This is a genomic window from Pantoea sp. 9140 (assembly GCF_000745295.1).
Taxonomy (GTDB): domain Bacteria; phylum Pseudomonadota; class Gammaproteobacteria; order Enterobacterales; family Enterobacteriaceae; genus Pantoea; species Pantoea vagans.
The window spans coordinates 1,658,081-1,713,995 of record NZ_JQNO01000001.1; the positions used below are offsets into that span (position 1 = coordinate 1,658,081).

57 protein-coding genes and 3 pseudogenes (2 of these 60 cut by a window edge) are annotated in these 55,915 nt (G+C 58.4%); 36 read left to right on the forward strand and 24 right to left on the reverse strand.

Going from position 1 to position 55,915, the window contains the following annotated elements; genetic code table 11:
* The 5 genes from FA92_RS07860 to FA92_RS07880 form a co-directional block, all read left to right on the forward strand.
* A protein-coding gene (locus tag FA92_RS07860) for an MFS transporter (protein ID WP_033783024.1) crosses the window boundary here: on the forward strand, positions 1-268 show its 3' end. Its footprint begins 932 nt before the window's first position; 268 of the gene's 1,200 nt are visible here — the last part of the coding sequence; the start codon falls outside the window, past its left edge; the stop codon is at positions 266-268.
* 207 nt (positions 269-475) lie between these two features.
* Complete coding sequence (locus tag FA92_RS07865; protein ID WP_013357792.1) at positions 476-970, forward strand: Rrf2 family transcriptional regulator; 495 nt, start codon at positions 476-478, stop codon at positions 968-970.
* 195 nt (positions 971-1,165) lie between these two features.
* A complete protein-coding gene (locus FA92_RS07870; protein WP_010245321.1) occupies positions 1,166-1,348 on the forward strand; it encodes a type II toxin-antitoxin system HicA family toxin in 183 nt (60 codons plus the stop codon).
* 22 nt (positions 1,349-1,370) lie between these two features.
* Positions 1,371-1,796: a type II toxin-antitoxin system HicB family antitoxin gene (locus FA92_RS07875; RefSeq protein WP_033783026.1), complete on the forward strand. Its 426-nt coding sequence runs from the start codon at positions 1,371-1,373 to the stop codon at positions 1,794-1,796.
* Between the two features lie 82 nt (positions 1,797-1,878).
* On the forward strand, positions 1,879-2,184 hold the full coding sequence (locus FA92_RS07880) for a type II toxin-antitoxin system HicB family antitoxin (RefSeq protein ID WP_095707239.1): 306 nt from the start codon (positions 1,879-1,881) through the stop codon (positions 2,182-2,184).
* Positions 2,185-2,252: 68 nt separating this feature from the next.
* On the opposite strand, the gene oqxB is transcribed toward FA92_RS07880, so the two are convergent.
* The gene (oqxB, locus tag FA92_RS07885; RefSeq protein ID WP_033783027.1) at positions 2,253-5,405 is read right to left on the reverse strand and encodes a multidrug efflux RND transporter permease subunit OqxB; all 3,153 of its coding nucleotides are present in this window, start codon (positions 5,403-5,405) and stop codon (positions 2,253-2,255) included.
* Positions 5,406-5,417: 12 nt separating this feature from the next.
* Positions 5,418-6,572, reverse strand: coding sequence for an efflux RND transporter periplasmic adaptor subunit (locus FA92_RS07890; protein WP_013357795.1), 1,155 nt, complete (start codon positions 6,570-6,572; stop codon positions 5,418-5,420).
* 301 nt (positions 6,573-6,873) lie between these two features.
* Here FA92_RS07890 and FA92_RS07895 point away from each other — a divergent pair, with 301 nt between their 5' ends.
* From FA92_RS07895 to FA92_RS07905, 3 genes are all read left to right on the forward strand, one after another.
* Positions 6,874-7,215: a helix-turn-helix domain-containing protein gene (locus FA92_RS07895; protein ID WP_013357796.1), complete on the forward strand. Its 342-nt coding sequence runs from the start codon at positions 6,874-6,876 to the stop codon at positions 7,213-7,215.
* Between the two features lie 86 nt (positions 7,216-7,301).
* The gene (locus tag FA92_RS07900) at positions 7,302-7,736 is read left to right on the forward strand and encodes a ribonuclease domain-containing protein (protein WP_033732609.1); all 435 of its coding nucleotides are present in this window, start codon (positions 7,302-7,304) and stop codon (positions 7,734-7,736) included.
* Between the two features lie 2 nt (positions 7,737-7,738).
* Positions 7,739-8,002 carry a barstar family protein gene (locus tag FA92_RS07905; RefSeq protein WP_013357798.1) on the forward strand — a complete coding sequence of 88 codons (264 nt, stop codon included), beginning with the start codon at positions 7,739-7,741 and terminating at the stop codon, positions 8,000-8,002.
* Here the strand turns inward: FA92_RS07905 and FA92_RS07910 are convergent.
* From FA92_RS07910 to FA92_RS07925, 4 genes are all read right to left on the reverse strand, one after another.
* Positions 7,999-10,365, reverse strand: coding sequence for a virulence factor SrfC family protein (locus FA92_RS07910; protein WP_033783029.1), 2,367 nt, complete (start codon positions 10,363-10,365; stop codon positions 7,999-8,001). The two genes, FA92_RS07905 and FA92_RS07910, sit on opposite strands and share 4 nt — an antisense overlap.
* The gene (locus FA92_RS07915; RefSeq protein ID WP_033783031.1) at positions 10,362-13,325 is read right to left on the reverse strand and encodes a virulence factor SrfB; all 2,964 of its coding nucleotides are present in this window, start codon (positions 13,323-13,325) and stop codon (positions 10,362-10,364) included. The genes FA92_RS07910 and FA92_RS07915 overlap by 4 nt, the downstream gene beginning before the upstream one ends.
* Positions 13,326-13,327: 2 nt before the next feature.
* Entirely contained in the window at positions 13,328-14,710 is a 1,383-nt protein-coding gene (locus tag FA92_RS07920; protein WP_033783033.1) for an SrfA family protein, read from the reverse strand.
* A 171-nt stretch (positions 14,711-14,881) separates the two neighbouring features.
* Positions 14,882-16,054, reverse strand: coding sequence for a benzoate/H(+) symporter BenE family transporter (locus FA92_RS07925; RefSeq protein WP_033783034.1), 1,173 nt, complete (start codon positions 16,052-16,054; stop codon positions 14,882-14,884).
* Positions 16,055-16,177: 123 nt separating this feature from the next.
* On the opposite strand from FA92_RS07925, the gene FA92_RS07930 reads away from it, so the two are divergent.
* The 3 genes from FA92_RS07930 to FA92_RS07940 all read left to right on the forward strand — a co-directional run bounded on the left by FA92_RS07930 (position 16,178) and on the right by FA92_RS07940 (position 17,803).
* Positions 16,178-16,735, forward strand: a complete 558-nt coding sequence (locus FA92_RS07930) for a helix-turn-helix domain-containing protein (protein WP_033783036.1) — start codon at positions 16,178-16,180, stop codon at positions 16,733-16,735.
* Positions 16,736-16,801: 66 nt separating this feature from the next.
* A complete protein-coding gene (locus FA92_RS07935) occupies positions 16,802-17,227 on the forward strand; it encodes a MarR family transcriptional regulator (protein WP_013357804.1) in 426 nt (141 codons plus the stop codon).
* Positions 17,228-17,242: 15 nt separating this feature from the next.
* Complete coding sequence (locus FA92_RS07940; protein WP_033783038.1) at positions 17,243-17,803, forward strand: isochorismatase family protein; 561 nt, start codon at positions 17,243-17,245, stop codon at positions 17,801-17,803.
* A gap of 41 nt (positions 17,804-17,844) precedes the next feature.
* Here FA92_RS07940 and pqqU read toward each other — a convergent pair whose 3' ends face one another.
* Positions 17,845-19,965 (reverse strand): TonB-dependent receptor PqqU, encoded by a 2,121-nt coding sequence (gene pqqU, locus FA92_RS07945; protein WP_197061491.1) that lies wholly within the window; start codon positions 19,963-19,965, stop codon positions 17,845-17,847.
* Between the two features lie 182 nt (positions 19,966-20,147).
* Between pqqU and FA92_RS07950 the strand changes: the two genes are divergently transcribed.
* A complete protein-coding gene (locus FA92_RS07950; RefSeq protein ID WP_072008956.1) occupies positions 20,148-21,017 on the forward strand; it encodes an NAD(P)-dependent oxidoreductase in 870 nt (289 codons plus the stop codon).
* A pseudogene (locus FA92_RS23830) lies at positions 21,017-21,187 on the forward strand (AraC family transcriptional regulator); the annotation flags it as partial. The gene FA92_RS07950 and the pseudogene FA92_RS23830, both read left to right, overlap by 1 nt.
* Here FA92_RS23830 and FA92_RS07955 read toward each other — a convergent pair.
* Positions 21,181-22,548: pseudogene (locus FA92_RS07955) on the reverse strand (2-isopropylmalate synthase); the annotation flags it as partial. The pseudogenes FA92_RS23830 and FA92_RS07955 sit on opposite strands and share 7 nt — an antisense overlap.
* A 166-nt stretch (positions 22,549-22,714) precedes the next feature.
* On the opposite strand from FA92_RS07955, the gene FA92_RS07960 reads away from it, so the two are divergent.
* The 8 genes from FA92_RS07960 to FA92_RS07990 all read left to right on the forward strand — a co-directional run bounded on the left by FA92_RS07960 (position 22,715) and on the right by FA92_RS07990 (position 30,059).
* Positions 22,715-23,731 (forward strand): dipeptidase, encoded by a 1,017-nt coding sequence (locus FA92_RS07960; protein ID WP_033783042.1) that lies wholly within the window; start codon positions 22,715-22,717, stop codon positions 23,729-23,731.
* A gap of 143 nt (positions 23,732-23,874) precedes the next feature.
* Positions 23,875-23,946 (forward strand): pyrroloquinoline quinone precursor peptide PqqA, encoded by a 72-nt coding sequence (gene pqqA / locus FA92_RS22540; protein ID WP_010245082.1) that lies wholly within the window; start codon positions 23,875-23,877, stop codon positions 23,944-23,946.
* 54 nt (positions 23,947-24,000) lie between these two features.
* Entirely contained in the window at positions 24,001-24,918 is a 918-nt protein-coding gene (gene pqqB, locus FA92_RS07965; RefSeq protein ID WP_013357812.1) for a pyrroloquinoline quinone biosynthesis protein PqqB, read from the forward strand.
* A 3-nt stretch (positions 24,919-24,921) separates the two neighbouring features.
* Positions 24,922-25,677 (forward strand): pyrroloquinoline-quinone synthase PqqC, encoded by a 756-nt coding sequence (gene pqqC / locus FA92_RS07970; RefSeq protein WP_010245074.1) that lies wholly within the window; start codon positions 24,922-24,924, stop codon positions 25,675-25,677.
* 3 nt (positions 25,678-25,680) lie between these two features.
* Positions 25,681-25,959, forward strand: coding sequence for a pyrroloquinoline quinone biosynthesis peptide chaperone PqqD (pqqD, locus tag FA92_RS07975; RefSeq protein ID WP_013357814.1), 279 nt, complete (start codon positions 25,681-25,683; stop codon positions 25,957-25,959).
* Complete coding sequence (gene pqqE / locus FA92_RS07980; RefSeq protein ID WP_033783045.1) at positions 25,946-27,088, forward strand: pyrroloquinoline quinone biosynthesis protein PqqE; 1,143 nt, start codon at positions 25,946-25,948, stop codon at positions 27,086-27,088. Before pqqD ends, pqqE begins: the two co-directional genes overlap by 14 nt.
* Complete coding sequence (pqqF, locus tag FA92_RS07985) at positions 27,088-29,358, forward strand: pyrroloquinoline quinone biosynthesis protein PqqF (RefSeq protein ID WP_033783046.1); 2,271 nt, start codon at positions 27,088-27,090, stop codon at positions 29,356-29,358. Before pqqE ends, pqqF begins: the two co-directional genes overlap by 1 nt.
* 116 nt (positions 29,359-29,474) lie before the next feature.
* Positions 29,475-30,059 (forward strand): YceI family protein, encoded by a 585-nt coding sequence (locus tag FA92_RS07990; RefSeq protein ID WP_013357817.1) that lies wholly within the window; start codon positions 29,475-29,477, stop codon positions 30,057-30,059.
* 56 nt (positions 30,060-30,115) lie between these two features.
* On the opposite strand, the gene FA92_RS07995 is transcribed toward FA92_RS07990, so the two are convergent.
* Positions 30,116-31,018: a pyridoxal-phosphate dependent enzyme gene (locus tag FA92_RS07995; protein ID WP_013357818.1), complete on the reverse strand. Its 903-nt coding sequence runs from the start codon at positions 31,016-31,018 to the stop codon at positions 30,116-30,118.
* Between the two features lie 588 nt (positions 31,019-31,606).
* Here FA92_RS07995 and FA92_RS08000 point away from each other — a divergent pair.
* The 8 genes from FA92_RS08000 (at position 31,607) to FA92_RS08035 (ending at position 36,950) form a co-directional block, all read left to right on the forward strand.
* Positions 31,607-32,587 carry a 6-phosphofructokinase gene (locus FA92_RS08000; RefSeq protein WP_033783047.1) on the forward strand — a complete coding sequence of 327 codons (981 nt, stop codon included), beginning with the start codon at positions 31,607-31,609 and terminating at the stop codon, positions 32,585-32,587.
* A 10-nt stretch (positions 32,588-32,597) separates the two neighbouring features.
* Positions 32,598-32,912, forward strand: a complete 315-nt coding sequence (locus tag FA92_RS08005; RefSeq protein WP_013357820.1) for a PTS sugar transporter subunit IIB — start codon at positions 32,598-32,600, stop codon at positions 32,910-32,912.
* On the forward strand, positions 32,905-34,272 hold the full coding sequence (locus tag FA92_RS08010; RefSeq protein ID WP_033783049.1) for a PTS sugar transporter subunit IIC: 1,368 nt from the start codon (positions 32,905-32,907) through the stop codon (positions 34,270-34,272). Before FA92_RS08005 ends, FA92_RS08010 begins: the two co-directional genes overlap by 8 nt.
* Positions 34,259-35,101: a class II fructose-bisphosphate aldolase gene (locus tag FA92_RS08015; protein ID WP_033783051.1), complete on the forward strand. Its 843-nt coding sequence runs from the start codon at positions 34,259-34,261 to the stop codon at positions 35,099-35,101. Before FA92_RS08010 ends, FA92_RS08015 begins: the two co-directional genes overlap by 14 nt.
* A gap of 94 nt (positions 35,102-35,195) precedes the next feature.
* Entirely contained in the window at positions 35,196-35,462 is a 267-nt protein-coding gene (locus FA92_RS08020) for a hypothetical protein (RefSeq protein WP_013357823.1), read from the forward strand.
* A 9-nt stretch (positions 35,463-35,471) separates the two neighbouring features.
* Positions 35,472-35,909, forward strand: a complete 438-nt coding sequence (locus FA92_RS08025; protein ID WP_033783053.1) for a PTS sugar transporter subunit IIA — start codon at positions 35,472-35,474, stop codon at positions 35,907-35,909.
* Complete coding sequence (locus FA92_RS08030; RefSeq protein ID WP_033783054.1) at positions 35,906-36,529, forward strand: glucokinase; 624 nt, start codon at positions 35,906-35,908, stop codon at positions 36,527-36,529. Before FA92_RS08025 ends, FA92_RS08030 begins: the two co-directional genes overlap by 4 nt.
* Positions 36,498-36,950 carry a thiol-disulfide oxidoreductase DCC family protein gene (locus tag FA92_RS08035; protein ID WP_033783056.1) on the forward strand — a complete coding sequence of 151 codons (453 nt, stop codon included), beginning with the start codon at positions 36,498-36,500 and terminating at the stop codon, positions 36,948-36,950. Before FA92_RS08030 ends, FA92_RS08035 begins: the two co-directional genes overlap by 32 nt.
* On the opposite strand, the gene FA92_RS08040 is transcribed toward FA92_RS08035, so the two are convergent.
* Positions 36,934-37,875, reverse strand: a complete 942-nt coding sequence (locus tag FA92_RS08040; RefSeq protein ID WP_033783057.1) for a zinc-binding alcohol dehydrogenase family protein — start codon at positions 37,873-37,875, stop codon at positions 36,934-36,936. The genes FA92_RS08035 and FA92_RS08040 overlap by 17 nt on opposite strands.
* Positions 37,876-37,948: 73 nt before the next feature.
* On the opposite strand from FA92_RS08040, the gene FA92_RS08045 reads away from it, so the two are divergent.
* Together FA92_RS08045 and FA92_RS08050 are read left to right on the forward strand one after the other, a co-directional pair.
* Complete coding sequence (locus FA92_RS08045) at positions 37,949-38,443, forward strand: MarR family winged helix-turn-helix transcriptional regulator (protein ID WP_033783058.1); 495 nt, start codon at positions 37,949-37,951, stop codon at positions 38,441-38,443.
* Positions 38,444-38,457: 14 nt separating this feature from the next.
* A complete protein-coding gene (locus FA92_RS08050) occupies positions 38,458-39,357 on the forward strand; it encodes a LysR family transcriptional regulator (RefSeq protein WP_033783059.1) in 900 nt (299 codons plus the stop codon).
* On the opposite strand, the gene FA92_RS08055 is transcribed toward FA92_RS08050, so the two are convergent.
* The 5 genes and pseudogenes from FA92_RS08055 to FA92_RS08075 all read right to left on the reverse strand — a co-directional run bounded on the left by FA92_RS08055 (position 39,332) and on the right by FA92_RS08075 (position 43,195).
* Positions 39,332-40,141, reverse strand: a complete 810-nt coding sequence (locus tag FA92_RS08055) for a substrate-binding domain-containing protein (protein ID WP_033783060.1) — start codon at positions 40,139-40,141, stop codon at positions 39,332-39,334. The two genes, FA92_RS08050 and FA92_RS08055, sit on opposite strands and share 26 nt — an antisense overlap.
* A gap of 10 nt (positions 40,142-40,151) precedes the next feature.
* A pseudogene (locus tag FA92_RS08060) lies at positions 40,152-41,459 on the reverse strand (MFS transporter).
* 321 nt (positions 41,460-41,780) lie between these two features.
* Positions 41,781-42,491, reverse strand: a complete 711-nt coding sequence (locus FA92_RS08065) for a winged helix-turn-helix domain-containing protein (RefSeq protein WP_033783062.1) — start codon at positions 42,489-42,491, stop codon at positions 41,781-41,783.
* A gap of 4 nt (positions 42,492-42,495) precedes the next feature.
* Entirely contained in the window at positions 42,496-42,879 is a 384-nt protein-coding gene (locus tag FA92_RS08070; RefSeq protein WP_033783063.1) for an amino acid-binding protein, read from the reverse strand.
* Between the two features lies 1 nt (position 42,880).
* Positions 42,881-43,195 carry an antibiotic biosynthesis monooxygenase gene (locus FA92_RS08075; protein WP_033783065.1) on the reverse strand — a complete coding sequence of 105 codons (315 nt, stop codon included), beginning with the start codon at positions 43,193-43,195 and terminating at the stop codon, positions 42,881-42,883.
* 144 nt (positions 43,196-43,339) lie between these two features.
* On the opposite strand from FA92_RS08075, the gene FA92_RS08080 reads away from it, so the two are divergent.
* Positions 43,340-44,233: a dihydrodipicolinate synthase family protein gene (locus tag FA92_RS08080; RefSeq protein ID WP_033783067.1), complete on the forward strand. Its 894-nt coding sequence runs from the start codon at positions 43,340-43,342 to the stop codon at positions 44,231-44,233.
* A 12-nt stretch (positions 44,234-44,245) separates the two neighbouring features.
* On the opposite strand, the gene FA92_RS08085 is transcribed toward FA92_RS08080, so the two are convergent.
* The 3 genes from FA92_RS08085 to FA92_RS08095 all read right to left on the reverse strand — a co-directional run bounded on the left by FA92_RS08085 (position 44,246) and on the right by FA92_RS08095 (position 45,884).
* Positions 44,246-44,734, reverse strand: coding sequence for an ATP-binding protein (locus FA92_RS08085; RefSeq protein ID WP_033783069.1), 489 nt, complete (start codon positions 44,732-44,734; stop codon positions 44,246-44,248).
* Positions 44,735-45,049: 315 nt separating this feature from the next.
* Positions 45,050-45,289 (reverse strand): hypothetical protein, encoded by a 240-nt coding sequence (locus FA92_RS08090; protein WP_013357838.1) that lies wholly within the window; start codon positions 45,287-45,289, stop codon positions 45,050-45,052.
* Positions 45,290-45,554: 265 nt separating this feature from the next.
* Complete coding sequence (locus tag FA92_RS08095; protein WP_033783071.1) at positions 45,555-45,884, reverse strand: cupin domain-containing protein; 330 nt, start codon at positions 45,882-45,884, stop codon at positions 45,555-45,557.
* A 139-nt stretch (positions 45,885-46,023) separates the two neighbouring features.
* Here FA92_RS08095 and FA92_RS08100 point away from each other — a divergent pair, with 139 nt between their 5' ends.
* Positions 46,024-46,662 (forward strand): RpiB/LacA/LacB family sugar-phosphate isomerase, encoded by a 639-nt coding sequence (locus FA92_RS08100; protein WP_033783072.1) that lies wholly within the window; start codon positions 46,024-46,026, stop codon positions 46,660-46,662.
* A 68-nt stretch (positions 46,663-46,730) separates the two neighbouring features.
* Here the strand turns inward: FA92_RS08100 and FA92_RS08105 are convergent, their stop codons facing one another.
* The 6 genes from FA92_RS08105 to FA92_RS08130 all read right to left on the reverse strand — a co-directional run bounded on the left by FA92_RS08105 (position 46,731) and on the right by FA92_RS08130 (position 53,135).
* Positions 46,731-47,483 (reverse strand): ABC transporter ATP-binding protein, encoded by a 753-nt coding sequence (locus FA92_RS08105; RefSeq protein WP_033783074.1) that lies wholly within the window; start codon positions 47,481-47,483, stop codon positions 46,731-46,733.
* 10 nt (positions 47,484-47,493) lie between these two features.
* A complete protein-coding gene (locus FA92_RS08110) occupies positions 47,494-48,360 on the reverse strand; it encodes an ABC transporter ATP-binding protein (protein WP_033784580.1) in 867 nt (288 codons plus the stop codon).
* Positions 48,332-49,237: an ABC transporter permease gene (locus tag FA92_RS08115; RefSeq protein ID WP_013357843.1), complete on the reverse strand. Its 906-nt coding sequence runs from the start codon at positions 49,235-49,237 to the stop codon at positions 48,332-48,334. The genes FA92_RS08110 and FA92_RS08115 overlap by 29 nt, the downstream gene beginning before the upstream one ends.
* On the reverse strand, positions 49,234-50,265 hold the full coding sequence (locus FA92_RS08120; RefSeq protein WP_197061492.1) for an ABC transporter permease: 1,032 nt from the start codon (positions 50,263-50,265) through the stop codon (positions 49,234-49,236). The genes FA92_RS08115 and FA92_RS08120 overlap by 4 nt, the downstream gene beginning before the upstream one ends.
* Positions 50,262-51,845, reverse strand: a complete 1,584-nt coding sequence (locus tag FA92_RS08125) for an ABC transporter substrate-binding protein (RefSeq protein ID WP_234366570.1) — start codon at positions 51,843-51,845, stop codon at positions 50,262-50,264. Before FA92_RS08125 ends, FA92_RS08120 begins: the two co-directional genes overlap by 4 nt.
* Before the next feature lie 135 nt (positions 51,846-51,980).
* The gene (locus FA92_RS08130; RefSeq protein ID WP_033783078.1) at positions 51,981-53,135 is read right to left on the reverse strand and encodes a mandelate racemase family protein; all 1,155 of its coding nucleotides are present in this window, start codon (positions 53,133-53,135) and stop codon (positions 51,981-51,983) included.
* 347 nt (positions 53,136-53,482) lie between these two features.
* Here FA92_RS08130 and FA92_RS08135 point away from each other — a divergent pair, with 347 nt between their 5' ends.
* The 3 genes from FA92_RS08135 to FA92_RS08145 form a co-directional block, all read left to right on the forward strand.
* On the forward strand, positions 53,483-54,598 hold the full coding sequence (locus FA92_RS08135) for an ABC transporter substrate-binding protein (RefSeq protein ID WP_013357847.1): 1,116 nt from the start codon (positions 53,483-53,485) through the stop codon (positions 54,596-54,598).
* A 165-nt stretch (positions 54,599-54,763) separates the two neighbouring features.
* Complete coding sequence (locus FA92_RS08140; protein ID WP_013357848.1) at positions 54,764-55,171, forward strand: DUF2231 domain-containing protein; 408 nt, start codon at positions 54,764-54,766, stop codon at positions 55,169-55,171.
* 12 nt (positions 55,172-55,183) lie between these two features.
* Positions 55,184-55,915 carry the 5' portion of a sorbosone dehydrogenase family protein gene (locus FA92_RS08145; protein WP_033783080.1) on the forward strand. Its footprint extends 570 nt past the window's final position, so only the first 732 of its 1,302 coding nucleotides appear in the window; it begins with the start codon at positions 55,184-55,186; its stop codon lies off the right edge, out of view.

Sequence of the window (55,915 nt, forward strand, 5' to 3'; positions counted from 1 at the left end):
TGGCGCAGGAAATGGCCTACGCGCCATTGTGCGTGGAACTTTACCGCTGGCGATGGTCAAACCAGAGTCTTACGCGATTGTGGTGGGGAAAATGGCCCGCCCGGCGCTAATGGGACAGGCACTGACACCGCTGATTGGCGGATATGTGTTTGAAAAGATGGGGGCATCGGCGACGCTGTGGTTGCTTTGCGCTTTAGCAGTCTTTAACGTGGTGCTGGTTATGGCGCTGAAGCAGCGATTACCGGCGGCGTCGGTCACCACAGCATGATCAAACTGCTCACCGTTTCCGGCAGGATAAGGGTGAGGAGCAGGGTAAGCACCTTGTGCTATCACGCCTTCGCCTTTGGTGAATACGTGCCTTGTCATTGCCGGTTTGCTTCAAAAAAGCAACAGTGTTTGTTATATTTATTGCTCATTGATTGTTCACTTATGCGGCAATAAAACAATAAGATGCACCGCAACTCAGGATAAAGAAATGCTTGATTACCGCTTCCCGACAGCTTTGCAAATGGTTCTGAGCGTAGCGATGGCGGAGCAAATGGGTAAACGCTCTACCAGCGCGATTCTGGCCTATGGGCTGGAAGCGAATCCCAGTTTCATCCGAAAATTAATGGTCCCGCTGACCCGTGACGGCATTATCGTCTCCACGCTGGGCCGTACCGGTTCGATTCATCTCGGCCGTCCTGCTGCAGACATTACCCTGCGGGATATCTATGTCTCCGTCATTGAAGACAAAAAGATCTGGGCCGCGCGTCCCGATGTCGCGCCGCGCTGTCTGGTCAGTGCCAACCTATGCTGGTACTTCAAGTCGATAGCCGATGAAGCCGAGCAGGCATCGCTGGATGTACTCGCAAAACGCACTGTGGCCGACGCGCTGAACGAGCTGAAGAAACGCGACACCAGCAACTGCACCGCCGTACCGGAACCTGAACCCGAAGAGAGTGAAGAACTCTGCAAAAAGAGCCGCTGATTGCGGCTTTTTTTATACCTGCTGATCAGTATCGTCCTGCCTCAAATCTGCCATGAATCAATACCCATCTTTCTGAGTTCGGTCATCGCGATAAACGTAATAAATTGTTTGAAAACTCACTCATGAGCCCAACATTATTGTTGCCTTAAGTACCACCAATGTTATTCTTGCTGTTATACACAGCGAGGGAACGCGATGAAGTACAGTGAATTCAGACGCTGGCTCATTCAGCAGGGCGCTATTTTGACTAAGCACCGCAGTGGAAGCAGCCATTTCAAGGTCTTCCTGGGCGACAGGCAATCCATTTTTCCGGATCATGGAGCGAAAGAAATGCCTGAAGGTACGCGCAGAAAAATTTTAAAAGATCTGGGCCTGTGAGCCCGATCAGAGAGGTAACCCTATGTTTAATTATGCCGTCAGCTTAACCCATGACGCCAAAACCGATACCTATGAGGTCTCGTGTCGTGATTTGCCGTTACTGCATTCCGTCGGCGCCACCGTTGAGGAAGCACTGTCAGAAGCCAAAGATGGACTGGTGACGGCTATCTCTCTTGAGATGGATACCCGTCGTCCGATTCCGGTCGCCAGTAAACCGCTGGAAGGTGAATACATTGTCTCCGTACCTGTGCTGGTGGCGATGAAAGCGGCACTTTATAACGCAATGATTGAAACCGGCACTCGTAAAGTCGATCTGGCACGCCAGCTGGGCGTGAATGGCCCACAGGTTGATCGACTGCTGGATGTTGAGCACTCATCGAAAGTTGAAAAAGTGGAGATGGCGCTGGCGCAACTGGGACGAAAAGCCCAAATTGAGATTCGCACCTGATTATCTGCCCGCAAGAATAATGCAGGAGTTTAAGATGGATAATTATTCTGATCTGGCTAACGTCGACGGGTAACCCGCAGTCATCACTTACGTTCCCGAAATCAACCTGTTCCGTGGACGCTTTACTGGCCTGTCAGGCTACTGTGATTTTGTCTCTGACAGCGTGCAGGGCCTGCACAAAGAAGGGGAGATTTCGCTGCGCGAATACCTGGAAGATTGCGCTGCCTCCGGCATTCATCTCTATGCGGAGCAAGAAAGAATCAAGACCTTTACGCTGCGCTATCCTGAATCGCTGGGCGTGCGGCTCTCGCAGGCTGCTGCGCAAAATGAAACGTCCCTGAAAGCGTTTATCGTTGAAACGCTAAATGAAAAATTAAAGCAGCGTTAATTAACATGCTGCCAATCTCAGACAAAAAAAGGGGCGATCACCCGATCGCCCCTGTTAACGTTTACGGTTTACGCCGTCACTGATTCCGCGTTATCTGACCGGCGCGTCACCAGCTTGCGCAGGGCGACATAGAACACCGGCGTCAGGAACAGGCCGAAGAGTGTCACGCCGAGCATACCTGAGAACACGGTAATACCGGTCACGCCGCGCACTTCTGCACCCGCACCTTCACCCAGAATCAACGGGATGGTACCGGCGATAAAGGCGATTGAGGTCATCACAATCGGACGCAGACGCAGGCGACACGCTTCCAGCGCCGCTTCGATAATCCCTTTGCCCTGAATCTCCAGCTCGCGCGCAAACTCCACGATAAGAATCGCGTTCTTACAGGCGAGGCCCATCAGCACCACCAGTCCGACCTGCACGAAGACGTTGTTGTCTCCGCCAGTCAGCCAGACGCCAAACAGCGCAGAGAGCATCGTCATCGGCACAATCAGGATCACCGCCAGCGGCAGCGTCCAGCTCTCATACAGCGCCGCCAGCACCAGGAACGCTAGCAGGACGGCCATCGGGAAGACAATCAGCGCGGTATTGCCCTGGGTTGACTGCTGATAGCTCAGGTCGGTCCACTCGATGTTCATACCGTTAGGCAACAGCTGACCGGACATCGCTTCCAGCTGACTCATCGCCTGCGCCGAAGAGAGCACGCGCGGGTCGGCATCGCCAATCAAATCCGCCGCCGGATAACCGTTATAGCGGATCACCGGATCGGGGCCGTAGGTAGTGGTGATGTTCACCATGCTGCCAATCGGCACCATCTCACCGCGGTCGTTGCGGGTACGCAGGTTCGCAATATCCTCGACGCTGTCGCGGAACTCCCCATCCGCCTGCGCCATGACGCGCCAGGTGCGCCCAAAGCGGTTAAAGTCATTCACGTACGACGAGCCGAGATAGGTCTGCAGCGTGCTGAACAGTGCGGTCAGTGACACGCCCTGAGCTTTGGCTTTATCCCGATCAACCTGCACATCAAGCTGTGGAACGTTGGCCTGATAGGAGGAGATAGGGAAGTGCATGCCGGGCGTCTGCATGATACTGCCCGAGAGCGTATTAATCGCCGTCTGCAATGCGCCATAGCCCAGACCGGCACGATCCTGCACATAGAGCGAATAGCCCGAACCCTGACCCAGCCCCAGAATCGGCGGCGGCATAATTGAGAAGCCAAAGCCCTGCTGGATCTGCGCGATTTTCGCATTGATCTCTGCGTTAATCTCCGCTGCTGTGTGCTTGCGCTCATTAAACGGCTTCAGGCCGAAGAACACCGTTCCGCTGTTCGGGGTGTTGGTGAACTGCAGCGCATTCAGGCCGGGGAAGGCCACCGCATAGGCGACGCCATCGGTCTGCATACCGATTTCGCTCATCTTACGAATCACTTCATCGGTGCGTGCCAGTGAGGAGCCTTCCGGCATCTTCACGCCGCCAATCAGATAGAGCTTATCCTGGGTCGGGATAAAGCCACCCGGCACGGTGTGGAACATAAAGCCGGCACCGGCCAGCAGCAGGATATAGACGCCAAATACCGCGCCACGGCGACGCAGCGTGCGGCCGACCAGCGACTCATAGCCGTGCGCACTGCGCTGGAAGAAGCGGTTGAACGGACGGAACAGCCAGCCAAACAGCGCATCAATAATCCGCGTCAGCCGATCTTTCGGCGCATCATGTCCATTCAGCAGCATCGCCGCCAGCGCAGGCGAAAGCGTCAGCGAGTTAATGGCCGAGATCACCGTGGAGATCGCGATCGTGGTGGCGAACTGCTTGTAGAACTGCCCGGTCACGCCAGAGAGAAACGCCATCGGCACAAACACGGCGCACAGCACCAGCGCGATGGCGATGATCGGCCCGGAGACCTCACGCATCGCCTGATGCGCGGCGGCGCGCGGCGACAGTCCCATCTCGATATTACGTTCGACGTTCTCCACCACCACAATGGCGTCATCCACCACAATACCGATCGCCAGCACCAGCCCGAACAGGCTCAGCGTGTTAAGCGAGAAGCCAAGCAGATAGAGCACGCTAAACGTACCCACCACCGAAACCGGCACCGCCAGCAGCGGAATAATCGAGGCGCGCCAGGTCTGCAGGAACAGAATCACCACCAGCACCACCAGAATCACCGCCTCCAGCAGGGTCTGCACCACCGCTTTAATGGAGTCGCGGACAAACACGGTCGGATCGTAAGGCGCAGCCCATTTCACATCGTTAGGGAAGCGGGTTGCCAGCTCATCCATTTTGGCGCGAACCGCATTGGAGAGGTCGATGGCGTTAGCGCCCGGCGCCTGGAAGATGCCGATACCGACCGCATCTTTGTTATTCAGCTGGGAGCGCAGGGCATAGCTGCCTGATCCCATCTCAATCCGCGCCACATCGCGCAGCCGCACCAGCGAACCATCTTCAGAGGTTTTCAGGATGATATCGCCAAACTGCTGCTCGCTCTCCAGTCGGCCCTGAGTGTTGATCGACAGCAGGAAGTCGCTCTGCTTTTTCAGCGGCTCCGCGCCCAGCTGACCGGCAGAGACCTGCACGTTCTGCTCCTGCATCGCCGTCACCACGTCAGAGGCCGTCAGGCCGCGCGCCGCGACTTTATTGGGATCAAGCCAGACGCGCATCGCATATTCACCTGCGCCAAAAATCTGGATCTGACCGACACCCGGCAGGCGCGCCAGCTCATCTTTCACCTTGAGCGTGGCGTAGTTACGCAGATAGAGCGAATCGTAGGTATTGTTCGGTGAGAACATGTGCACGACCAGCGTCAGCGTCGGCGACATCTTCTGGGTGGTAACACCCAGCCGACGCACATCTTCCGGCAGACGCGCTTCCGCCTGTGCCACGCGGTTCTGCACCTGCACCTGTGCCTGATCGGGATCGGTGCCCGGACGGAAAGTCACGGTCGTCACCAGCACGCCGTCCGAACCGGCCACTGACTTCATGTACATCATGTTTTCGACGCCGTTAATCGCCTCTTCCAGCGGCGTCGCCACGGAATCCGCAATCACTTTCGGGTTAGCGCCAGGGTACTCGGCGCGCACCTGCACGCTGGGTGGCACAACGTCGGGATATTCACTGATCGGCAGCAGCGGAATGGCAATCATGCCGGTGACGAATATCAGAATCGACAGCACCGCAGCAAAAATAGGCCGGTCGATAAAAAAGCGGGAAAAGTCCATAGCGGCCTCGAATTATTGAGCGGCTGCCGCACGCATGGCGACCTGCTGAGCAGTGACCGGCATGCCGGGCATAAATACTTTTTGCAGACCGGCAATGATGACTTTGTCACCGGCTTGCAGACCCGATTTAACGATACGCAGGCCATCCACCATCGCGCCGGGCTGGATATCGCGCCGCTGCGCTTTACCTTCACCATCCACCACGTAGACATACTTGCGATCCTGATCGGTCAGGACTGCTTTATCGTCAATCAGCACCGCTTCAAACTGCGCGCTGCCTGGCAGACGCACACGGGCAAACAGACCCGGGGTGAACTGACGCTGCTGATTGTCGAGCAGGGCGCGCATACGAATGGTGCCGGTACTGGCGGTCAGCTGGTTATCCATGAAGTCGATCCTGCCCTGATGCGGAAAACCCTGTTCGCCGACCAGGCCAATCTCAGCGGGCAGGGCATGGCGCTGCTGGCCCTGACGCGTCATCGCCTGATAGTTGAGGAAGGTGTTTTCATCGACATCGAAGTAGACATACATCTGCTGCTGCGACACCAGCGTGGTCAGCACACTGGCGCTGTCACCAGCGGTCACCAGGTTACCGGCGGTGATCATCGCCCGGCTGGCGCGGCCATCGATCGGCGCAGTGACGCGGGTGAAGTCGAGGTTCAGCTGCGCCATGTCGACCGCGGCTTCAGCGGCCAGCACATCGGCCTGCGCCTGGCTGGCAGCAGAGCGACGCTGTTCCCACGCCTCGCGGGAAATCGCCTGGGTGCCAATCAGTTTCTCGCTGCGGCCCGATTCGCTGCGGGCCAGACTGGCCTGACTGCGCGCCCGTGCCAGTTCCGCTTTGGCCTGCTCCAGCGCCGCGCGGTAGCTCCGGTCATCAATGGTAAACAGCACCTGACCTTTTCTGACCTCATCGCCTTCGCGATAGTTAACGGCGTCGATATAGCCCGAGACGCGCGGCCGCAGCTGAACGCTCTGCACCGCTTCCACCCGGCCATTGAAATTGTCCCACTGGCTGACCGGCTTGATCAGCACCGGCGCGGCACTTACCTCAGGCGGTGGCGGTGGGGCGTTTTGCGCCACACCTTTATCGCAGCCGCTCAGTTGCGTGATGAGCAGTACCATCCCTAAGAGGGTTAAACCCTGACGAACCCGGTTCGTAATCATTGTTGTTATTCCGCGATAGATATAAAAGACGACCTGCAGGCCAATATTTGCAACTTTTAATATTGCAATTAATCGCAGGGAGTGTAGGCTTGCGTCGCGGGCAACTGCAAGAATAACAGATACACTTTATGTGCGGTTTTGGACAGAGCGTTGAAAGCCTGACCCGTTGCGTTAAAACCCTACAAACAGTGCGGCATTTAATGTACTAATAAAACTTGCATTAAATGGCATAGTCAGCCACCCTTAAGTGTAACTGCAACTGATACTAATACTTTTCGCTACAGCGACGGGAGAGACTGGAATGATGAGTGACGCCTTTATTCATGATTTAATCGACTGGATTGATAACAACATTGAAGCACGTCTGGACCTGGATACGGTTTCAGAACGCGCCGGTTACTCTAAATGGCACCTGCAGCGTATGTTCAAAGAACATACCGGCTACCCACTGGGTGAATACATCCGGGTTAAGAAACTGAAGAAATCAGCCGATCGTCTGACCAGCACCGATGAACCGATTCTCAATGTGGCGATCTCATTAGGCTTCGACTCTCAGCAATCTTTTAACCGCAGCTTCAAACGTCAGTATGGTGTCGCGCCGGGTGCATGGCGTCGTCACAGCGGGGAATCGCACGCCGCATAACCTCGCCAGGGCCAGCTTGTCTGGCCCGCGCTTTTCTCCGGGCGCAAAACTGGTATCATCTGCATCCTGTCGTCACGGATGCCATCATGTCAAAAAAACTCTGGATTGGACTTTTTCTTGTCCTCGCGGCCTGTTTCTACGGCCTTAAACCGTATCTGAATACTGTTTCAGCCCCTGCGCAGGCGGATATCGCCACCCTGACTGACGCCCATACCGTGGCGCGCTGGGTGCTGCAGCATCAGCAATTGCCGGACTACTACCTCACTAAAAGTGATGCGCGTAAGCGTGGCTGGAATCCGGCTACAGGCAATCTGTGCGAGGTGCTGCCGGGCAGAGCTATCGGCGGCGATCGCTTTACCAACCGTGAAAAGCGACTGCCCGCGCGTGCAGGCCGTCAGTGGTATGAAGCGGATGTGAATTATCGCTGCGGTCACCGCGACGCCGATCGCCTGGTTTACTCCTCTGACGGGCTGGTATTTCTCTCCACCGATCACTACCGCAGCTTCAGACAGGTGCCCTGATCATGCTTAACCTGACCTTTGATCTGCGTCAGCTCACCACGCGCGCGGCCTTTTATCAGCAGTTTGCTGAGCAGAGCGGCTGCCCGCAGAGCTTCGGACATAATCTGGATGCATTGTGGGACTGGCTGACGGGCGGAATGGCGCTGCCTGCCACGATGTGGCTGCAGCACTATGCTGCGCATCAGGCCGATTTAGCGCCGGTGCTGGCGCTGCTGGAAGAGGCAGCGCAGTCGCTGGAGGGCGAACTGCGCCTGATTATCGATTAAGTGCGCAGGGGCTTAAGGAGCGCAATCAGCGCTTCGCGGGCCGCCAGCGCCAGGTCGCCGCCACCGGTGTAACCATTGTTTTCAATGATCACCTGATTCAGCCCCACCAGCCAGTCGTAGATATAGTAGGCGGTGTGGTTGGCCGGCGCAGCAGAGAGCTTGGTCAGGCGCTGACCGGCACTGAAGCTGACGCTGGGTGCCGGGGGACGGGAGAAAATCACCTGACCCCGGTTAACCCGGCTGGCAGGGCGTTCCGATTCAGGCCGCTGTAAAAAGCCGAGCCAGGCCACAAAATCCCCCAGCACCGTCATCGCCCGCGTCACCTGACGATCGGCGCGGGATTCATGGCTGACGCTCTGGGTATCCGGCTCATGCAGCGCCTGCTGCAGTTTCTGTGCGATATCGGTGCGGAAACCGGCTGTAATTAACTCTTCAACCAGCCACTCCATCGTCGCCTTGTCCACATTCAGCAACGCCAGCAGGCTGCGGTTTTCCGGCAGCTGACGCAGATGATCCAGCCACAGCAGCAGCACCTGACGCGGATACTGCTGGGTGCTCTGCAGACTCTGACGCGGCTGAACCGGCGCTTCCGCCGGACTCTCGCTGAACAGGTCAAATTCAAAGCCGATACCAAACTGATTTTCCGGTGCCTGAATCGTGGCCGGTTTGCTGCCTGGCAGGGCTGACTGATTGAGCCAGAGCTGGCGCAGCGCTTCACGCGGCGGCTGCAGGCGCTCCAGCAGCTCACCATGCAGGCCGGTGCGATGCTGTAAACACTTCAGCAGCGTGTCGGCGATATTCTGTTTGCGTGCCGCCTGCTCCGGGCTGGCACCCGCTTCGGTCCAGGGCAGCAGACGCCGCTCCACCACGGTGTGCTGAATCTGTGCCAGCTGAGCCAGCAACATGTCGCGGCGGGCTTCCGGCTGCATCTCCTCCAGCAACCAGCTCGCCATGCGGTCGACGCCTGCGCGATCCAGCGCCAGCATCGATCCCCAGTGCTGACCGGGCTGTCCCATCTGACGCTGAACCGCCTCATCTACGTTGACCTGCTGATGACGGGCATCGAACGGGGTAATCGCCCAGATCAGACGCGGTTTCTCTGCGGATTCCTGGGCAGGCTGGTGACGCTGCCATTCGCGCAGTGTTTCGCTGGCAAGATCGGCATCCTGACGGTGGCTGGCTGCGGTGCAGACCAGCAGCAGATCAATCGCCTGCCGCGCGGCGTAAAAGCCAGGCAGCAGGGCGCGTTTCTGTTCCAGCAACTGAGCACGCAGCGGATCCTGCTGTTGCAGGCGCTGGCGATCTTCCTGCGTTGCTGCATCACTGGACTGGCCCGGCGCGGGCAGCTCCAGCATATCGGCATCATCATAAAGCGCGGTTCGCGGAGTAGAACTCAGCGGGACCAGCACCTCCATCGTCAGCAGCGCCAGTAATCCCAGCGGCACGTTCTGCGCCTTGCCGATGCGATTACCGTTCATCGGGCAGACTTCCACTGACTGCTGCTGATCCTGTTCACTGCCAGGCACAATCAGCTGCTCGGCGGGCAGCAGTGATGCGTCGGTCAGCAGGCTCAGCGGGGCAAGTACCCGGCTGCTGTTACGCAGCTGATGACGCAGGTGCAGCAGGGTACGCAGCATTTCATTCAGGGCAGGCTGAGCAGGCCACAGCAATGAAAAGAGCTGCACCCGATCGTCAACGCTGAGCCAGGGCGCCAGCTCAACGGCCTGTGGCCAGAAATGGCGATCCAGCCGCGCATCGTGATGCGGGCGGCGGCGGCTCCAGGACCAGAGGGTCACCAGCGCGTCGCCTTCCAGACCGGCCAGCGGCGTGGTGAGGCGATGACGCTGCAGGCGCTGCAGTGTGCTGTCGATCTGTGCGGTGTCGGGCGTGGACGCTCTGGCACAGGCGACCATCAGCCGCACCAGTTCCGCTTCGCTCAGCAGCGTCAGTTCAACCGGCCATTCGCCTGACAGCGGTTCGCGCTGATGGCTGAAGCGGGTGGCGGTCGCAAAATCGAGGTTGCCGGGATTGATATGCTGGAACCAGCTCAGCTGTTTATCGCCCATCCGGGTCACTAACTGGCCCTGGGCATCGGCCACCATTTCGTTCAGCAGCCAGGCTTTACCCGCCTGGGACTGACCAAACAGCGCCAGCGTGACCGGACGCGCAACCTGCTGTGCCAGCGCCTGAGTCTGCACGCGCGCCTGGCGCAGTTGCAGCGTCAGGGTTTCTGCTTCCAGCGCCAGACGCGGCGACTGCTCACGGGTGGTCTCAATCCAGTTCAGGCTGTTATTCAATGCGTCCTGCAACAGGCTGAGACGTTTTGCCAGCGTTTGTGGCTGACGGGGTTTTAACGCTTTCATCGTTTACATACGCTCCCGCTGTCAATCCAGTATTGCGCATTGGCATTGCCGGTCGCCGACAGGGTATTCAGCTTCAGACTTAACTGCTCCAGCGGCACGCGGGTGCCATCGTCCAGGCGCGCATCGCTCAGCACCAGACTTTCCGGGCCGGCGGCGTCGGGACCGGCTTTGACGGCCAGACGGATGCGCAGCACGCTTTCACCGGCTACTTTGCGCGCCAGCGTGGCGTCGTTCAGCGTCAGGCTGTAGAGCGGCGAGGCGGGCCAGCGTTCGTTATCCAGCTGACGGAAACCGAGACAGACGTTGCCGCGAATACGGAAACTGCTTTTTTTATCCAGCGCATAGCCGGGATCGTCGAGGTCAATTTCGCTGTAGCAGAGGTTCTCGTCCGTCAGCGCCTGGTTTTCATCGAGCATGCCAAGGTAGCGAATGGTCGAATAGGGTTCAAAATCCCCGGCACGGAACCAGAAGCTGCTGAGCCGCAGGTCCAGCGCCAGCAGGCAGAGCATTGCGCCGACCGCCGCAGTGGATTTCGGGTTATCGATGCGGCCATGTTTGTTAAACGGATACCAGTCGCTGGTGTGGTAGCCCTCCAGCGACAGAATACGGCTGCCCGGCAGCGGCTGCAGATGGCGCACCAGCGCCTGAATGCCAGGGAAGCGCGACGGACGACCGGTCAGCAGCAGCACGTCGCACTGATAGAGCGATACCACTTCACACATCGAGCGCAGCGCCGGAATAATCGCCATGCGGTGCTGCATAAATTCGCCGTGCAGCTGCGACAGGCTCACCACCAGCGGCACCTGCAGCAGGTCAAAGCGGCTGTTACCGCCCAGTTCGCGCTGAATTTCGCCGTTAACAAATGCCAGCACCGCCTCGCCCGGTGGCTGATCGACCAGTTCGCCAAACAGCGCGTTGATCTCCGCATGGCTCTCCAGCGGATCCCAGTTCTCGTAACGCTCAAGCACCGCCTGCGCCAGCGGAATAAACAGCTGTAAGGTGACCTGCTGACGCAGCGTCGCCTGACCGTCCATACGACTGTCGTGACCAAACAGCTTGTTCATCAGCGGTTCCGCCAGGGTCAGGCCTGCTCTCTGCAGATGCTGCTGCAGCGCCGGTAAAATCCACAGCTGAATCACATCCAGCAGAATATCGTCGCCCGCCACTTTAAAGCCTTCACGGAACAGCAGGCGCGGGGTGATTTTAACGTTGTTGCCCTGACCATCATCCAGACGATACTGCGTGATGGCGAGGTCGGTGGTGCCGCCGCCGATATCAATCGAGGCGATCCGCAGGCTTTTGCCTGGCAGTTCGTCGGCCTCGCGCGGACGATCGGGACGGGCCATGCTGCTGAAAAAATCTTCGGCGCGACCGGCAAAGTTGACCTGGGTTTCATTGAACAGCCAGACCATCTGACCACAGGTCGCTTCATCCCACTCCATCTGCACATCTGGCAGCGGTTTCGGGTTCTGACGCGGCAGCGAAGGCGACAGATCATCGTCGTCTGCCAGCCAGCCCTCGGCTTTCCAGACCAGCGCCAGCGCTTCCTGCATCCGGCGGCGGAAAATTTCGCGCTCCGGCTTCGGCATCGCTGACGGTAGCGTCAGGATCACATGGCGCAGCTGACGCGGCGCGTGGCTCTGCGGCATACGCTGACGCTGTGCTGCGCTGTTCATCTGCATCAGCGCCTGCGCCAGCAGCTCACACAGCATAAAGGTCATCAGCGAACTGCGGCTGTAATGCGGTGAAAAGACCGGCAGGCGATCGTCGGGTGCCAGCGAAGAGAGCGGCTGGCCTTCGTCGTTCAGCAGGGTGGTAAAGGGGGCGGCATAGGCCAGGGGTTCAGCCTGATCGCCTGGCGTGTTAAAACGCCAGCCTGGCTGATAACGGGCTTCATCCCACAGATAACGGCGCGGGCTGGAGAGGCCGGTGCTGCCTTCCAGACCCACACGCTGCAGGGCCAGACGGCTCGCTTCGCGTCCGACGCGCGTCAGGGAAGGCCACATAAAGGCCTGCTCACGCCCGCTCTCCAGCGAGAAGTTCGCTTTGCCGAAACGCGTCTCAGCAAACTCCAGACGGCTGTCAAACAGCTCGTTGTAAACCTGATGCGGCTGTGAGAGATCGCGCAACTGCAGCTCATAGGTCTGCTTCAGGCCGTTGCTCTCTTCCGGATGATCTTCCACCAGAATGCCGCAGGTATGGGAGTTGCCGACATCCAGAATGATATCGACGTTGACCGCCGGAGTCTGCAGCGTGGCGGCCTGGATGTGGATCTCGCTGAGGTCGAGCTGCTCGCCCAGCAGCTCAAGCAGATTGAGGTAGTGCGCCTGATATTCAAATTCGCGCAGAGCCTGATTAATCGCCTGTTCGCGGCGATCGGAAACGCGGTCGGTAAAGGATTCACGCAGCCAGCCGTCAACCCAGGTCAGGTCAAGAAAATCACCCAGCTCGTAGTTGTGCCAGGCCAGCGCAAAGGTCACGCCGTTCTGCGCATCGGCAGCGCTAAGGCCGAGTTGTTCGCCGCCATCCTGTTCCGCGACACAGCGGGTATCAAAGGCCAGGGTGACGCGATGGGTATTGCCTGCCGCATCAGGCGCGGGCAGGGCAACCAGACGCATCCGCGCCCAGTTTTCCGGGCCGCCGATAAAACGACGGCCGCTGGCGCAGCGCAGCATCGGCAGCGGCAGCCAGCAGGCAGCCAGCAGAGTGAGCGAGTCCGCCAGGGCGATATCGGACTCCGGGCGCACCACTTCAGCTGCACCCCCATCTTCCGGGTAGAGCATGAATTTACCGCTGTTGCCATCGACGTTCAGGCGCAGCAGCGGGCCGTTAGCGGTCTGTCGCACAAACTGACGGCGCGCCTGGGTAGCTGAGAGTTGCAGGCCAAAATCCAGAAACTGCACACCGCTGTTTTCGATCAGCGAAATTTTTTGTTTGTCATCGATCAGGGGAGCCAGCATCGTTATTTACTCTCACGCTTAATCGTCATCGGGAAGACCCGGTCTTCAGCATACTGTGCTTCACACACGGCGGCGCCCATACTCGCATGGCAGACCAGCAGTGGCATACGGTAGCGCGAATTGTTCTGGCACTTCGCCGTGTAGCGGCTCTCAATCACCAGGTTACCGGCGCTGGTCATAGCGGCGCTGACATCCGCTTTACAGCTGGTATTACCCTGCGCGACCTGCACGCTGCCTTTACCATTTTTAAACTGGAAGCGCATCACCGGCGGTTTACCGGTTGGCGTCGGCATCTGGTCGATAGTGACACGCCAACGGCCATCAATCACCTGCACCTGGCCTTCGCGCACGGCGTCCGGCGTGACAATCAAATCATCAGGTTTAGCCGGAACCGGCGGGGTCACCACACTGGCAAGGGTAGCAGATGAAGCGGCAGGTGAGGCTTCGGTCGTGCCAGCGCTGGCTGGTTTTTGCGGCTGCGACTCCGGTTGTTTCTCGGCTGTGGCTGTCTCCGCCGGTGTCGTCGCTGACGGTGTAGCAACAGGTGTGGCCGCCGCCGGTGTTGGGGTGGAAACCGCGGCGGGAGCGGAAACAGTCGCAGGGGCTGCTGCTGGCTTCGTTGATGCCACTGGCGTGGCGACAGGCTCAGGACGATGCAGCAGCACGGCCACCGTTACGGCGGCAGCAATCGCCACCGGCGGTAACAGATACCAGACGCGGAAACGGCGGCGAGCCGCCACGGGTGCAACCGGCTCAGGTTCAGCGGCTGCCGCGACCGGCAGCCGCTCCTCTTCAGGTTCAGGTGCAGGTTCAGGCTCAGCGACGATGACCGGCTCGGCGGCAACAGGTGCGGCAGGCAGTTCTGGCAGTGGTTCAGCCAGCGCCACCGGCAGATTCTCCTCCAGCGTGTCACGCAGGCAGGCCAGCGCATCGTCGCGGCTGCGTGCCTGGGCATCGCCAAAACCCCAGAAGGTAATGACCGGTTTGCCATCAACCAGATAAACATACTGCTGGTCGGGAAATTGCAGGGTTTTGCTCAGCAGCGCACCAAACAGCCGCATCGACGGGTTCTCTGCCGCGCGCGCGCGCGTACTGAGATCCTGCATATCCTGCTGGCAGGCGGTGAGCTGCTGCAGCGCCGCCCGACGTTCATGATCGCTGGCGCCCAGCCAGGATTTCACCCGGCCGCTGAAAGGGGCATACCAGTCGAGGCGATCGCCCCGTTCATTGGCCTGAGGAATGGCCAGGCAATCTGCCAGTGCGCCCTGACGGCGCAGGCGCAGGGTTTCACGAATTTGCAGTGCTGAGGCGTAGACCGGCTGGCCATTTTCACCTAACGCCAGAACTGCATCTAAATTACCGCTGCGCAGAAAAGTTTTTGCCACCTGTTGGGCCCTTATCGGTCGTTGTCTGAGGCAGAAAATCGCGTGTTATCGACGATTAGGTTGATTTTACGCGGGGCAATGACAAATCAAACGGCAGAAAAGGAGCTAAATCCAGTGTTTTTTTCACCGGCGGGCGGAAAAATAACCGATATTTCAGCAGCTATCACGCAATCAGGCGGTTTTACGCACCAGCAACAGGTGAGCGATAACGCCACCTATCAGTCCCCAGAAGGCAGGGCCAATGCCAAGTAAAGAGACGCCTGATGCGGTGATCAGAAACGTGATCAGTGCGCTGTCGCGTTCGGCAGGCACATCGAGTGCGCGATGCAGGCTGCCGCCCAGCGTGGCCAGCAGAGCCAGACCCGCCAGCGCCTCAATCAGCACGGCGGGCAGGGCACTGAACAGCACGGCGATCAGCGCACCGGACGCGCCCGCCAGCAGATAAAAGACCCCGGCGAGCGCTGCGGCACGCCAGCGTTGCTGAGGATCTGCATCGACCTCATCGCTCATGCAGATCGCCGCCGTAATCGCCGCCACGCAGACCGAAAAGCCGCCAAACGGCGACAACAGCAGCGCCGTAACACCGGTCCAGCTCATCAGAGAAGAGACCGGCGGACGGTAGCCGTGTGCCTGTAACGTCGCGATGCCGGGGGCATTCTGCGACGCCATGGTCACCAGGAAATAGGGCACGCCGATTCCCAGCAGCGTGGTCAGGGTAAAGTGCGGCATTACCGGCTCCGGCAGCGCCAGCATCATCGACTGCGGCGGAAAGTGGATGGCATGCTGGGCCATTGCCACGGCAATCCCCACCATTAGCGTCACCAGAATGGCATAGCGTGCCAGCCAGCGACGGGCCAGCAGCCAGGCGAGGCACATGCTGCCACACAGCACAACGTTGCTCTGTAAAACGGCAAAGGTCTGTAGCCCGAAGCGCAGCAGGATACCCGCCAGCATCGCCGCCGCCAGCGAGGCGGGAATGTGGTTCATCAGCCGGGCAAACAGGCCGGTGACGCCGCACACCACAATCAGCAGGTTGGCGAAAACAAACACGCCCACCGCTTCATTCAGCGAAACGCCGTGAAAGCTGGTTGCCAGCAGCGCGGCACCCGGCGTGGACCAGGCGGCCAGCACCGGCATGCGGTAGCGCAGTGAAAGGCCCAGCGAGACGATCCCTTGCGCGAGTCCCAGTACCGAGAGCCAGCCGCCAATCTGCGCGGGCGTGGCACCCGCCGCCTGAAACATCTGATAAATAATCGCGCCGCTGCTGCTGTAGCCCACCAGCACAGCAACAAAGCCGGAGACCAGCATCGGCAGGGTAAAACGGGACGGTTCGGCTCTCGTCATGGTCAGACTCTCAATGAGGTTGTGCGTTATAGCGCACATGTTCGCATAGTGCGCTATAACGCACAAGTGTTACACTGTCGGCATAACGTCACCTGCCAGGGTGACGAGAACTCAGGAGAAAAAATGGCAGATTTTCAGCAACACCTGAGCGGTGCGCTCAGACAGTTGCGCCAGGCCAACGGCTGGAGCCTGACGCTGACGGCGGAGCGCACCGGCGTGAGTAAAGCGATGCTGGGGCAGATTGAGCGGGGTGAATCCAGTCCGACGGTGGCGACGCTGTGGAAGATTGCTACCGGGTTCAACGTTCCCTTTTCCTTTTTTATCGACGGGAGCGCGTTGCCTTCCGGCACCCTACCCGGTTTCAGTCAGCCCAACGCTGACATGTCGGTGCGCTCCGTGCTGCCTTACGATCCGCAACTGCGGTTTGACCTGCTGGCGGTGGAGCTGGCCGCGGGTGCGCAGAGCCATTCCTCGCCACATGAAGCGGGCTGCGTGGAGCAGGTGGTGGTTATCGAGGGTGAACTGCTGCTGGGGGTCAACGATCGCTGGCGGCGTCTGCTAAAAGGCGAGGCGTTTCAGTTCAGTGCCGACGTGCCGCACAGCTACCGCAACCCGCTCAGCACGCCGCTGCGCTTTCACAGCCTGATTCACTATCTGCAGCGCCCGGACGTTACAAATTGATACCGGAGCAAACTACACAGTTTACCTTCGTATCTTTATACTTTCGCTTATCGATGGAGACGGGAAATGCGCGATCTGACTGAATCTGCTGCCACGCTGCGCATGCTGGTGGGCAAGCTGGGCCGCCGGCTGCGCGAGTCGGCACCGCCTGGCGAACTCACCTGGTCGCAGGTGGCGGTGCTGGGGCATCTGGTGCGGGACGGGGCGATGACGGTAACGCAACTGGCCGCCGCCGAGGGTGTACGCACCCAGTCGATGGGGACGACCGTCGCCGGATTAGTGGCGGCAGAATTAATCACGGGCGAGCCCGATCCCCATGATGGTCGTAAAACCCGCTATCTGCCCACCGCGTCGAGTCTGGCGGTGATTACGTCGAGTCGCGCAATGCGCGATGACTGGCTGGTCCGGACGCTCGACGCGCGGCTCAGCCCGGCAGAGCAGCAGCAACTGACCGACGTTCTCCCTCTGCTGCAACGACTCACTGATTATTAAACCCGAGGATCCAACATGGCTGTAACCACACTTGATGCAAAAACTGCGCTGATTGTTATCGACCTGCAACACGGCATCGTAGCGCTGCCGCTGGTCCATGAACCGCAGCCGGTGATCGAACGCTGTGCCGGGCTGGCCGAGGCATTTCGCGCGCACGACCTGCCGGTGGTGCTGGTTAACGTGGCCGGAGGGGCACCTGGCCGTAACGAGCAGGCGCGTCACAGCGGCGACCTGCCTGCCGACTGGGCCACGCTGGTTCCTGCGATGACGCCGCAGCAGAATGATCTCACCGTCACTAAGAAAACCTGGGGGGCGTTTCATAACACGTCACTGCATGAGGAACTGCAAAAGCGCGGCATTACTCAGGTGGTGATCTGCGGTATCGCGACCAGCATCGGCGTGGAGTCAACGGCACGTCAGGCGTATGAATTAGGTTACAACGTCACGCTGGCGACCGATGCGATGACCGATCTCAATATGGATACGCACAACAATAGTGTGAAGTTGATCTTCCCGCGCCTGGGTGAAACCGGCAGCTGTGAGGATATTGTGACACAGCTGAAATCCCGCGCCTGATATGAGATATCCGGGCCACCGCAAGGGTGGCCCGGATTGTTTTAGCGGAAGGCGTAACCCAGCGTCACACCGACGCTGTAGTTGCGGCCTGGCGCAGATTCGAAGTAGCGACCATTGCTCTCATTCACAATTACTGAACCCACATAGTGCCGGTCAAAAAGGTTATCGACCCGGCCAAACAGATCCAGCGTCCAGTTATCCACCAGCCACTTATAGCCACTATTCACCGCCGCCACGGTATAGGACGGGGTATTCACGTTGTTCTGATCTTCAGCGGCGATCTGGCTCAGATAACGCACTTCACTGCCTGCGTAAAAGCCCTGTTCCGGCAGATAGCCGAGTCCGGCGTACACCATGTTCCGCGCGATGCCCGGAATGCGGTTGCCGTCGCAGCTGTCGCTGCCACAGGCGTTGCTGCGATAGCGCGCATCCAGCAGCGTATAGGCCATTTTCAGCCGCCAGTCCCAGGCAAACTGCTGGTCCAGGCTTAACTCCAGACCGCGGCGACGGGTCTGACCGGCATTTTTATAGGTGGTGCGTCCGCCACTGCTGGCATCCGCCACAATCTCATCGCGGGTATTGGTCTGGAACAGCGCCGCGCTGATCAGGCCGTTGCCGATGCGTTTTTTGCTGCCGATCTCCAGCGTGTCGCTGGTGGCCGGTTTCAGCCCCAGATTCAGGCCGGTTGCGCCATCTGAACGGTATGAAAGCTCATTAATAGTTGGAGTTTCAAAGCCGCGTCCGGCCGAGATCCACGCGTTCCAGCTGGGATCAAAGGCGTACTTAAGCGCCGCCGCGGGCAGCCACTTGTGATAGCGCGCCTCACCGCTGTCGTCGCCGTTACCAGGCCGGATATAGAAGTCATTAGAGTCAAAGTTGACGGTGCTGAAGCGCACGCCTGCATCAAGCGACAGTTTATCGGTGAGCTGCCAGTTGGTCTGCACATAAGGATCGAGCGTCCACATCAGGTTGCGCTCGTTGCGGCGCAGATTGCCCTGTTCGCCCAGCTGTGTGACGCCGTTGCTGACCGTGAAGTTTTCATAGCCTTTGCGGCGCTCGGTCATGGTTTCGTAGTCGAGTCCACCGGTCACCGCCACCGGCATCGACAGCAGCGTGTCGCGGTGGGTCCAGCGGGTATAGACGCCCTGATAGTGGCGGGTCAGGGCGATCACGCCACCGGGATGAGACGGATTGCGCTGCACGGTGGCGGGAATCGACTGGAATTGGGTGGTTTCGCGCATCCCCGCGTAGAGCATCACGCTGAGGTCGTCGTTTTCACTCATCTGGCGCTGATAACGCAGGCCGCCCTGGGTCTGATCCACTGTTTTACGGGTGTTGTAGAGCGTAACGTTGCTGACCACCTGGCGCGGATTGTCACGCCACTGCGCCTCGGTTAAGCCGCCGGGATCCTGAGCGTCGATGTGCACGCTGTTAAACAGCAGCGTCAGGGTGCTGACATCATTGATGCGAACGCCAAGCCGGGCGTTGCCGAGGTTCTTCTGCGCAGAACTGTGATCGCGATAGCCATGGGTGGTAAAGCGGGAGGCGGAGACGGTGTAATTCACATCCCCGGCGTGCGTGCCGTCACCGGTCGCGCCACTGGCTTTGACGCTGTTGCGCCAGCTGCCGTAACTGCCGTACCAGCTTCCTGCTTCCAGCGTGGTTGGCTGCTGACCCTGCTGGGTGGTCACATTGATGACGCCGCCCGAGGCGTTGCCGTAGAGCGCAGAAAAGGGGCCACGCAGCACCTCGACATGATCAATCGAGCCGATATCAATGTTGGAGGTCTGCGCCTGGCCGTCCGGCATGGTGGCCGGAATCCCGTCCACATAGATGCGCAGACCGCGCACGCCATAGGTGGAGCGGGAGCCAAAGCCGCGCATCGACAGCTGCAGGTCCTGTGCGTAGTTCTGTCTGTTTTGGATCTGCAGACCCGGCACGCTGCTGAGGTTTTCCGACAGGTTTACGCGCGGTGCCGCCTGACGCATATCGTCGCCGCTGACCACACTCAGGGCGGCGGGGGTATCAAGCTCGTTAAGGCCCGTTTCCGGCGGGGCGGCCGTCACGACCAGGGTATTGTCATTGTCTGCCGCCAGCAGCGGCAGCGGCAAAATGGCAGGCAACATCAGCAGCGTCGCCTGACGCAGAGAGAGTATTTTCATTATCAGAGGCCTGAAAAAAGAAGCGTAAATGAACCAGGTGGAACAATTGCCGCATATGGTAAGGCTTCGGGGTGCCGGGGTACACCGTTTCACGCTGGATTTTTTCGCTGTTTACCGCCAGGCTGGAATCCATCTTTTGCAGTAATAAGGCATCCAGCGTTGACGGATGCAGACACAAACTTATGGGAGTCAGCATGAAACAACCTGAAGTGGCGGTTCTGGGATTAGGTGCAATGGGGCACGCATTTGCCGCCAACCTGCTGAAAAAAGGCTTTCGCGTACACGGCTGGAACCGCACCCGCGCGCGCGGCGAAGATTTGCTGGACGCCGGATTGCAGCTGGCGGATTCACCAGAAGAGGCGGTGTGTAAAGCCGATGTGATCATCGCCATGCTCTCCGACGGCGACACCACAGAGCAGGTGCTGCATCAGGCTAAAGCGGCATTTAAGCAGGGTGCGACGCTTTGTCAGATGGGCACCATCGGCGTGGAAAAAACCGACGCGCTGATCTCCTTTTTCGCAGCGGAACGACCGGATCTGCTGTTTATTGACGCGCCCGTTTCCGGCACCAAAGCACCCGCAGAAAACGCACAGATTCTGGTGCTGGCCAGCGGCGATCAGAGCCGTGCCCAGGCGGCAGAAGCGGTGTTTGCCGCCATCAGCAAAGGAACAAAGTGGCTGGGCGAGGCGGGCAAAAGCACCCGGATGAAGCTGGTCATTAACAGCTGGCTGATCGGCATGATGCAGAGCCTGGCGGAGAGCACCCGGCTGGCAGAGGATTTCGGCTTTTCAACCGACGATCTCTGGCAGGTGCTGGAGGGCGGTCCGCTGGCCGCGCCGTATGCGAAAATGAAGCTCGGGATGATCGCCAGCGACGACTACACGCCGCAGATGCATCTGATCTGGGCGCTGAAGGATGCCCGCCTGGCGCTGGATGCGGCAGAAACACCCTTACCGGCGCTGGAGAACATCGCTCAGCTCTGGCAGCAGGCGGTGGACGCCGGACTCGGTGAAGAGGATCTGGCGGTCATCTACCGCTATCTGAAGGCGTAATGAGTCAGCAGCATTTTGACTTCAGCACGCGCCCGCTGGTGCCGCTGGCGCACGACTACCTGCACGGTGCCAGTGAACCCTGGCATCATCGCGCCTGCGCCCAGTTGATCCACACGCTGAGCGGCGTGGTGCGGGTCGAGACGGAGTTCGGCAGCTGTATAGTGCCGCCGCTGTCACTCTGACTGTCAGCCCGCTGCAATGCCACCGCAGGCTGCGTCACGCCATACTGGCGGCAGAAGAGCTGCCACAGTGCATAATGCGTCATTTCGCGGCCGTGCCGGTCCGTCTCCAGCTGAACACAGCGGCTGAAATCCTGCTGCAGCGCACGCGGCATCTGCAAACCGTGATTCTGCTCCAGCAGCCAGGCGGCACCGCTTTTTCCTGACTGACTGTTCACGCGGATCACCGCCTCATAGCTGCAGCCAATGTCGGCCGGATCCAGCGGCAGGTAGGGCATCTGCCACTCTTTCTCCTGCTGTTCGGCACGGATGGCGAATCCTTTTTTAATCGCATCCTGATGAGAGCCGGAGAAGGCGGTGAAGACCAGTTCGCCTGCATAGGGATGTCGCGGATGAACCGGCAGCTGGTTACAGCGGGTCACGACCTCAATCACCTCATGCATCTGGCTGAAATCGAGCTGCGGTGAAATGCCCTGGGTATAGAGGTTCAGCGCCAGCGTTATCCGATCCACATTGCCGGTGCGTTCGCCGTTGCCAAACAGGCAGCCTTCGACCCGGTCAGCGCCCGCCAGCAGCGCCAGTTCTGCACAGGCGACGCCGGTGCTGCGATCATTTTGCGGATGTACGCTGATGCAGACGGCGTCGCGACGGCTGAAGTGGCGGCAGAAAAACTCAATCTGATCGGCATAGACGTTGGGGGTGTTCACCTCCACCGTGGCGGGCAGGTTAATGATCATCGGTCGCTGCGCGTCAGGCTGCCAGACATCAGCCACTGCCTCGCAGATCTCCAGCACAAACTCCGGCTCGGTAAAGCAAAAGGTCTCTGGCGAATATTCAAAGGTCCAGTGGGTCTCCGGCTGCGCCTCACATTCTGCGCGAATCTGCCGTGCGCCCGCCGTCGCCAGCGCCACGATTTCCGCTTTGCTCTGTTTAAACACCCGCTCGCGAAACAGCGCCGCGGTGGCGTTATAGAGATGCACAATAGCGCGCGGCACACCCTGTAATGACACAAACGTGCGGGCAATCAGATCTTCGCGTGCCTGAGTCAGCACCTGCAAAGTCACCTCCTCCGGGATGCGCTGTTGCTCAATCAGGTCACGAACGAAATCGAAATCCGTCTGCGACGCCGAGGGAAAGGCAACTTCAATCTCGCGGAACCCGCAGCGCAGCAGCAGATCCCAGAACGCCATTTTCCGTTCCCGATCCATCGGCTCTGCCAGCGCCTGATTGCCATCATGCAAATCGGTGGAAAGCCAGCGCGGAGCCTGCGTCAGCTGGCGCGACGGCCACTGGCGGTCGGGCAGCTCAATCAGCGGGGAGGGGCGATATTTATCAGCAGGTTGGGTCAGCATAGGATTCTCCTTGTGTTTTTTACCAGTCTGCCGACACGTCTTGTGGGCCGCGCGCGCAATAGTGACAACCTGACGCGCAAAAGTGACAAGCCTCTGCGTGCGCTCCTGTTTGATGAATCCACCAGGCAGGGTTAGCATGGTCGCCTGTTTATCCGGGTGAACACTTATGCTGATTTTTGACGGACACAACGATCTGTTGCTCAACCTCTGGCTGCATCATCGCGATGCACCCGCGCAGGCATTTTATCAGGGGATTGAACGGGGTCATCTCGACTTTTCGCGCATTCAGCAGGGCAAAATGGGCGGCGGGCTGTTTGCGATCTTTGTACCGCCGCAGGCGTACATTGCCAGCGCTGTACCGGCCCGCGCTGATGAGCCGTATGAACCGCTGCAAATCATGTGGCAGCAGCTCGATATCCTGCAGCAGCTGGCCGCTGCGTCCGGCGGACGGGCGCGACTCTGCCGCAGCAGTGACGAGATTGCCGCCTGCCGCGCGGAAGGCGTGCTGGCGATGGTGGCGCATATCGAAGGGGCCGATGCGCTGGACGAGGAGGGCGAGCAGCTGCGCGCCTTCTGGCAGGCGGGGGTGCGCAGTATCGGGCCATTCTGGAATCTGCGCAGCCGCTTTGGTGAAGGCGTCAGCGGCTCGTTTCCCGGCACGCCCGATACCGGGCCGGGGCTGACCGCCGCCGGTGAAAAGCTGATTCAGCAGGCGGGTGAGCTGAAGATGATGATCGACGTGTCGCACATGAACAGTAAGACGTTCTGGGAGACCGCCCGGCTTTCCCGCGCGCCGCTGGTCGCCAGCCATTCCAACGCGCACGCGCTCTGCCCGCAGCCGCGCAATCTGACCGACGATCAGCTGGTGGCGATCCGCGACAGCGGCGGTCTGGTTGGCATTAATTTCGGCAATGCGTTTCTGCGCGCCGATGGAAAACGCGACGCTGACACGCCATTAACAGAAATTGTTAAGCATTGTGATCACCTGTTGAAGATAATGGGCTGCGACCATGTGGCCTTTGGCTCTGATTTCGACGGGATTACCCCTCCGGCCGCGCTGGGCGATGTCAGCGGAATGCCGCGATTGCTCGCCGCTTTTCAGGAAGCGGGCTATGATCAGAGACTGACAGAGAAGCTGGCATGGGGAAACTGGCAGCGGGTTTTACATCTGACCGGGCTGTGATAACAATTTCCTTACGTTCCGGGCTTGATCCCGACGCGCCATTGGCGCAACATCTGCCTGGAAATTGTGACGGTGCTCTCATTTAACAGCCGTCACGCCGATTTCAGACAGCACATTTACTGTTAACCAAGAGGAAGTAACTCATGTGGAAAAAACCAACTTTCGTTGATATGCGTCTCGGTCTGGAAGTGACTCTTTACATCTCCAACCGTTAATCGTTCTGCCCGCCCTCTGAGCGGGCATTTTTTTTCAAATTCTGGTTTTCCTCTATGTTTATCAAAATCCTCGGCTCAGCCGCGGGTGGCGGGTTTCCGCAGTGGAATTGTAACTGCGCCAACTGCCACGGCGTGCGTAATGGCACCATTCAGGCTCAGGCACGCACGCAATCGTCGATTATCCTCAGCGATAACGGTGAAGACTGGGTGTTATGTAATGCGTCACCCGACATCGGCCAGCAGATCCTGCACACGCCAGAGCTGACCCGCAAAGGCGTACTGCGCGGCACGGCGATCGGGGGAATTATCCTCACCGACAGCCAGATCGATCACACCACCGGGCTGCTGAGCCTGCGTGAGGGCTGCCCGCATCAGGTGTGGTGCACGCCGGAAGTGCATGCCGACCTCAGTACCGGCTTCCCGATCTTTCCAATGCTCACCCACTGGAACGGCGGTTTACAGCACCGGCCAATTGCGCCCCTGACGCCGTTCAGCGTCGATGTCTGCACCGATTTGCAGTTCACCGCGATTCCTATCATCAGTAATGCACCGCCTTACTCGCCCTATCGCGATCGGCCGTTGCCGGGCCATAACGTGGCGCTGTTTATTGAAAACCGGGCGAATGGACAGACGCTGCTCTACGCGCCAGGTCTGGGCGAGCCGGATGCGGTGATCCTGCCGTGGCTGCAAAAAGCGGATTGCCTGCTGATTGACGGCACCGTCTGGCAGGATGATGAGCTGCTGACCACCGGCGTGGGTCATAACACCGGCAAGGCGATGGGCCATCTGGCGCTGGCGGAAGAGCAGGGGCTGATGGCGCTGCTGGCGTCGCTGCCAGCTAAACGCAAAATTCTGATCCACATTAACAACACCAATCCGATCCTTAATGAGCAGTCACCCCAGCGTCAGTTTCTGACGGAGCAGGGAATAGAGGTGAGCTGGGACGGAATGGCGATTCATCTTCAGGGCTAAATCATGCAGATTACTGACACGCTGTCGCCGCAGGCTTTTGAACAGGCCCTGCGCGACAAAGGCGCTTACTACCACATTCATCACCCGTATCACATCGCGATGCATAACGGTCAGGCCACGCGGGAGCAGATTCAGGGCTGGGTGGCGAACCGCTTTTATTACCAGACCACCATTCCGCTGAAAGATGCGGCGATCATGGCTAACTGCCCGGATCCGGCCACCCGCCGTAAATGGGTGCAGCGCATCCTCGACCACGACGGCAGCAACGGCGAAGAGGGCGGCATTGAGGCCTGGCTGCGGCTGGGCGAGGCGGTCGGGCTGACGCGCGAAGAATTATTGTCAGAGCAGCATGTGCTGCCGGGCGTGCGTTTTGCCGTCGATGCCTATATCAACTTCGCCCGCCGTGCCAACTGGCAGGAGGCGGCCTGCAGTTCACTCACCGAGCTGTTCGCGCCGCAGATCCACCAGTCGCGGCTCGACAGCTGGCCGCAGCACTATCCGTGGATCAAAGAAGAGGGCTACTTCTACTTCCGCAGCCGCCTGGGTCAGGCGAACCGCGATGTAGAGCATGGCCTGGCGCTGGCGCTGGAGTACTTCACCACCGCGGAAACGCAGAACCGGATGCTGGAAATTTTGCAGTTTAAGCTTGATATTTTATGGAGCATGCTGGACGCCATGACCATGGCTTATGAGCTGAAACGTCCGCCTTATCACACCGTCACCGACAAGGCGGCGTGGCACACCACCCGACTGGTATAACAGATGAATGAAAACTCGATTGCCGCGTTTCGTCGCGGCTACCGTATGCAGTGGGAAGCCGCCCAGGATACCCATGTGGTGCTCTATCCCGAAGGCATGGCGAAGCTGAACGAAACCGCCGCCGCCATTCTTGAGCTGGTGGATGGCAAACAGGATATCGCCGCGATTATCGCGACGCTGGATAGCCGTTTCCCTGAGGCGGGCGGCGTGGGGCCGGACGTTTTGGAGTTCCTGCAGTCAGCCTATGAACAGAAGTGGATACAGTTCCGTGATCCCGCTTAAACCTGGCGTGAATCCGCCGCTCTGGCTGCTGGCCGAGCTGACCTATCGCTGTCCGCTGCAGTGTCCTTACTGCTCCAACCCGCTGGATTTCGCGCAGCAGGAGAAGGAGCTAAGCACGGAGCAGTGGATTGAGGTGTTTCGTCAGGCACGCGCCATGGGCAGCGTCCAGCTTGGATTCTCCGGCGGCGAACCGCTGGTGCGTAAAGATCTGCCGGAGCTGATCAAAGCGGCGCGCGATCTCGGCTTTTACACCAACCTGATCACTTCGGGCATCGGCCTGACAGAGAAGAAGCTGGATGCGTTCAGCGAGGCCGGTCTGGATCATATCCAGATCAGTTTCCAGGCGAGTGACGAAACCCTGAATGCGGCGCTGGCCGGGTCGAAGAAAGCGTTTCAGCAGAAGCTGGAGATGGCGAAAGCGGTAAAAGCGCACGGCTATCCGATGGTGCTGAACTTTGTGCTGCATCGCCATAACATCGACCAGATCGATAAGATCATCGACCTCTGCATTGAGCTGGAAGCGGATGACGTTGAGCTGGCGACCTGTCAGTTCTACGGCTGGGCGCAGCTTAACCGCGAAGGCCTGCTGCCGACGCGTGAGCAGATCGCTCAGGCGGAAGCGGTGGTCAGCCGCTATCGTGAGCGGATGAGCGACAGCGGCAATCTGACCAATCTGCTGTTTGTGACGCCAGACTACTACGAAGAGCGACCTAAGCCCTGTATGGGCGGCTGGGGGGCAATCTTCCTGAGCGTCACACCAGAGGGCACCGCGCTGCCGTGCCACAGTGCGCGCCAGCTGCCGGTCGAGTTTCCGTCGGTACTGACGCAGCGCCTGGACGATATCTGGTATAACTCGTTCGGCTTCAACCGCTATCGCGGTTTTGACTGGATGCCGGAGCCGTGCCGCTCCTGTGATGAGAAAGAGAAAGATTTTGGCGGCTGTCGCTGTCAGGCCTTTATGCTGACCGGCAATGCTGACAACACCGATCCGGTGTGCAGCAAATCACCGCATCACGGCAAAATTCTCGACGCCCGGCGGGAGGCGGATTGCAGCGACATTAAAATTGGTCAGCTGCAATTCCGCAACCGCAGCAACTCGCAACTGATCTACAAAACACGGAACCTCTGATGAACATGCGCGGCCTGGTGATTGAGGGTCTGACGGTTGAACTGGTGCATCAGCCCGATGCCAGCCAGGCCGCCGCCCTGATTCAGGTAGGGGCAGGGAGTCACGACGAGCCGGATCGCTGGCCCGGACTGGCGCATCTGCTGGAGCATCTGCTGTTCACCGGCAGCAGCGGCTGGCCCGATGAGGGCCGGCTGATGAGCTGGATCCAGACGCAGGGCGGAAAAGTTAACGCCACCACGCTGGCCCGGCACAGCGCGTACTTTTTCGAGGTCACGCCGTCGCTGCTGGCAGACGGGCTGGCAAGACTGCAGGATATGCTGGTCTCTCCGCTGCTCGATAATCAGGCAATCGCGCAGGAAGTGGCAGTCATCGACGCGGAATATCAGCTGTTGCAGCGTCATGAGCCATCCCGCATCGAAGCGGCATTACTGCACACCGCTGCAACCCCCGCTGAATTTCAGCGCTTCCATATCGGCAGCCGGGCGAGCTTTGGCGACGAGCTCTCTGCGCTGCAACGGGCATTGCGGCAGTTTCACCAGCGCTACTACGTTGCCAGCAATATGCGGCTCTGGCTGCAGGGACCGCAGTCGCTGGATGAGCTGGAACAGCTGGCGCGTCAGGTTGCCGCTGCGCTGCCTGTCGGTCAGTGGCGGCAGGAGCTGACACCGCCACAGTTCAGTAGCGATACCTGCTGGCAGCTGGCGGAAACAGCCCAGGCAGCGCTATGGCGCAGCTGGCTGCTCGATAGCAGTGACGGTGTCACGTTGTGGCGTGAGTTTTTATTGGATGAAGCGCCCGGTTCGCTGCTGGCTATTCTGCGTGAAAAGGGGCTGGCGGAGACGGTGGAGCTGAAATGGATTTATCAGGCTGAAGATGCGTACTGGCTGGCGCTGGGTATCGAAACCAGTGAGCCTGCAAAGGTAAATCAACTGGTTAACGGTTACATTGCTGCGCTGCGCCAGACGAATGAACAGCAGCATCAGCACTATTATCAGCTGGCACAGCAGCAATTTGTGACATTGTCACCGATGGAGCAGTTGCGTCAGCGCGCTATCGGTTTCGCACCTGACAAAAACCTGCCCGCGCTGCAGCCGCTGCTGGAAAATCTCGCCAGTGCGCCCGGCACACTGCTGTTCTGTTCATCGCAACCGGCAATGGAACACATCGTTACGCAGGGCTTCACTCTGGCGCTGACGGCCTGTGAGCCCGCCCCGGCGGAGGCGCTGCCCGCTGCCCTTTTCACCTTCTATCCGCTCGACATCACTACGACGCCTGCGCCGCTGCCCGCTCAGGCGGCGGCATTGCCGCATCATCCGTCAGATGACCCGCAGCCAACGCTGATCCTGCGACCGGAGTTCTGGTCAACCTTTACTGCGGAGGCGGGCGAAGCGCTGGGCCGTCGGTTGCGTCCGCTGTTTGCGGCGCTGCGTCATCAGGGTGGTCACGGCAGCTGGCAGGAAGTGGAAGGTGTGTGGCAACTGACGGTCCGGCTATCGGATCAGGCGGTCGCTGACCTGGCGCTGAGCCAGATTGTCTCCGCCCTGACATTACCCATTAAGGCAAACCGGCCCGCGCCTGTGGAGAGCATCGCTATCCGCGCGCTGCTGCGACAGTTGCCTTATCAGCTGGCAGCCAACGTTACGCCAGGATGCTGGCGGGCGGCGCTGAAGGGCGGCGATGCGATGCTGCACTCAGTGATTGCCCGGCGGCTGAGCGCGCTGTCGCTCCCGGTCAACCCTGACACGCCGCCCACGCGTATGACCACACAAACCGGTATGACGCGCCTGCCGCACGCCAGTGCAGACAACGCGCTGCTGCTGTTTATTCCGCTGCAGCGTCCTGAACAGCTGGCTGCATTGCGCGCACTGGCACTGATCTACGAGCCACGCTTTTTCCAGCGCTACCGCGTTGAGCAGCCGATAGGTTATGTGGTCAGCAGTCGCTATATGCGCTGTGCCGATGAAGATGGGGTGTTATTTGCGCTGCAGTCGCCCGACTACAGTGCACTGTCACTGCTGCGCTACTGCCGTAACTTCCTGCGGTCACTGAACGAGACGCTGGCGGGATGTGATCTGGTGGCCCTGAAAGCGCGACTGCTGAGCCAGCAGGCTGAGCAGCCACTGGCCCTGTTGCGCCGTGAAAATGGCCTGGCAGAACCGGACGCGGCGCAGATTGCGGCACTGACCCTTGCAGATTTACAGCAATTGCACCGCACGCTGATTCAGGATCGCCGCCGCTGGCGGGTGCTGTTCACCGGCGCGAATGCGTAATGACCGGTTTTAAGGTTGCTGAATTTATTTGAAAATTACCGACAAATCTCTTCACTGTCTATTCCGGGAAAACTGGACCACACTCAATTCACTTTTGTCCGCATAAGGAATTGACTGTGAAGAACTTCAAACGTATTGCACTGCCCCTGTTAGCCGCTGCTACCCTCTACGCTCCGTTATCTCAGGCCGAGGCGATGCACTACCAGCTGAACCCTGAGCATACGTCGGTAATTGTTGCCTGGAACCACTTTGGCTTCTCCAATCCTACCGCGGATATCCCGGATGCAACCGGTACGCTGGTGTTTGATAAAGATCATCCTGAGGCCTCACGCGTTGACGTGACCCTGCCCGTCAGCAAAATCGACAGCCACGTTGCCGCGCTGACCAAAGAGTTCAAAGGTGCTGAATACTTCGATACCGCCAAATACCCGACTGCGACCTTCCACAGCACCAAAGTCGTTGCGAAGGGCGACAACAAATTTGACGTTGAAGGCAACCTGACCCTGAAAGGCATCACTAAGCCAGTGACGCTGCACGCGACGCTGAACAAGCAGGGCGAGCATCCGATGGTCAAGAAGCAGGCGATTGGTTTTGACGCCACCGGCACCATCAAGCGTTCTGACTTCAAGCTGGACAAATATGTCCCTGCAGTCAGCGACGACGTTACGCTGACGCTGTCTACTGAAGCTTACGCGAAGTAACCGGCGACAGGCGCAGCCCCTCTGGCTGCGCCACTTTTTCCCTGACTTTGCTCTCGTCAGCCCTGCAGACTCTTCAGGGTAACAGACGCCCCGCCACAGACGATAACCAGCACGTTATCATCCGGTTTAAAGCCAATTTTCCCGTCATACAGCATCGATAATGAGACGCCACAGGCTGGCTCTGTCAGGACACGATGATCGTCCAGGAAGCGGCGGCAGGCATTAACAGCCTCTTCATCTGTCACAACCTTTCCCCTGACATCTGCCCGGCATGCCACGTTAAATGCATTTTCACACACCTGACTGGCTGCCAGCGTGGTGGCGATACCGCTGACCCGGGCCAGCGTGACCCGCTCACCGGCTTCCAGCGCGGCGTTAAGCGACGCGGTTCCCTCAGTTTCAACTGCATAAATCGGGATATGGCTGAGCTGATGTCTTTCCAGACCCTGGACAATGCCGGAGAGCAGACTGCCGCCGCCTACGGAGAGGATTACCGCATCCGGCCGCACCCCCTCACTGATCACTTCATCTACCAGCGTGCTGATGCCGTCCCACAGCAGCGGATTGTCAAAGGGATGGATGTAGATATGTTCGTGCGACGCCAGCGATAACGCGTACGCATTGGCCTCACTCCAGACGTTGCCGTGTACGATCAACTTCGCACCTTCCTGTTCGATAAGCTGTCTGGCGCGCGCCGAGGTGGTTTCAGGCACCACCACCGTGACCGGTAGCCCCAGTCTGCGGCCACTGTGTGCCACGGCAATACCCGCATTGCCGCCGGAGGAGCTGACAAATGCCTTAGCGCCCTGTGCCGCGTAGTATTGACAGATATGGCCTGCGCTTCTGAGCTTAAACGATCCGGTTGGCTGCGCTGATTCCATTTTCAGCCAGACGTTGCTGCCGCTGAGCTGACTTAGTGGCAGGGAGTGAACGAGAGGGGTACGGATAGCTATTTCCATGCGTATGATCCTGGTCAAATGTGGTCACAGGGAACCGGTTTGTCATCACGGAGAACACGGGTTTTGCCGTGCGAAATAACGGCGTCGGATGCAGAAGAGAAAGTTCCCCCACACAAAGAGCGTGGAAGTTTTTCCTTAGAAATCATTATCGTCAGGCTGTGTTTTCTGTGGGCATTGAAAGGTTATACCGAAGAATGCTACTCGTTCGCAACAGAGATGCTGAATCTGATTAACATCTGCCTGCGGATTTTCTTTCTGCACCTTAATTGCGGTTTCTGCTCTGCGAAAACGGGAAAAATGAGGTGAAAGTCACAAATCTGCAACGCTGCTCTAATGGCTGATTTTACCTCCTCCCGCTTTCTGGCCAGTTCACCCGCGCCATCTACTAAGCCAATGATTTATATCGATTCGCCTTGAGCGCAATAAGTTGGAATAGTGTGAGGCAAATCACAAATAAAGCGATGTTAAGAGCACTGTCAATATTCCCGCCTGAGAAAAACCGCACGTAACTGTGATCTCCTCTGCAAATAGCAACCCCGCTAACCGGAAGAATACCCTTCAGCAGAATAAGCCAGCGGGGTGAGGGTGATGCGAATTGGAATGGTGATCAGTGGCGGTGACGTGACCGGCATTAATAATTTTGTCTTCCAGATTGGGCGCATGGCACAGGCGGAGATGGTGATATTTGACGGTGGTATTCCTGGCCTGCTGGAAAATAATCATCGTGAGATCGGCATGCGCGATCTGCTCGACTTTTCCATCGCCTCTATTCCGGTTATGCAATCGGGACGCACTGAAAAGAAACTGGTGCGCAGCGAGTATGAGTTAATTGCCCGCCAGCTGAAAAACGCCCGGATTGACATATTAATCATGGCGGGCGGAGACGGGTCGCTGCAATTTCTCCATACCCTGACGGCGTACGGCGTGAATTGTTTCGGCGTCGGTATGACCATCGATAATGATGTTTTCGGCAGCGACTACACGCTGGGATTTTCCACCGCCTGCGAGCAGGTATTAAAAGAGGTGGCGAAACTGCGTAATACCGGCCGTGCCTTACCGGGCCGGGTTTTTATGCTGGAATTACTCGGCGGCTATTGCGGCGAATTAACGCTGCAGTCCGCGATTAAAGCTAACGCTGATATTGCGTTAATTCCGGAGTGCCAGATCCCGCTGCCACAACTGGCGCAGCGCATCACCGGGCGACTGGCAGAGCAGAACAGCGTGGTCATCCTCTGTTCGGAAGGCTACACCCGGGAATATTCGCCCGGTTTTCAGGGGGCGATCGACACCTTAATCAAACAGCTTGAACCCCTTATTGGCGTGCGCATCCGTAAAACCATCCTGGGTTACGGGCTGCGCAATGGTGATCCCACCTGCGAAGAGATCTTTCAGGGCACCATTATGGCCAGTGAAGTGGTGCGTTGTATTCAGTCAGGCATGCGGAATAAAGCGGTCATTATTAATGGCAGCAATAAACCGATTCCGATTGATTTAATAAGCATGCAAAAACGCCTGGTCGATATTGACGGGCACCATTACAAACTCGCTAAACAACTCAATATAGTGTGAGGAAAAAACCATGCTGAAAATATTATGTGTCTGTGGTTGTGGATTAGGTTCCAGTTTTGCGATTGAGATGAGCGCAAAAGCGGTATTAAAAAAACTGGAGATTGAGGCCGACATCGATCACACCACCATTTCAGAAGCGAATGCCTTTAAGTCAGATATGATCCTGACGCAAAAAGCGTTTGCCGATGTTTTAAACGCCGACGCCAGTCCGGAACAGATTAAACGGGTCATTATTCTTAACCGGCTCACCGATAAAGCGGAAATAGAGCAGAAGATCCTGGCCTTTTTAAAAGAACGCAACCAGAAGGTCGCCGCCCATGAATAGTGTGATCGACTTCCTGGTAAAAGATCTGCTGGGGCAGGCATCGATTCTGATCGCCTTTATTGCCCTGATTGGTCTGCTGCTGCAAAAAAAATCGGCAGGCAAGGTGGTGGAAGGCACCTTTAAAACGCTGCTCGGCTTTTTAATTATGATGGCGGGTATCAATATTATTGTTGGCACCCTGACGTTCCTCAATACCATTTTTACCCATGGCTTTGGCATGCGCGGCTATATCACCGATGTGGCCGCTATTGCCGGGCTGGCTAACCGTGAGCTGGGGTCTGAAGTGGCGCTGACGCTGCTGGTGATTTTTATCGTCAACATCATCATTGCGCGACTGACGCCGTTTAAGTACATCTTCCTGACCGGCCAGGCGTTGCTGTGGATGGCGACCATTGGCGCAGTCATCGGCTACAAAGCAGGGCTGACGGGCCTGCCGCTGATTCTGACCGGCGGCATCTTTGGCGGGATTATGGCGGTGGTAATGCCAGCGCTGGCGCAGCCGGTGGTGCGGCGGATCACCGACTCGGACGACGTGGCGCTGGGTCACTTCTGCACCATCGGTTATCTGGTCACGGCGGCGGTCGCCAAAGTCGTCGGCAAAGGCTCGCGCTCCACCGAAGACCTGAAACTGCCCGATAACTTCAAGTTTCTGCAGGATACCTATCTGTCGATGGCGCTGGTGATGGTACCGATGTACCTGATCCCCGCTGTGGCAGCCGGCCCGGCGTTTATCGCCCAGTACAGCAACGGCATGAACTACCTGATGTACGCCTTTATGCAGTCGATTCAGTTCGTGGCCGGGGTCTTCGTGCTCTACAGCGGCGTCCGCCTGCTGCTGAACGAACTGGTGCCAGCCTTCCGGGGTATCGCGATGCGCGTGGTGCCGGACGCGAAACCGGCGCTGGACTGCCCGGTGATGTTTCCGTACGCCCCAAACGCGGTGATTGTCGGCTTCCTCGCCACCACGCTGGGTTCCATCGTCGGCATGCTGGTCTTCCCGATGTTTGGTCTGGCGATGATCCTGCCTGGCCTGCTGACCAACTTCTTTGCCGGTGGCACCGCCGGAGTATTTGGTAATGCCATGGGCGGACGGCGCGGCGCGATGATCGGCGGCTTCGTCCATGGACTCTTTATCACCATTCTGCCCGCCATCCTGGTGCCGATGCTGGAGAGCTACGGCTTCGCCGGGGTCACCTTCAGCGATTCCGACGTGATCAGTACCGGCCTGGTGCTTGGCCACGCCTTCCAGAATAACTGGCTGTTTGTCGCTCTGTTTATCGCCTTTATTACCGCACTTGCCTGGTTTGTTAATGACAAATCGACCAAACCTCAGGAGGAAAAAATCCATGAAACTTTATAACTTCGCCGATCTGTTACAGCTGGCCAAACAGCGTGACTTCAAAGCGGTCGGTTCGTTTAATCTTCACTGTCTGGAGATGCTGCCCGCCTATTTTAAAGCGGCAGAGAAAACCAACAGCCCATTAATGATTCAGATTTCCACCGGCACGGCGAAATATCTTGGCTATAAATTGCTGGTCGATGTGATTAAATCGCTGTCAGAGAGTACGAACGTGCCGACCTGCCTGCATCTCGATCACTGTTCCGATTTAGCGGCGATACAGACGGCGATTGATGCCGGATTCAGTTCTGTTATGTACGACGGCTCACATCTGCCCATTGATGAGAATATTGCGAACACCCGCCGGGTGATTGATATGGCGCGACCCCATCATGTTTCAGTAGAGGCGGAGCTGGGTGCCATCGGCGGGTCGGAAGATGGTAAATGCGTAGAGATGGAGGCGATAGCGTTCACGCCCGTGGAAGATGCACGCCGCTTCGTCGCAGAGACCGGCGTCGATATGCTGGCGATCTCCATCGGCACCGTGCACGGGCTTTATACCGGTAAAGCCCATATTCAGCATCAGCGGCTGGCAGATATTACGGCGGCAACCCACACGCCACTGGTCCTGCACGGCGGCACCGGCGTCAGCGATGAGGATATGCGGCTGGCGGTCAGCAGCGGAATTGAGAAGGTGAATGTCGGCACTGAAATGAATGTGCAGTGGGTAGCGCAGTGCAAATCAACCTTTGAAAAAGGCAAGGTTAATGACAGCGTGCGTAATTTCCTGGTGCCAGCCAATGATGCGGTCACGAATGTGCTGGTAGAGAAAATGCAGTTATTCCGGTAATTACCCGCGCCGCCATCACCGGGTTAATGCGCTAACGATCTTTTATTCACTGTTTATATTAGCTACCCCAATATTATGCGGGGCAGGAGAGCCTATGTTTGGATTCCTCAAAAAGTCTCCGGCTGTGGAACCACCCAGCGAGCAGCAGGATCATCTGGCGGCATTAAGTCGCGAGAAAATAACGCAGCTTGAGCAGCAGCTGGCGATTAATCCGCGTGATGGCGAAACGCAAAAACAATTAATGCTGGAATATAACCGGGCATTAAGCTTATTTGCGAAAAGCCGTCGCTACCGCAATGAAATTGATGCGCTGTTTGTCAAAATCGATGAATTACGCAATGTGGTTCGCCAGTCGATTTAAGGAGAGCTGATGACGATTAAGCAGTTATTGCAGGAGGCCAACGCCATTCAGATTGGCATCGACGCCACGGACTGGCGTCAGGTTATCGCGCTGGCCGCCGAACCGCTGGTCAGCGGCGGTTATCTTGATGCCACCTATCCTGATGCCGTGATCGCCAATACGCTGGCTCACGGCGCTTATTATGTGTTTGAGGAGGGGATCGCCATTCCTCATGCGCGACCGGAAGCGGGGGTGCTCCGTGACTGTTTTAGTCTGATCCTGCTGAATGAGCCGATCTCATTTGAGGGCAGTGATAAGGCGGACATTGTGATTATGTTTGGCGCACGCGACAGCAACGCGCATATCGAAGAGGGGATCCGCGCGATTGTGTCGCTGCTGGAGGATGAGGAGACGCTGGTCCGGTTACGTCAGGCCAGCAGCGTGGCGGAGGTTATCGACATTCTATGACGCAAAACACATCCCCCAAACGCGTGGTGCTGGTTAACGGTATTCCGGCATCGGGTAAAAGCACTCTGACGCACGCGCTGTCACAACACTTTGGCTGGCCGGTGCTGACCCTCGACAGCCTGAAAGAGCCGTTTATGCACGCTTTTGCGCCGGTCGATCGCCAGCGTAACCGGCAACTGGGCTGCGCGGCTTATCAGGCGATCTGGAACATTGTCGACCAGGCACCCGCCAGTCAGATCTGGCTGATCGATGCCTGGTTTGGCTTTCAGCCTCGCACGTTGCTTGAGCAGGGACTGAAACAGGCGGGCGTTGAAGAGGCGCTGGAATTGTGGCTCAGGATCGCGCCGGAGGTGGCGGTGGCGCGCTATCAGGCGCGGCTGTCGCAGCGGCTGCCTGGCCATCCGGGCGCTGAGTATCTGCCGGAGCTGCGCCAGCTGGCGCAACAGGCTCGGCCGATGGCGCTGGGACCGGTGTGCGAAGTGGATGCCTGCAACCAGGATCACGCGGCCGTTATCCACTGGCTGCACCAGCAACTGACCAGAACCCGCTACACTTCAGCTCATCATCAGATGAGTGAGGAGTTGCAGGATGTCATCACCCCCGTATCTGCAAACCGGTGAAAGCGCCGTGCTCTATGACGGCGTCTGTAAACTGTGTAACGGCTGGGTTCAGTTTCTGCTGCGTCATCATCTGGCGCGGCAGGTTCGTTTTGCCTCGGTGCAGAGCGAGCAGGGCAAAGCGCTGCTGCGCTGGGCCGGACTGCCGGAAGAAAACGTCAGCACCATTGTCTATATCGCGGACAATCAGCACTGGCTGCGGGCGCAGGCGGTGTTCCGCGTGATGCAGCAACTGCCTGCCCCGTGGCGCGCGCTGGCGGTGCTGCGCCACTTTCCGGATGCGATCGGTAATTTTGCCTATGACCGCATCGCGTTAAACCGCTATAAGCTGTTTGGCCGCTACAGCAGCCAGCACGCCATCCAACCCGATTATCCTGGTCGATTTCTGCATAAGGTGGAGCCGTCCGTTACATCGGAAGGGTAAAGACCGTGCGATAGCGGCTGTCGTCACTCTGCCAGGCCTCAGCGACCTCACTGAGTGGCCGCGACTGGAAGGGGATGGCAAATCCATGTGACGCGGCGGCCTGCAGCATTTCCCCTATTGAGGCGATTAATTCACGGTCTGGCACGCTGCCCAGCCCGCTTCCCATCAGCGTTAAGCCGGATGAACGCAGCAGTTTACTGTGCAGAGAAATCTCCTGTCCGCTCAGCGAACCAATTTGGACAAAGCGAACCACCTTGTCACCACCGCGTACCGCCGCCGTCATGATCGCCAGTGCACTCTCACCCCACAGATAATCCAGCACCACCTCAACGCCTTCCGCCATCAGAGAAGGAAGCTCTGCCGATAATGCATCCAGCGTCAGTATGATATCAGCACCCTCACTCTGTAGTTGTTCCAGAGCCTCCCGGTTACGGCCTGTGGCAATGATTCTGCCTGCGCCCAGCGCATGGGCAATGCGGATCGCCAGACGTCCCGAAGTGCCGGTGGCTCCATTGATCAGCACGGTCTCGCCAGGACGCAGTGCCGCCCGACGGGTCAGCGCCGCCCAGGAGGACATGCCCGGATTCGCGAGAGCGGCAGCCAGTACCAGATCCAGACCGGCAGGCAGTGGAATAATATGTTCACTGTTGACCACGGTTCGCTCGGCCATGCTGCCTGGCGCGGCGTTAAACGTCAGAAAATAGACCGGCTCGCCCGTGTCGAGATATCCGGTACCGTCAATGCCGGGAATAAACGGATAGTGCGCTACAGAGCTGTAGTGGGTGCCTGCCGCGCGGGCCTTTGCCAGCTGGCTGAGTGCCGCAGCGTTGACCGTCACCTGCTGCTGATGCTCACCGGGCTGGGGTTCCGGCATGTCGCCGTAGTAGGGTTGTGCGCCTGCCTGCCCGATTATTGCTGCTTTCATTGTTTATCATCCTTCTGTTCAGGCGTTAATGAGTGTAAATTACACACATTATTCCTGCCTCTGGATAGCGTCAATGAAAAGTGTGCAAAATACACATAAATACGATGCGCTGCATGATTGTCTGCTGACAATTGCAGGCGCGCTTAACCGGCCTCAGCGCGATATGGCGATGATTAAAGCGGCGGGTATTGAGCTGGATCGGGCACTGTTTCCACTGCTGGTTCAGGTCAGCCGGTTCGGGCCGATCGGCGTGGGCGAACTCGCCGATCGGGTGGGTCGTGATTACAGCACGGTCAGCCGTCAGGTAGCGAAATTAGAGGAGACCGGGCTGGTCGTGCGGCAGAAAAACCGTCAGGACAAAAGGATCAACGAAGCCGCAATTACCGCGGCTGGCAGGGCGATGACTGATAAAATCGATGCGCAACGGGTGCAGGTTTATCAGCGCATTTTCCTCCACTGGCCAGAGAGCGACCGCGAGACGCTGGAACAGTTGCTCAGCAAATTCGTTTGCGATTTCAGCCAGACGGAAGGCGATGAAAATGATGATGGCAAGCCTGATGCGGTTTAGGGGAAGAGGAATGTATGCCGGTTAATTTCGATCTCAACGATCTCTACGCATTTCGCGCGCTGGTGGAGTTTGGCAATTTTCGCCTGGCGGCGGAATCGATCTGCCTTTCGCAATCGGCACTGAGCCGCCGCATCGATAAGCTGGAAACCACGCTGGGGATCAAACTGTTTGAGCGGACCACGCGCCGCGTCACACTGACGCTGAAAGGACATGCGTTTGCTCAGCGTTCGGAAAAGCTGCTGGCCGATTTTGAAGAGGTGATGGCCGATCTGAGTGAAGTGAGCTTAGCCCGCACCGGCCTGATTACCGTCGCCTGCGTGCCGTCAGCCGCTTACTACTTTATGCCCAACATCATCCGGCTGTTTCAGGCGCGCTATCCCCGTGTACGAGTCAAGCTGGTCGACAGCAGTGCGGCCAACGTCTATGACGCGGTGATTGGCGGTCAGGCCGATTTCGGCATCAGTTTTTCCAGCCGGTCACAGCCGGATGTCCATTTCCAGCCGCTGATGGACGATCCTTATGTGGCGGCCTGTCGGCGTGACCATCCGATAGCAGGCAAAAAGAGTCTGAGCTGGCAGTCGTTTTATCAGTATGAGTGGGTCGGACTGGATAAAACCTCCGGCAATCGCAACCTGCTGGACCAGGCGTTGCAGGCGATCATGCCGGAGAAGCCCTGTGTCTGTGAAACCCGGCACGTGACCACCATGCTGGGGATGGTTGAGGCGGGGCTGGGCATTGCTGCCGTCCCCGCTATGTCGATGCCCGGCTACGATCACGCCCTGCTGATGGCGGTGCCGTTAACCGATCCGCAGGTGAAACGCACCGTCGGACTGCTGCGTAAAAATGGCCGGATGCTCTCGCACATCGCGAGTGAACTGGAAAACCTGATTATTGAACAGTATCAGCGACTTTAGCCGGTTTTGACGCCTTCACGCTGTGCAGGCCGCTGGCGTGCACGGCCTGCTGTGCCTCAGGCGAGGCGAGCCAGTGCAGCAGCTTCACCGCCTCGTCCGGCTGCGCTGACCTGCGTACTACGGCACCGGCGAAGCGGGTGGTGTACTGCAGCGTGTCCGGCAGTTCGCCAATGAACGTTACGCCGGAGACCGGCAGCAGTTCACTGACCTGCTGAAAGCCGATAGCGTATTTACCCGCCGCGACCTCGGAGGCCACCGGGATGCGCTCGACCTTCACTGCTTTCGTCTTCACCTGATCCTCAATGCCCAGTCGGCTGAACAGCTGGCTGCTGACATATTTGCCGCTGGCGCTGTCGGAGTAGGCGATAGATGAGGCGTTCAGCAGGGCAGTACGCAGCTCGCTTTCGCTGCCGATTTTCACCGGCGTGGCACCTTGTTTTATCACTGCACCGATGCGCGAGTCCGCCAGCTCAACCCGTGAACCCGGCAGCGTTGCGCCCTTTTTCTGCAGATCGCTTAACGCATCGCCAACCATAATCACCACATCAGCCGGTTCACAGCGCGCCAGCCGCGCCGGAATCGCCTGTGGCGTCTTGCCCATCGACGGACCGGCAACCGTGTTAATGGTGATTCCTTCACGCTGGGCAAAGCGTGGCGAAAGCGTATCCCATGCCGCTTTAAATCCGCCGGAGATCATTACCGTCAGCTCTTTTGCCTGCGCCGTGGTGCTGCCCGCCACGCTGAACAGCAGGGCAGCGTAGAGTGACATCGTTTTCAGTTTCATCTTCAGTTCCTCAGCTAACGGTTTTATGGGCAGGTAATACTGCACTGCGGGTGCGACGATAGAGATACAGGGTTGCGCCCAGCGCGCAGACAGCCGCAAAACTCATCCAGTAGCCAGGCGAGGCTTTGTCGCCGGTCAGTTCGATCAGACCGGTCGACATCACCGGGGTAAAGCCACCAAACACTGCGGTTGCCAGGCTGTAGGCCAGCGAGAAGCCTGCCACGCGGACTTCCCCTGGCATGATTTCGGTCAGCGCCGGGATCATCGCGCCGTTGTAGAGACCGTAAATCATCGAAAGCCATAGCAGCACGCCCAGCATCATAGAGAAGCCCGGTGCCGCTGCCAGCAGGCTCAGGGCCGGATAGCTTGTGGCGATCGCCAGAAGCGTCATGGCAACCAGGACAGGTTTGCGGCCAAAGCGGTCGGAGATCGCGCCGCCAATCGGCAGCCAGATGAAGTTCGACACCGCCACCAGCAGCGTCACCAGCAGGCTGTCCGAGGCACTCAGCAGCAGGACTTTTTTGCCAAAGGTCGGGGCATAAACCGTAATCAGGTAAAACGCCGTGGTGGTCATCGCGACCATCAGCATCCCGGCAATCACCACCTGCCAGTTACTGAGCAGGATGCGGAACACCTGTTTCACATCAGGATGACTGCGGCGATTGCTGAACTCCTGCGTCTCTTCCAGCTTGCGACGCAGCACGAAGATAAACGGCACAATCAGGCAGCCAAACAGGAACGGAATACGCCAGCCCCATTCGCGGATAGCGCTCTCTTCCAGCACGGCGTTGAGGATAAAGCCCATTGCCGCCGCCACCATAATCGCGACCTGCTGACTGCCCGACTGCCAGCTGGTGTAGAAGCCTTTGCGGCCCGGCGTCGCGATCTCGGCCAGATAAACCGACACCCCGCCCAGCTCTGCACCGGCGGAGAAGCCCTGCAGCAGTCGGCCGATCAGCACCAGCAGCGGTGCCCACAGGCCAATGCTCTAGTAAGAGGGGATGAGCACGATCATAAAGGTGCCCGCCGCCATGATGGAGAGCGTGACGATCAGCCCCTTGCGACGGCCGACCTTATCGATGTACGCCCCCAGTACCACTGCGCCGATAGGGCGCATCAGGAAGCCTGCACCAAAGACGGCAAAGGTCATCATCAGTGAGGCAAACTCACTGCTGGCCGGGAAAAAGGTATGGGCGATATAGGTGGCATAAAAACCGAACAGGAAGAAATCAAACTGTTCGAGGAAGTTGCCTGAGGTAACACGAAATATAGCGCCAATCCTGGCGCGGTGAGTCATGGGTGAGGTTGTCTGCATCAGTAACTCCAGTAAGGTATGACGCTTTTTGCCGCGCCTGTGACTGAAGAGTGGATCAGCGCCCGGCGCTGAATAAGTGCAAAAATGACAATGATTAATGTGTGCGCCGCATGATTGCCAGGCGTTATCATTTAAAAGCATTCTGATTCATAAGGTTATAGGCGCCTGTCGCTTTTGTCGGCGTGTTATCGGCTCTGAGGCGAGTTTGCGGAAATGTGACAGAATTCATAAGCCTGTTATGGGCTGATTAGGGGATTCCAGGCAGTCCGAGGCCGCCCGCGCAGAGCCTGACAGCAAATGGGCTCTGAACTCAGGCGTGCTGTGTCAGCGAAGTGTGATATCGAAAACCTGACGTAAATACCTGGCGCCCACCGCAGTAAACGTCACTTCACGGTAGCCGGGCTGTCGGGTGAGCCAGCCCTGCACTTCAAAGGCGGAGAGCAGCGCTGCGCCCGCGTAGCCGCCGAGATGAAACCGGCGCTCACTCCAGTCGAGACAGCCACAGCACGCTTTGCGGCGTCCGGGCTGCGACAGATCAATCCGCAACGCCGCAAACTGCTGCTGGCCGTATAGGGTGACCGCATCGCCCGTCGGTGTGATCCAGTCCTGGTGCGCCATGGCGGCGTAGATCTGCACCGCGACTTCACCCGCCAAGTGGTCGTAGCAGGTGCGGGCAGTGCGCAGTGATGTCGGCGTCGTGCTCTGCGGCGCAGCGATCCGTCGCCACGACACGCCCATCATGTTCTCAATCAGCGTTGCGATGTCACTGCCTGTCAGCCGGTAATAACGGTGACGCCCCTGCGCCACACAGACGATCAGGCCGCTGTTAATCAACCGGTTCAGATGCGCGCTGGCGGTGGAGGGGGCCACGTCGGTGACGGCGCTAAGTTCCGTAGCCGTCCAGGCGCGTCCATCCATCAGCGCGGACAGCATCTTTACCCGAGACGAGTCGGCCATCGCGGCGGCGACGCTCACAATTGCGTGCTCAAGCGCGTCGCTGTCTTCCGTTGCGTTTTCCGATTGCGGTTTAGCCATTAGCTTATGGAGCCCATTCTGTCGTCAGCCCGGCGGCTGATTGATTGTTATCAGTGATCAGGATTAGCTGGTTAGCGTGATCGCTGTACTGCACCAGAATGTTGATCCCGGCATCGGCCAGGCGTGTCGTTATCGCCCCCAGTTCGCCAGGACCCTGCTGCGGTAGCCTGCGAATCAATGGGATATTAAGTGCCTCGACGGTGATCCCCTCCGCTTCCAGCACGGCACGCGCCCGTTCGCCTTCCGCAACCAGAAAATGGGCGTGGCTCTGCGCACCAGACGAGAACAGGCCGCCGCCTTCCAGTCCGATTCCATGGCGGCCCAGCAGCGTGGTGAGCCGGGAAAGGATGCCTGGACTATTTTGCAGGATCACATGAATATCGAACATGTTAATTTACTCCCTGCTGTGCGGCATATTCTCTGACCAGCGCAGCGATGCGAATGCGATAACCGGCAAAGAGGGTTTCACGACCTTCACGCTGCGCGGCCTGGTGGCAGAGGTTACGTTTCCAGGCCTGCACCGCGGCGTCATCGCGCCACCAGGAGAGCGAGAGGATTTTTTTCTCATCACCCAGGCTCTGAAAGCGCTCAATAGAGATAAATCCATCAATGTCCTTTAACAGCGGACTCAGGTCGGCGGCCAGTTGCAGATAACGCATCTGGTGTTCGGGGCGGGCTTCAGCTTCAAACAGTACGGCAATCATCGCTATCTTCCTTTAAACGAGAGTAAAGAGGGTGATGGCACAAAAATAGCGGGCGGAGCGAACCGATGCTTCGGCCGGTAACGAAATATGGCTGTACGGACGAACGTCAGCCAGGCAACGCATTTTTACAATGGAGCAGACGATATGTTCAGCGGACTCAGTGCCTTTCCCCTTACTCCCTTTGCAGAGGGCAGACCCGATGAAGCCGCCTTTCTGCGGCTGCTGAGCAGGCTGACGGAGGCAAAAGTTGACTCCCTTGGCGTGCTGGGTTCAACCGGCAGCTATGCGTATCTGACCCGCACGCAGCGCAGGCGCATCGCAACGCTGGCGGTGGAGCATGCAGATTCGATTCCGGTGATGATCTGCGTAGGCGCGGTGAGCACCGATGAGGTGCTGGCGCTGGCAGAAGATGCGCAACAGGCGGGTGCTGCCGCATTACTGCTGCCGCCGCTGGGTTATCAGGCATTGAAAGAGGAGGAAGTGTTCGCGCTTTATGAGACCGTGGCGCGTCACGCCTCGGTGCCGATCTGCGTCTATGACAATCCGGGCACCACCCATTTTACGTTTTCGGATGCGCTGCTGGGTCGGATAGCTCAACTGCCTGGCGTGGGTTCAGTGAAAATTCCGGGTGTTCCGGCGGAGCAGTCCGCAGCGAATGATCGCCTCGCGGAATTGCGCAACACGCTGCCTGCTTCCGTGTCGATTGGCGTTAGCGGTGATGCCTCTGCTGGCTACGGGTTGATTGCGGGCTGTGATGGCTGGTATTCGGTGTGCGGCGGGCTGTTTCCGCGCGTTGCAAAAGCGATGACCGAGGCGGCAGCCGCAGGTGATTATGCGAGCGTCAGAGCACAGTCCGATCGTCTTGAACCGTTGTGGGCACTGTTCCGCCAGCACGGCGGCAGTTTCCGGGTAATCAGCGCTTCGGCAGGGCTGCTGGGGCTGACCGAACGCGACTGCCTGCCGCGTCCGCTGTTGCCGCTTTCCGCTGCCGATTGTCGGGAGATTGCTGACGTGCTTGCCGCTCTCGATCTCTCCTGATAGCAGAAGACGTTAACCGTGGCGCACCAGGTGAAAGCCTTCTTCCTCCTGCGGCGGTTCAAAATAGCGGGTAATCAGCGCGAACTGCTCGTCCGTGGCGTCAAAGGCGTGTTCGCCGCCCTGATTACGGGCATGCAGACGCGATTTACACAGTGCGTCCGGTACGTCCAGATAATGCAGGCGATGATCGGCAGAGGACGCCTCTATCACCGAACGCATCCAGTCACGATTTGCCCGGGTGTTGGCCGGAAAATCGAGTACCACCGAGACATCCGCGTTAAGCAGCGCCACCAGATGCGGCGTCATCGCCTTCCTGAGTTTTGCCGCGACGCGCACATAGTCGGTCACTGAATGCATCTCGTCCTGCCAGAGCGCGGCCAGCCACTGATCCTCGCTGATGACCACGCAACCCGGTAAAGCGCCCAGTTCCGCTGCCAGCGTCGATTTCCCGGAGGCAATTTTTCCACACAGCAGATGCAGTGTGGCAGGTGCAGAAGTCATGATCGTGTCACTCCATTAACAGGTGGATAATAAACCGTGCGGCCGGTGTAAGGCGCGTCTCGCCGATGCGCGATTCAGGCTAACAAAAGCAGGGAGGGATAAGCAATGAGAGGCTGGGAGGGCTGGTAAGTAACCCCGGATTAACCGCCCGGAACAGCATCCGCTGCTATAGGCAATATGGCGTTGGGAACAACAGGCTATGTTGACATAAACACGAATACGCCTGAACGGCGAAGTGCGGTCAGGCGAATGTCCGGAGTAGGAATAAAGGTCCTGAAGCGTAGTGAATCTGCGCTAAACCGCCAGCCACAGGCTTCATTTTTGTGCCATCAGCAGCGTCAGCAGTTCACGGCAGCACGCTTCTTCTTCTGCGCTGTCCGCAGAGGCCAGATGACGCAGCAGTTCCATGCAGCTTTTTTCTTTGCCTGCTTCCAGTAACTCCTCAATCAGAAAATTAAGTTTGTCCTGCTCAGAGGCGGCAAAGGATGATGTGAACTCATTTTTGACCGGGATGGTATGGTTCACCGGCAGGGTCAGGGTGTTTTGCATTGGCATATTATTGTCCTGTTTCGGGTTAAAAAACGCACTGGTGTTGCTATTAAACTTATACAACGATCCGTATTTTGTACAGAAATCTGCCTGAATGATTTTTAAGCCGGCGCTAAGCGTAGCGCGGCTGCAGAGGAAGTGCTGGCTAATCATTCAGTTAGCAGTGAAGAGAATTTCAGAAAAATTGCACCGGTTTTAAGTCAAATCCGGTGGGCAGGGAAAAGAGACAACATCAGGTCAGTTTGGCAAGCGGCCCATCGGGCCGCGTGAGTTATTTAGCCGCGAGGAAATCTTCGCGTTGCGGCGTAAAGGTATCCAGCAGCACACCTGCCTCAAGACAGACGCAGCCATGAACCACATTGGGTGCTTTGTAGAGTGTATCCCCCGCGCCGACTTCCCGCGTTTCACCCTCAATGGTGAAGGCAAAACGTCCGCTTAGTACATAGGTCAGTTGCTCATGGGGATGGTGATGCAGCGGGCCAGTCGCCCCTTTTTCAAAACGGACTTCAACCGCCATCATTGTGCCGCCATGTGCCAGCACGCGGCGGGTCACGCCATCACCCAAATCGTCCAGGGGCTGATCTTTATGATAGATAAACATCGGAATCCTCATGCAGTAACAGGCACTGCAATGGCCATTTTGTGATGGCTCTCACAGCGCGCAGGTGAATTAGCCCATGCACTTTAGTGCTTTTTCATTAAAATGAAACGGTGTTTCAATTAATTTATAAGGGTAGATCATGAAAATCGCATTAATGATGGAAAACAGCCAGGCCGCTAAAAACGTTATCGTGCTGAAAGAACTGGAAGGTGTCGCACAGCCGCTGGGCCATCAGGTCTTCAACGTCGGGATGAGCGATGAGCAGGATCACCATCTGACTTACATTCACCTCGGTATTCAGGCCAGCATACTGCTCAACAGCCAGGCGGTAGATTTCGTGGTCGCGGGCTGCGGCACCGGACAGGGCGCGCTGATGTCGCTTAACATCCATCCGGGCGTGGTCTGCGGTTACTGTATCGATCCGGCGGATGCTTACCTGTTTGCACAGATCAACAACGGCAATGCCTTGTCCCTGCCATTTGCTAAAGGGTTTGGCTGGGGTGCAGAACTGAATCTGCGCTTTATCTTTGAAAAAGCGTTCACCGGCGAGAAGGGCAATGGCTATCCGCCAGAGCGTAAAGAGCCGCAGGTGCGCAATGCCGGTCTGCTGAACCAGGTTAAGGCTGCAGTGATCAAAGATAACTATCTCGACACGCTGCGCGCTATCGATCCTGAACTGGTGCGTACCGCCGTCAGCGGCCCGCGTTTCCAGCAGTGCCTGTTTGAGCATGGCAAAAATCAGGAGATCGTTGCCTTTGTGCGTCAGCTGACGCATTAAGTCCTCCGATTTCACGAGGCCGGTCTGACCGGCCTTTTTTTATTCTCTCTCCTGACCTCCGCTGACTTTCAGCCTGCCACATGAGTGTGGCGACTCGCCTCGACCAGCATCCGCGTATAGGGCATCACAGCGCGATCCGCCACCAGCGTCGGCACATCCAGCGTCTCCAGTACTTTGCCCTGTTGCATCACCGCCACGCGATGGCAGAGATGCGCCACCACGCCGAGATCGTGCGTCACCATCAGATAGGTCAGGTTCTCCTGCTGCTGCAGATCGCTGAGCAGGTTCAGGATCTCCGCCTGTACCGAAACATCCAAAGCAGAAGTGGGCTCATCCAGCAGCAGTACGCGTGGCTCCAGAATCAGCGCCCTTGCAATCGCTACGCGCTGACGCTGCCCACCGGAAAGCTGGTGGGGATAGCGCGTCTGCCAGGCGCGATTCAGCCCGACCTTATCCAGCATCGCCACCACCCGCTGCTGGCGCTGCCCGATGCCCTGAATCTGCAACGGCTCTTCCAGGATGTCACCCAGCGTGTGACGCGGATGCAGCGAACCGTAAGGGTCCTGAAACACCATCTGTACCTGACGACAGCGCGCCCGATCGATGCGGTGCTTCAGCGGCTGGTTATCAATGCTCAGCTCTCCCTGCCAGTGAGTAAATAATCCCGCCAGGCACTTCAGCACCGTGGTTTTACCCGAGCCCGACTCGCCCACCAGCCCGAAAACTTCACCCAGTTTCACCTGCAGATTTACGTCGAACAGCACCTGACTCCGGCGATCGTCATCACCAAAACTCAGGCTGAGATTTTTCACATCAATCATCGCGAACTCCTTAGTTCGTCAACCAGCTGGCATGACGTTGTAATACCGGCAGGCGTGTACGACGGTGATCAAGGTCGGGCAGTGCCGCCAGCAATCCCTGGGTATAGGGATGCTGCGCGTGGTCAAGCTCGCTGGCGGCCAGCGACTCCACCACGCGTCCGGCGTACATCACCAGCACCCGATCGCAGAAGCTGCGTACCAGACTGATATCGTGGCTGATAAAAATCAGTCCCAGCCCGCGCGCCTTTACCAGATCGTCCAGCAGCGCCAGCACCTGCAGACGCACCGAGACATCCAGCGCAGAAGTCGGCTCATCGGCAATCACCAGTTCCGGCTCGGTGATCAGCATCATAGCGATCATCACGCGCTGCCCCTGACCCCCAGAAATTTCATGCGGATAGAGCTGATAAACCCGTTCAGGATCGCGGATCTGCACCTCCTCCAACATCGCCAGCGTCCGCTGACGCGCCGCTGCTTTCTGGCCGCGATGATGACTGCGCCAGGCTTCGGCGATCTGCTCGCCCACCCGAATCACCGGGTTCAGGGAATATTTCGGGTCCTGCATAATCATGGAAATGCGTTTGCCGCGAATGGCGCGCATCTGCGCCGGGCTGGCGTGCAGCAGGTCGATATCACCAAACTGCATCCGGCTCGCCTCGATGCGCGCCCTGGCCGGATGCAGCTGCAGCAGGGCGCGGCCCACGGTCGATTTACCGGAGCCGGATTCGCCGACAATCGCCAGCTTCTCCTGACCGAGCTGAAATGAGACGCCGCGCACCGCCGGGGTGATCTGGCGTCCGTTAACAAAGTTCACGTGCAAATCGCGCACGTCGAGCAACGGCAGGGCGTTACTCACTGCGGGGATCGAGCAGGTCACGTAGGCCATCTCCTAAGAAGTTAAATGCCAGGCTGTTAATCAGGATCGCCAGACCGGGCACGGTAACCACCCACCAGCACTCCAGCATGTAGGTACGGCCGCTGGCGATCATTGCGCCCCATTCCGGATCCGGCGGCTGTGCACCCAGTCCGAGAAAACCCAGCCCGGCGGCGGTGAGGATAATGCCCGCCATGTTCATGGTGATGCGGATAATCACCGACGGCAGGCAGAGCGGAATAATATGCTTCCACAGCACCCGCAGCGGCGACGCGCCCTGTAATCGTACCGCCGAAATGAAGTCCGCCTGACGCAGCGACAGGGTTTCGGCACGCGCCAGACGGGCAATCGGTGGCCAGGCGGTGAGGGTAATGGCAATCACCACATGCTCAAGACCCGGCCCCAGCGCGGCAACAAACGCCAGCGCCAGTACCAGGCTGGGAAAGGAGATGAAGATATCGGTGACGCGCATCAGCACTCCATCGACTTTGCCGCCAAAGTAACCCGCGGTAACGCCCAGCAGCAGGCCCAGCGGCCCGACGGTGATCGACACCAGCAGCACGATGTAGAGCGTAATGCGCGCGCCCCACACCAGACGGCTGAAGATATCCCGGCCAAACTCATCGGTGCCGAACCAGTGGGCTGCACCGGGCGGCGTCAGGGCGTTGTCCAGATCCTGAATCAGCGGGTGATAGGGTGCGATCCAGGGCGCAAACAGCGCCACGATGCAGAGCAGCAACACAATGCCGCCGCCGATGGCGGTCAGGGGATTACAGGCCATGCGCCACAGGAAAGTGCCGCAGCGGGCAGCGAATCGCCGGCAGCGCGCCAGCCGCTCGCGGGTGTGACCGGCAGAAGGGGTGTCAAAAGAGATCGTCATACTTTGGTCCTCGGATCGAACACCTGATAGAGCAGATCGGCGAACAGGTTAAGCAGCACAAAGATCAGGCCGACCACCAGCACGCAGCCCATCACCGCATTCATATCGCCCAGCATCAGACTGCCCGTGAGATAGGAGCCAAAACCGGGCCAGGAGAAGACAGTTTCAATCAGCACGGCGCCCTCCAGCAGCGAGCCATAGGCCAGCGCCACCACGGTCAGCAGCTGAACCAGGATATTGCGAAACGCGTGCTGCCAGATCACCTGCCACTCGGTCAGGCCTTTGACCCGCGCGGTCAGAATGAACTCCTGTGACAGCTGCGCCAGCATAAAGCTGCGCGTCATCCGGCTGATGTAGGCCATGGAGTGAAAGCCGAGCAGCGAGGCGGGCAGCACCAGATGAATCAGCGCATTCCGGAACACCTGACCGTTGCCCGCCAGCAGGGCGTCGATCAGCATAAAGCCGGTGCGACGTGGCACGATGCCTTCAAGGCTGAAGTCCACCCGGCCAGCACCGCCGACCCAGCCGAGATGGGCATAGAACAGCAGCAGGCCCATCATGCCAACCCAGAAGATCGGCGTGGAGTAACCGGCCAGGCTGAGCATCCGCACCACATAGTCGATGACGCTGTTACGCCGCGCCGCCGCCAGCACACCCAGCGGTACGCCCAGCCCTGCGCCAATGACAATTGCCAGTGTGGCCAGCTCTACCGTGGCGGGAAAGACGCGCAGGATGTCATGCACTACCGGCTGGCCGGTGAGCAGCGCGTGGCCCAGGTCACCATGCAGCAGGGCATTAAGATAGAGGCCAAACTGCACCCACAGCGGTTTATCAAAGCCAAGCTGGTGGCAGACCTGTTGATAAGTGGCCTGATCGGCATCCGGGCCGACTATCGCCAGCACCGGATCCAGCGGCATTACCCGGCCAATAAAAAAGGTCAGCAGCAACAGGCCGAACAGCGTGATGAGTACCTGAACCGCGCGATGGCTGATGCGGCGGCACTGATTTCGTGTCAGGGTCATCATCATGGTGTACCTCCCGCCAGGCTGTCAGGCGTTTTCCAGACGTCACGCAGGAAGGTGGTCGCAGAAGGATGGGGCTGATACGCCTGTACCCGGTTACTGACCACCACGGAGTCAAGCATTTGTGAAATCGGCATCAGGGCAGGCACCAGCTGGTCGTAGCGTTGCTGGATGGCGAAATAGGCCTGCTGCTGGCGGGTTTTGTCGCGTTCCACCAGCGCCTGATCGATCATGCGGTTGAGCTGCGCGTCGTAGAAACCGGTACGCCAGCCCTGGAAATTGGTCAGCCGGGCACTGTCGGCATTGTTCGGGTTGTAGACCAGCGCACGCAGGCTGGAGTGGGGGTGCGGCTCGACGCCGCTGCCGCCGCGTCCGACCAGCAGGCTGAACTGGCGATCGCGCATCGCGCCATAAATCTGGTTGCCGGTACCGGTAATGATTTTTGCCCGGATGCCGCCCTGCAGCAGCGTTGACTGAATGGCGATGGCGATATTCAGGAACGGCTGATCGGCAAGCACCCGCAGCGTGGTGTCAAAGCCCTCCGGATAACCCGCTTCAGCCAGCAGCGCACGGGCGCGCGGCACATCGAGCCGGTAACCGGGATCGGGCAGCGTGGCGGGCATCCCCGACTGTATCGGGCGCTGGTGCAGTTCGCCATAGCCGGTCATCAGGCTCTTATTAATGCCCTGATAATCGACCAGATAGCGGACCGCCTCACGCACCTTAATATTGTCAAAGCGCGGATCGTTCATGCTCATCGCCAGGTAGTAAATTGTCCCTTTTCTGACGGCGTCGATGGTGAGATCGGGATCGTGACGCAGGGCGCGCACGTCGGGGATCGCCATATTGCTGGCGATATCGAGATCGCCTTTCTCCATCATCAGCCGCAGGGTTTGCGACTCCTGCAGGTGGCGGAATACCACCCGCGACATCTTCGCCTCACCGCGCCAGTAGTCTGCCGAGCGACTCATGCGCAGCACATCTTTTGCCTGCCAGACATCCAGCCGGAACGGGCCGGAACCCGCTTCATGCGTGGTAAGCCAGCGGTTGCCCCAGTCACCATCGATTTCATGTTGTTGTACCGTTTTGCGGTCCAGCACCACCATACTGCCCAGCGCCGCCAGCGAGTAGATCACCAGTTGCGGATCGTTGGGTTTAGGCAGGGTGATCACCAGCGTGTGGTCGTCGGGGGCGGTGATCATCTGGTCCACATTGTCGCGGCTGAAACCGTAGGACTTCCACACCGACGCCTGCGCCAGATTCAGATGCAGCACCCGCCGCATCGACCAGACCGCATCAGCACTGGTGAGCGGATTACCGGAGTGAAACCTGACGTTGTTGCGCAGGTGGAAGGTCAGGGTGCGGTTATCCGGACTGACTGACCAGTGTTCCGCCAGCGCCGGGCGCACCTCGGTGAGCTGCTGCGGATTCAGCTCCACCAGGCCGTCATAGAGATTCACCACAATGCCGACCACCTCGTTGCCGGTCATCGCGGCCGGATCCAGGGTGAGCAGGTTGTTCATATTCATGCCAACGATCAGCTGGTCATCCGGGGTCTTTGCCTGGATTGACGCGCTCGTGAGCATCAGCAGCGTGATCAGCCACGCGCCACATCGTTGTGTCAGGGTCATAGGTAAAGTCCAGCAGGTCAGAGGTTTTTCCCGTTTACCGCGTCATCAGGGCTGTGCGGCAACGGGGTTATTATTGTTTGCCGTACTTCATTACCAGCGGTTCAGCGTGTGGGTTTCAATCCAGCTGAAGTTGATATCCTCTCCCAGCCCGCTGCGGGTGGGCAGGGTGACAAAGCCCCGATCGTCCATTGGATCAATCAGGCTGTTGAGATACGCAGGCGGCGTTTCATAATCCAGGAAGGGATGCAGCAGGCCGCGCTCATACCAGCGGCAGTTACGAATAGCTCCGACCACCGCCAGGCTGGCTGCGCCGTTGCCGTGGACTTCGCAATCCATGCCGAAAGCTTCCGCCAGACTGGCTACTTTCATCGTGGCGGAGATGCCGCCTACGCCATTGGCCCCGGCACGCAGAATGTCGCAGGCACCGGCACGGACCCAGTCGGCGCGGCTGTGATGTTTACCGCCCAGGCTCTCCGGGCCGAGCACGTCGATTGAGAGGTTGTCTGCCAGCCAGGCGTAAGAGGCCATGCTCTCTTCCTCCATCGGCTCCTCGAACCAGGTGAAGTTAAGCTTCTCCAGCGCCTTGCCGATGGTCAGCGCGTCACTGCGGCTGTACCAGTGGTAGCCATCCAGCATCAGTGCGATATCCGGGCCAACCGCTTCACGCACCGCTGCGCAGGCTTTGATGTCCATGGCCGGGCTGGGCGCAAAGGCGACCGGCGGCATCCAGGTGTGCAGCTTGATCGCCTGATAGCCGCGTGCCACCAGCTTTTCCGCGAACTGTGCATACTCATCCGGCGTCGATAAACCGCCGCTCAGCTCGTCGCCGCACATGGTGCTGCCGTAAGCCGGGATCTTCTCGCGATAGCCGCCCAGCAGTTTATGCACCGGCTGTTTCAGCCTGCGCCCAATCAGGTCCCACAGCGCCTGCTCAACAGCGGAGAGGGCACGCTCGGTAAGCTGGTGGGCGCTGCCGCGCTGCCAGTGCACCAGATCCTGCCACAGACGCTCGCGGTCAAAGGCGTTCTGACCGATCAGCACCTTGCGAAAAAAGGCATTAACCACATGCGCCCGCACCACTTCCGGCGGCGCAAAGGCGTAGCCGCAATCGCCATCCTCGCTGGTCAGGGTCAACAGCGCCATCTGCGCATCATTTTCCAGGCCGGGATGGGAGTGGCCGGCGCTGTCGGCAACGCGCTGGGTGGGATAGGTAAAAAGGGTGACATCTATGGCGCTGATTTTCACGGTTACGCTCCTGTGGCTGGCTGTCCTGATGAATTATTAAAACGCTGTTTCATTTTTAATTTAGCGCTCACAATCCATTAACGCACTGGCCAAATCGATACGATTAACGGCTAATATGTGTGCAGCCGCCCAGGGTGTTGTGAGCATATTCACGAAAGCTGTCCGTTTTGTGAGCAGCAACACGCTGCGCTTTTTCCCTGATTAAGTTTGCTGTTAATGGTCACTTAACCCATTAACCTCGCCGCAAAAAACATTTAACCGCATGACTTCCCCTGAACGCCGTTTTAGGTGATAGTAACGCCGCTTTACATTAATAATTCTCATTATCATTTGTGCGGGTTTTCATAATGAAAAAATGGTTTTTAGCGCTGGGGCTGCTCACGCTGGCAGGGACGGCTTCGGCCAAAATGATTACTGATGTCGCAGGCCGTCAGGTCGAGGTGCCGCAGGAGGCAAAGCGCATCATTCTGGGTGAGGGCCGTCAGATCTATCTGCTGGCCGCATTTGATACCGACGCCCCGTTCACGCGGGTGATTGGCTGGCGTGATGACCTTCATAAGGCGGACTGGGACGGTTATCAGGCCTATGAGAAGCGTTATCCGGAAATTAAAAAATTACCGACCTTCGGCGGCGCGAAAGATGGCACCTTTAACGTCGAGCAGGCGCTAACCCTGAAGCCCGATCTGGTGCTGATGAATCTGGAGTCGAAAGCGGCGACCGATGAAGGCAAGCTGATTGAAAAACTGCAGGCCGTGGGTGTACCGGTGGTGTTTATCGATTTCCGTGAAGCGCCGATGGTTAACGCGGAGAAAAGTATCCGCATCATGGGCGAACTGGTGAACAAACCGGAGCGCGCGCAGGAGATCATCACCTTCCGCCAGCAGCAGATTGACCTTGTCACCTCGCGCCTGAAGAACTTCACCGGCTATCGTCCGAAAGTGATGATCGACCGCGCAGGCGGCTATAGTGACGAATGCTGCATGTCGTTCGGCAATGAGAACTTTGGTCAGATGGTGGAGATCGCAGGCGGTCGCAACATCGCGAAAGACCTGATCCCTGGCACCTTCGGCACGGTTAACCCGGAGCAAATTATCGCCAGCCAGCCGGATGTGGTGGTGGTGACCGGCGCAAACTGGAAGAACTACAACACCGTGGGCAAATGGGTCGGCGTCGGTCCGGGTGCAAATGTCACCGAAGCGACGGCGCGTCTTAAGGCACTGATGATGCGTGATGCCTTTAAAACCCTGCCGGTGGCGCATAACGGCAACGTCCACGCCATCTGGCATCAGTTCTACGACAGCCCGTATCAGTTTGTGGCGATTCAGGCGCTGGCGAAATGGCTGCATCCCGACCTGTTTGCCGATGTCGATCCGGATGCCACCTTCCGCGCGTTCCACGAGAAGTTCCTGCCGCTGCCTTACCAGCCAGGCTACTGGGTCACCTTACCCGCGGATAAGCCCTGACTGACCGGCGATGACAGGGACGTCATCCGCCTGATTTGCAATTCCCTCCGAATAAACCCTCTGTTTCTCTTCAGATTTACTAATCTTTTACAGGCGCGGTGTCGGTTGCTCTGAGCAGCGCGACATCTGACCTGGTCCGCATTCACGTTAAAAATGGAGAGAAACATGCGCAATACCCTGGGAAGATCGGCGTTTGCCGTGACGCTGTATGCTCTGCTGGAGCCGGTGCCGCTGGGCTTTTTTGTGGCGGCCTGGCTGTTTGACATTCTCTACATGCAGACCTTTGTGCAGTTCTGGACGGATGCCGCAGGCTGGCTGATTGCGCTGGGACTGATACTGGCGATCGTGCCACGTCTCATTGCACTGGTTTATCTGTTTCGCGGCAGTGACAGCGCGGAAAAGGGCCATTTCTGGCTCTGGCTGGTGGCCATCATCATCGCTATCGTCAATGCGTTTATTCACAGCCGTGATGCCGCCGCAGTGATCCCGCTGGGCGTAACGCTCTCGACGCTGGTGGTAGCGCTGCTGCTGCTGGCGAATGTGCAACTTGCGTTACGTCAGCGTAGCGCTTAAGGAGGAGCCACCATGAACATACCGCATAAAACGCTGCTCGCGCTGACCCTGACCACTTTCCTGGCAGGCTGTGATGATGGTGCGCTGGTCGATCCGCAAAAGCAGATCGGACCCAATCCCGAACTGCCGCAGGCGCAGAATTTCTTTATGCCGCCGATGCAGGTGCCGGAAGGCACGCCCTGGAAAGCCGGTGAAATGCCAAAAGTGGCTGATGGCCTTAAGATTGAGAAGATTGCTGAGAATCTGCAGCATCCGCGTCAGGTCTACGTGCTGCCAAACAATGATGTGCTGGTCGCGGAATCCAATGGCCCGCCAAAACCGACCACCCGACCTAAACAACTGATCATGGGCATCGTCCAGAAAGCGTCAGGCAAGGGCGGCGCAGGCGGCAACCGTATTACGCTGCTGCGCAACGTCAATGGCAAATGGGAGCAGCATCGATTTATCGAAAATCTGCACTCGCCGTTTGGTATCCAGCTGATTGGCAACACGCTCTACGTCGCGAATGCTGACAGCCTGGTGAAGTTCCCCTATCGCGAAGGTGACACGGAGATCCGTACTGCTCCTGAAGAGGTAACGGAGCTGCCGGGCGGACCGATTAACCACCACTGGACCAAAGCACTGTTAGCCAGCCCCGATGGCAGCAAGCTCTATGTGGGCGTTGGCTCCAACAGTAACGTCACCGAAAACGGCATTGGCGCAGAGTATCGCCGGGCAGCGGTACTGGAAGTGGATGCGGCCAGC

Bases quoted from the DNA above. Each gene is read 5' to 3' on its own strand.
- FA92_RS07910 (WP_033783029.1), bottom strand. From the start codon at position 10,365: ATGAAAGCGTTAAAACCCCGTCAGCCACAAACGCTGGCAAAACGTCTC.
- FA92_RS08120 (WP_197061492.1), bottom strand. From the start codon at position 50,265: ATGATGATGACCCTGACACGAAATCAGTGCCGCCGCATCAGCCATCGC.
- FA92_RS07875 (WP_033783026.1), top strand. From the start codon at position 1,371: ATGTTTAATTATGCCGTCAGCTTAACCCATGACGCCAAAACCGATACC.
- FA92_RS08040 (WP_033783057.1), bottom strand. From the start codon at position 37,875: ATGAAAGCAGCAATAATCGGGCAGGCAGGCGCACAACCCTACTACGGC.
- FA92_RS08100 (WP_033783072.1), top strand. From the start codon at position 46,024: ATGAAAATCGCATTAATGATGGAAAACAGCCAGGCCGCTAAAAACGTT.
- FA92_RS07935 (WP_013357804.1), top strand. From the start codon at position 16,802: ATGCGCGATCTGACTGAATCTGCTGCCACGCTGCGCATGCTGGTGGGC.
- FA92_RS08070 (WP_033783063.1), bottom strand. From the start codon at position 42,879: ATGTTCGATATTCATGTGATCCTGCAAAATAGTCCAGGCATCCTTTCC.
- FA92_RS08105 (WP_033783074.1), bottom strand. From the start codon at position 47,483: ATGATTGATGTGAAAAATCTCAGCCTGAGTTTTGGTGATGACGATCGC.
- FA92_RS07900 (WP_033732609.1), top strand. From the start codon at position 7,302: ATGTCAAAAAAACTCTGGATTGGACTTTTTCTTGTCCTCGCGGCCTGT.
- FA92_RS07995 (WP_013357818.1), bottom strand. From the start codon at position 31,018: ATGGAAATAGCTATCCGTACCCCTCTCGTTCACTCCCTGCCACTAAGT.
- FA92_RS07960 (WP_033783042.1), top strand. From the start codon at position 22,715: ATGCTGATTTTTGACGGACACAACGATCTGTTGCTCAACCTCTGGCTG.
- FA92_RS08020 (WP_013357823.1), top strand. From the start codon at position 35,196: ATGTTTGGATTCCTCAAAAAGTCTCCGGCTGTGGAACCACCCAGCGAG.
- FA92_RS08140 (WP_013357848.1), top strand. From the start codon at position 54,764: ATGCGCAATACCCTGGGAAGATCGGCGTTTGCCGTGACGCTGTATGCT.
- FA92_RS08015 (WP_033783051.1), top strand. From the start codon at position 34,259: ATGAAACTTTATAACTTCGCCGATCTGTTACAGCTGGCCAAACAGCGT.
- FA92_RS07925 (WP_033783034.1), bottom strand. From the start codon at position 16,054: ATGACGAGAGCCGAACCGTCCCGTTTTACCCTGCCGATGCTGGTCTCC.
- FA92_RS07905 (WP_013357798.1), top strand. From the start codon at position 7,739: ATGCTTAACCTGACCTTTGATCTGCGTCAGCTCACCACGCGCGCGGCC.
- FA92_RS08030 (WP_033783054.1), top strand. From the start codon at position 35,906: ATGACGCAAAACACATCCCCCAAACGCGTGGTGCTGGTTAACGGTATT.
- FA92_RS07950 (WP_072008956.1), top strand. From the start codon at position 20,148: ATGGGAGTCAGCATGAAACAACCTGAAGTGGCGGTTCTGGGATTAGGT.
- FA92_RS07870 (WP_010245321.1), top strand. From the start codon at position 1,166: ATGAAGTACAGTGAATTCAGACGCTGGCTCATTCAGCAGGGCGCTATT.
- FA92_RS07930 (WP_033783036.1), top strand. From the start codon at position 16,178: ATGGCAGATTTTCAGCAACACCTGAGCGGTGCGCTCAGACAGTTGCGC.
- pqqB (WP_013357812.1), top strand. From the start codon at position 24,001: ATGTTTATCAAAATCCTCGGCTCAGCCGCGGGTGGCGGGTTTCCGCAG.
- FA92_RS08045 (WP_033783058.1), top strand. From the start codon at position 37,949: ATGAAAAGTGTGCAAAATACACATAAATACGATGCGCTGCATGATTGT.
- FA92_RS07940 (WP_033783038.1), top strand. From the start codon at position 17,243: ATGGCTGTAACCACACTTGATGCAAAAACTGCGCTGATTGTTATCGAC.
- FA92_RS08025 (WP_033783053.1), top strand. From the start codon at position 35,472: ATGACGATTAAGCAGTTATTGCAGGAGGCCAACGCCATTCAGATTGGC.
- pqqD (WP_013357814.1), top strand. From the start codon at position 25,681: ATGAATGAAAACTCGATTGCCGCGTTTCGTCGCGGCTACCGTATGCAG.
- FA92_RS08000 (WP_033783047.1), top strand. From the start codon at position 31,607: ATGCGAATTGGAATGGTGATCAGTGGCGGTGACGTGACCGGCATTAAT.
- FA92_RS07865 (WP_013357792.1), top strand. From the start codon at position 476: ATGCTTGATTACCGCTTCCCGACAGCTTTGCAAATGGTTCTGAGCGTA.
- pqqC (WP_010245074.1), top strand. From the start codon at position 24,922: ATGCAGATTACTGACACGCTGTCGCCGCAGGCTTTTGAACAGGCCCTG.
- FA92_RS08005 (WP_013357820.1), top strand. From the start codon at position 32,598: ATGCTGAAAATATTATGTGTCTGTGGTTGTGGATTAGGTTCCAGTTTT.
- FA92_RS08075 (WP_033783065.1), bottom strand. From the start codon at position 43,195: ATGATTGCCGTACTGTTTGAAGCTGAAGCCCGCCCCGAACACCAGATG.
- pqqF (WP_033783046.1), top strand. From the start codon at position 27,088: ATGAACATGCGCGGCCTGGTGATTGAGGGTCTGACGGTTGAACTGGTG.
- FA92_RS08055 (WP_033783060.1), bottom strand. From the start codon at position 40,141: ATGAAACTGAAAACGATGTCACTCTACGCTGCCCTGCTGTTCAGCGTG.
- FA92_RS08065 (WP_033783062.1), bottom strand. From the start codon at position 42,491: ATGGCTAAACCGCAATCGGAAAACGCAACGGAAGACAGCGACGCGCTT.
- pqqU (WP_197061491.1), bottom strand. From the start codon at position 19,965: ATGAAAATACTCTCTCTGCGTCAGGCGACGCTGCTGATGTTGCCTGCC.
- FA92_RS08135 (WP_013357847.1), top strand. From the start codon at position 53,483: ATGAAAAAATGGTTTTTAGCGCTGGGGCTGCTCACGCTGGCAGGGACG.
- FA92_RS08035 (WP_033783056.1), top strand. From the start codon at position 36,498: ATGTCATCACCCCCGTATCTGCAAACCGGTGAAAGCGCCGTGCTCTAT.
- FA92_RS08010 (WP_033783049.1), top strand. From the start codon at position 32,905: ATGAATAGTGTGATCGACTTCCTGGTAAAAGATCTGCTGGGGCAGGCA.
- FA92_RS07890 (WP_013357795.1), bottom strand. From the start codon at position 6,572: ATGATTACGAACCGGGTTCGTCAGGGTTTAACCCTCTTAGGGATGGTA.
- FA92_RS08125 (WP_234366570.1), bottom strand. From the start codon at position 51,845: ATGCTCACGAGCGCGTCAATCCAGGCAAAGACCCCGGATGACCAGCTG.
- FA92_RS08050 (WP_033783059.1), top strand. From the start codon at position 38,458: ATGCCGGTTAATTTCGATCTCAACGATCTCTACGCATTTCGCGCGCTG.
- FA92_RS07895 (WP_013357796.1), top strand. From the start codon at position 6,874: ATGATGAGTGACGCCTTTATTCATGATTTAATCGACTGGATTGATAAC.
- FA92_RS08115 (WP_013357843.1), bottom strand. From the start codon at position 49,237: ATGACGATCTCTTTTGACACCCCTTCTGCCGGTCACACCCGCGAGCGG.
- FA92_RS08085 (WP_033783069.1), bottom strand. From the start codon at position 44,734: ATGACTTCTGCACCTGCCACACTGCATCTGCTGTGTGGAAAAATTGCC.
- FA92_RS08095 (WP_033783071.1), bottom strand. From the start codon at position 45,884: ATGTTTATCTATCATAAAGATCAGCCCCTGGACGATTTGGGTGATGGC.
- oqxB (WP_033783027.1), bottom strand. From the start codon at position 5,405: ATGGACTTTTCCCGCTTTTTTATCGACCGGCCTATTTTTGCTGCGGTG.
- FA92_RS07915 (WP_033783031.1), bottom strand. From the start codon at position 13,325: ATGCTGGCTCCCCTGATCGATGACAAACAAAAAATTTCGCTGATCGAA.
- FA92_RS08080 (WP_033783067.1), top strand. From the start codon at position 43,340: ATGTTCAGCGGACTCAGTGCCTTTCCCCTTACTCCCTTTGCAGAGGGC.
- FA92_RS08090 (WP_013357838.1), bottom strand. From the start codon at position 45,289: ATGCCAATGCAAAACACCCTGACCCTGCCGGTGAACCATACCATCCCG.